41 protein-coding genes (1 of these 41 running past the window's edge) are annotated in these 57,671 nt (G+C 46.1%); 21 read left to right on the top strand and 20 right to left on the bottom strand.

What is annotated here, in order from left to right:
* The 7 genes from ACW6QF_RS02060 to ACW6QF_RS02030 all read left to right on the top strand — a co-directional run.
* Positions 1-267, top strand: the 3' end of a protein-coding gene (locus tag ACW6QF_RS02060) for a PorP/SprF family type IX secretion system membrane protein (RefSeq protein WP_456086635.1). It extends 684 nt beyond the left edge of the window; 267 of the gene's 951 nt are visible here — the last part of the coding sequence; its start codon lies beyond the left edge, outside the window; it ends in the stop codon at positions 265-267.
* Between the two features lie 3 nt (positions 268-270).
* On the top strand, positions 271-1,698 hold the full coding sequence (gene porK / locus ACW6QF_RS02055; protein ID WP_456086634.1) for a T9SS ring complex lipoprotein PorK/GldK: 1,428 nt from the start codon (positions 271-273) through the stop codon (positions 1,696-1,698).
* Positions 1,699-1,751: 53 nt separating this feature from the next.
* Complete coding sequence (gene porL / locus ACW6QF_RS02050) at positions 1,752-2,822, top strand: type IX secretion system motor protein PorL/GldL (protein ID WP_456086633.1); 1,071 nt, start codon at positions 1,752-1,754, stop codon at positions 2,820-2,822.
* Positions 2,823-2,828: 6 nt separating this feature from the next.
* Entirely contained in the window at positions 2,829-4,397 is a 1,569-nt protein-coding gene (gene porM, locus ACW6QF_RS02045) for a type IX secretion system motor protein PorM/GldM (protein WP_298548625.1), read from the top strand.
* Positions 4,398-4,444: 47 nt separating this feature from the next.
* Positions 4,445-5,536: a type IX secretion system ring subunit PorN/GldN gene (gene porN, locus ACW6QF_RS02040; RefSeq protein ID WP_456086632.1), complete on the top strand. Its 1,092-nt coding sequence runs from the start codon at positions 4,445-4,447 to the stop codon at positions 5,534-5,536.
* A 90-nt stretch (positions 5,537-5,626) separates the two neighbouring features.
* Complete coding sequence (locus ACW6QF_RS02035; protein WP_456086631.1) at positions 5,627-5,923, top strand: hypothetical protein; 297 nt, start codon at positions 5,627-5,629, stop codon at positions 5,921-5,923.
* Positions 5,914-6,225 (top strand): type II toxin-antitoxin system RelE/ParE family toxin, encoded by a 312-nt coding sequence (locus ACW6QF_RS02030; protein WP_456086630.1) that lies wholly within the window; start codon positions 5,914-5,916, stop codon positions 6,223-6,225. Before ACW6QF_RS02035 ends, ACW6QF_RS02030 begins: the two co-directional genes overlap by 10 nt.
* Before the next feature lie 90 nt (positions 6,226-6,315).
* Here ACW6QF_RS02030 and ACW6QF_RS02025 read toward each other — a convergent pair whose 3' ends face one another.
* The gene (locus ACW6QF_RS02025; RefSeq protein WP_456086629.1) at positions 6,316-8,973 is read right to left on the bottom strand and encodes a transglutaminase domain-containing protein; all 2,658 of its coding nucleotides are present in this window, start codon (positions 8,971-8,973) and stop codon (positions 6,316-6,318) included.
* 145 nt (positions 8,974-9,118) lie between these two features.
* Between ACW6QF_RS02025 and ACW6QF_RS02020 the strand changes: the two genes are divergently transcribed.
* Positions 9,119-10,636: a potassium/proton antiporter gene (locus ACW6QF_RS02020; RefSeq protein ID WP_298548635.1), complete on the top strand. Its 1,518-nt coding sequence runs from the start codon at positions 9,119-9,121 to the stop codon at positions 10,634-10,636.
* A gap of 11 nt (positions 10,637-10,647) precedes the next feature.
* Here the strand turns inward: ACW6QF_RS02020 and ACW6QF_RS02015 are convergent, their stop codons facing one another.
* The 4 genes from ACW6QF_RS02015 to dapB are packed head-to-tail and all read right to left on the bottom strand — an operon-like array spanning position 10,648 to position 14,314.
* A complete protein-coding gene (locus ACW6QF_RS02015) occupies positions 10,648-11,283 on the bottom strand; it encodes a WbqC family protein (protein ID WP_456086628.1) in 636 nt (211 codons plus the stop codon).
* On the bottom strand, positions 11,283-12,173 hold the full coding sequence (gene lepB, locus ACW6QF_RS02010) for a signal peptidase I (RefSeq protein ID WP_456086627.1): 891 nt from the start codon (positions 12,171-12,173) through the stop codon (positions 11,283-11,285). Before lepB (ACW6QF_RS02010) ends, ACW6QF_RS02015 begins: the two co-directional genes overlap by 1 nt.
* Before the next feature lie 10 nt (positions 12,174-12,183).
* Positions 12,184-13,581 (bottom strand): signal peptidase I, encoded by a 1,398-nt coding sequence (gene lepB, locus ACW6QF_RS02005; RefSeq protein ID WP_456086626.1) that lies wholly within the window; start codon positions 13,579-13,581, stop codon positions 12,184-12,186.
* 16 nt (positions 13,582-13,597) lie between these two features.
* On the bottom strand, positions 13,598-14,314 hold the full coding sequence (gene dapB / locus ACW6QF_RS02000) for a 4-hydroxy-tetrahydrodipicolinate reductase (RefSeq protein WP_456086625.1): 717 nt from the start codon (positions 14,312-14,314) through the stop codon (positions 13,598-13,600).
* A gap of 111 nt (positions 14,315-14,425) precedes the next feature.
* Here dapB and ACW6QF_RS01995 point away from each other — a divergent pair, with 111 nt between their 5' ends.
* The 3 genes from ACW6QF_RS01995 (at position 14,426) to ACW6QF_RS01985 (ending at position 18,550) form a co-directional block, all read left to right on the top strand.
* Positions 14,426-15,709 carry a DUF2851 family protein gene (locus ACW6QF_RS01995; protein ID WP_456086624.1) on the top strand — a complete coding sequence of 428 codons (1,284 nt, stop codon included), beginning with the start codon at positions 14,426-14,428 and terminating at the stop codon, positions 15,707-15,709.
* 98 nt (positions 15,710-15,807) lie between these two features.
* Positions 15,808-17,724 carry an Ig-like domain-containing protein gene (locus ACW6QF_RS01990; protein ID WP_456086623.1) on the top strand — a complete coding sequence of 639 codons (1,917 nt, stop codon included), beginning with the start codon at positions 15,808-15,810 and terminating at the stop codon, positions 17,722-17,724.
* A complete protein-coding gene (locus ACW6QF_RS01985) occupies positions 17,663-18,550 on the top strand; it encodes a DUF3108 domain-containing protein (protein WP_005649646.1) in 888 nt (295 codons plus the stop codon). The genes ACW6QF_RS01990 and ACW6QF_RS01985 overlap by 62 nt, the downstream gene beginning before the upstream one ends.
* 3 nt (positions 18,551-18,553) lie before the next feature.
* On the opposite strand, the gene ACW6QF_RS01980 is transcribed toward ACW6QF_RS01985, so the two are convergent.
* Positions 18,554-19,606: a sensor histidine kinase gene (locus ACW6QF_RS01980; protein ID WP_456086622.1), complete on the bottom strand. Its 1,053-nt coding sequence runs from the start codon at positions 19,604-19,606 to the stop codon at positions 18,554-18,556.
* A 12-nt stretch (positions 19,607-19,618) separates the two neighbouring features.
* The gene (locus tag ACW6QF_RS01975) at positions 19,619-20,953 is read right to left on the bottom strand and encodes a sigma-54-dependent transcriptional regulator (RefSeq protein ID WP_456086709.1); all 1,335 of its coding nucleotides are present in this window, start codon (positions 20,951-20,953) and stop codon (positions 19,619-19,621) included.
* A 280-nt stretch (positions 20,954-21,233) separates the two neighbouring features.
* On the opposite strand from ACW6QF_RS01975, the gene ACW6QF_RS01970 reads away from it, so the two are divergent.
* From ACW6QF_RS01970 to uxaC, 10 genes are all read left to right on the top strand, one after another.
* Positions 21,234-21,788 (top strand): RNA polymerase sigma-70 factor, encoded by a 555-nt coding sequence (locus tag ACW6QF_RS01970; RefSeq protein ID WP_456086621.1) that lies wholly within the window; start codon positions 21,234-21,236, stop codon positions 21,786-21,788.
* 66 nt (positions 21,789-21,854) lie between these two features.
* Complete coding sequence (locus tag ACW6QF_RS01965; RefSeq protein WP_456086620.1) at positions 21,855-22,847, top strand: FecR family protein; 993 nt, start codon at positions 21,855-21,857, stop codon at positions 22,845-22,847.
* Positions 22,848-23,081: 234 nt separating this feature from the next.
* On the top strand, positions 23,082-26,342 hold the full coding sequence (locus ACW6QF_RS01960) for a TonB-dependent receptor (protein WP_456086619.1): 3,261 nt from the start codon (positions 23,082-23,084) through the stop codon (positions 26,340-26,342).
* A gap of 12 nt (positions 26,343-26,354) precedes the next feature.
* Positions 26,355-28,058, top strand: coding sequence for a RagB/SusD family nutrient uptake outer membrane protein (locus tag ACW6QF_RS01955; RefSeq protein WP_456086618.1), 1,704 nt, complete (start codon positions 26,355-26,357; stop codon positions 28,056-28,058).
* 85 nt (positions 28,059-28,143) lie between these two features.
* Positions 28,144-30,690, top strand: coding sequence for a glycoside hydrolase family 95 protein (locus ACW6QF_RS01950; RefSeq protein WP_456086617.1), 2,547 nt, complete (start codon positions 28,144-28,146; stop codon positions 30,688-30,690).
* 781 nt (positions 30,691-31,471) lie between these two features.
* The gene (locus ACW6QF_RS01945; RefSeq protein WP_456086616.1) at positions 31,472-32,194 is read left to right on the top strand and encodes a GIN domain-containing protein; all 723 of its coding nucleotides are present in this window, start codon (positions 31,472-31,474) and stop codon (positions 32,192-32,194) included.
* Between the two features lie 98 nt (positions 32,195-32,292).
* The gene (locus ACW6QF_RS01940) at positions 32,293-33,426 is read left to right on the top strand and encodes a 6-bladed beta-propeller (RefSeq protein WP_456086615.1); all 1,134 of its coding nucleotides are present in this window, start codon (positions 32,293-32,295) and stop codon (positions 33,424-33,426) included.
* Positions 33,427-33,618: 192 nt separating this feature from the next.
* The gene (locus ACW6QF_RS01935; RefSeq protein WP_456086614.1) at positions 33,619-34,662 is read left to right on the top strand and encodes a PfkB family carbohydrate kinase; all 1,044 of its coding nucleotides are present in this window, start codon (positions 33,619-33,621) and stop codon (positions 34,660-34,662) included.
* A gap of 34 nt (positions 34,663-34,696) precedes the next feature.
* On the top strand, positions 34,697-35,365 hold the full coding sequence (locus ACW6QF_RS01930) for a bifunctional 4-hydroxy-2-oxoglutarate aldolase/2-dehydro-3-deoxy-phosphogluconate aldolase (protein WP_456086613.1): 669 nt from the start codon (positions 34,697-34,699) through the stop codon (positions 35,363-35,365).
* 191 nt (positions 35,366-35,556) lie between these two features.
* Positions 35,557-36,960: a glucuronate isomerase gene (gene uxaC, locus ACW6QF_RS01925; protein WP_456086612.1), complete on the top strand. Its 1,404-nt coding sequence runs from the start codon at positions 35,557-35,559 to the stop codon at positions 36,958-36,960.
* Between the two features lie 66 nt (positions 36,961-37,026).
* Here the strand turns inward: uxaC and ACW6QF_RS01920 are convergent, their stop codons facing one another.
* The 13 genes from ACW6QF_RS01920 to ACW6QF_RS01860 all read right to left on the bottom strand — a co-directional run.
* A complete protein-coding gene (locus tag ACW6QF_RS01920) occupies positions 37,027-37,494 on the bottom strand; it encodes a hypothetical protein (protein WP_456086611.1) in 468 nt (155 codons plus the stop codon).
* A gap of 16 nt (positions 37,495-37,510) precedes the next feature.
* A complete protein-coding gene (gene porW / locus ACW6QF_RS01915) occupies positions 37,511-41,038 on the bottom strand; it encodes a type IX secretion system periplasmic lipoprotein PorW/SprE (protein WP_456086610.1) in 3,528 nt (1,175 codons plus the stop codon).
* Positions 41,039-41,045: 7 nt separating this feature from the next.
* Positions 41,046-41,849 (bottom strand): metal ABC transporter permease, encoded by an 804-nt coding sequence (locus ACW6QF_RS01910; protein WP_298554125.1) that lies wholly within the window; start codon positions 41,847-41,849, stop codon positions 41,046-41,048.
* A 165-nt stretch (positions 41,850-42,014) separates the two neighbouring features.
* Positions 42,015-42,440 (bottom strand): phospholipase, encoded by a 426-nt coding sequence (locus ACW6QF_RS01905; RefSeq protein ID WP_456086609.1) that lies wholly within the window; start codon positions 42,438-42,440, stop codon positions 42,015-42,017.
* A gap of 50 nt (positions 42,441-42,490) precedes the next feature.
* The gene (locus ACW6QF_RS01900; RefSeq protein WP_456086608.1) at positions 42,491-43,714 is read right to left on the bottom strand and encodes a 3-phosphoshikimate 1-carboxyvinyltransferase; all 1,224 of its coding nucleotides are present in this window, start codon (positions 43,712-43,714) and stop codon (positions 42,491-42,493) included.
* Between the two features lie 99 nt (positions 43,715-43,813).
* Positions 43,814-44,932, bottom strand: coding sequence for a glycoside hydrolase family 88/105 protein (locus ACW6QF_RS01895; protein WP_456086607.1), 1,119 nt, complete (start codon positions 44,930-44,932; stop codon positions 43,814-43,816).
* A gap of 10 nt (positions 44,933-44,942) precedes the next feature.
* Entirely contained in the window at positions 44,943-46,679 is a 1,737-nt protein-coding gene (locus tag ACW6QF_RS01890; protein ID WP_456086606.1) for a hypothetical protein, read from the bottom strand.
* A 118-nt stretch (positions 46,680-46,797) separates the two neighbouring features.
* Positions 46,798-48,399: a RagB/SusD family nutrient uptake outer membrane protein gene (locus ACW6QF_RS01885; protein ID WP_456086605.1), complete on the bottom strand. Its 1,602-nt coding sequence runs from the start codon at positions 48,397-48,399 to the stop codon at positions 46,798-46,800.
* Positions 48,400-48,419: 20 nt separating this feature from the next.
* Positions 48,420-51,722: a TonB-dependent receptor gene (locus ACW6QF_RS01880; protein WP_456086604.1), complete on the bottom strand. Its 3,303-nt coding sequence runs from the start codon at positions 51,720-51,722 to the stop codon at positions 48,420-48,422.
* A 130-nt stretch (positions 51,723-51,852) separates the two neighbouring features.
* Positions 51,853-52,836 (bottom strand): FecR family protein, encoded by a 984-nt coding sequence (locus tag ACW6QF_RS01875; RefSeq protein ID WP_456086603.1) that lies wholly within the window; start codon positions 52,834-52,836, stop codon positions 51,853-51,855.
* Positions 52,837-52,900: 64 nt separating this feature from the next.
* Positions 52,901-53,434 (bottom strand): RNA polymerase sigma factor, encoded by a 534-nt coding sequence (locus ACW6QF_RS01870; RefSeq protein ID WP_456086602.1) that lies wholly within the window; start codon positions 53,432-53,434, stop codon positions 52,901-52,903.
* Between the two features lie 67 nt (positions 53,435-53,501).
* Complete coding sequence (locus ACW6QF_RS01865; protein WP_456086601.1) at positions 53,502-56,174, bottom strand: AAA family ATPase; 2,673 nt, start codon at positions 56,172-56,174, stop codon at positions 53,502-53,504.
* A gap of 394 nt (positions 56,175-56,568) precedes the next feature.
* Positions 56,569-57,671, bottom strand: a 1,103-nt coding sequence (locus ACW6QF_RS01860; protein WP_456086600.1) for an FAD-dependent oxidoreductase, incomplete at its 5' end; no start/stop codon positions are given.

Raw genomic sequence — 57,671 nt, 5'->3', positions numbered from 1 at the left:
AGTTTTCAGGCGGACATAACGGCACGGCTGTTTTATAATAAGATGTTTAACGGAGGTTTTTCCTGGCGTGTGAATGAGTCGCTGATCCTGTTGTTAGGAGCCAAGATCGGGAGTTTCCAGGTAGGATATGCGTATGATTTTCCGATCTCTACCATACCCATCTTGAAAGCCACGAGTGGAAGCCACGAGCTGGTAGTGAGCTACAAGTTGAAGTTGAAAAAATCGAAGTCAGGAAAAAATAGACACAAAAGTGTACGTATATTATAGTATATGAAAAAAGTATTGTTAGTACTTGCGGCAGTAGCCCTGTTTACCTCATGTGGCAAAACCCTTTCCGGTGGCGGGGGCGAAGTGACGGGGGTACGCTCGGTTGCGTTTAACGAACCTGCCCCTTACGGGATGGTTCTGATCAAAAGAGGCTCATTCGAGATGGGACCCGCTGATAAGGATTCCTTGTGGGGGATCAATCCGGAAACGAAAGGCGTCTCTTTCGATGCTTTCTGGATGGACGAGACAGAGGTGACGAATGCCAAATACCGCCAGTTCGTGTATTGGGTGCGCGATTCCATTATCCGCGAACGCCTGGCCGATCCGGCTTATGGCGGCAACGACCTGTTTAAGATTACCGAAGACAAATATGGCGAACCGGTAACCCCGCATCTGGACTGGAGCCGCCCGATTCCCTGGAAACGCGCCAATGAAGACGAGATCCGGGCGATCGAAAGCGTCTATACCGTAAATCCGGTGACAGGCGAAAAGACGCTGGACCCGAAACAGATGGTCTATCGTTACGAATGGTACGACTATACGTCGGCAGCCCTTCGCAAACATAACCTGGATCCGGCAGCCCGCGTGCGTAACACCGATATCCAGGTCGATCCTAACGAAGTGATCATGATATCCAAAGATACGGCCTACATCACCGAGGAAGGCGAGATCGTGAACGAGACCATCACGCGCCGGCTTAGCGGGCCGTGGGATTTCCTTCATACCCGCATCGTGAATATCTATCCGGACGAAAGCTGCTGGGTGAACGACTTCAACAATGCCTATAACGAGCCCTATATGCGTATGTACTTCTCGCATCCGGGCTATGACGATTATCCTGTGGTAGGTGTTTCCTGGGAACAGGCGACCGCGTTCTGCGTATGGCGCACCAACCTTTTCAAGGAATCTCTGAACTTCCCCAGCGGACAGGCCATCGAGCCGTTCCGACTGCCGACCGAAGGCGAATGGGAATATGCGGCCCGTACAGGCAAGAACGAAAACAAATATCCGTGGGCCGGCGATGAACTGGTGAGCGGAAAAGGTTGCTTCTTAGGCAACTTCAAGCCGGGCAAGGGCAACTATACGGAAGACGGACACCTGATCACTTCACGTGTCGGTTCTTTCGCCCCGAACGAATTCGGCCTCTATGATATGGCCGGAAACGTGGCGGAATGGACATCGACCTCTTATTCCGAATCCGGACCGAGCCAGATGAGCGACATGAATCCGGACTTGCGCTATAATGCTGCGAAGGAAGACCCGTACGCCATGAAGAAGAAAGTCGTACGCGGCGGTTCCTGGAAAGACGTGGCGCAGTTTATCCGTTCGGATATGCGCACCTTCGAATACCAGAACGAAACCCGTTCATACATCGGTTTCCGTTGCGCCCGTACACAAATCGGTTTTTCGAGAGCAAAAGGTAAAAAATAACGCAGGGATAGGGTTCGCCCGTCCTCTCTAATTAACGAATATACATCATAGTTATGGGAAAATATAGAAGATATAAAAACAGAGTGGAAATGTACCTCGCCAGTGAAAAAGGCAAGCGGGTACTGAATTTCTGTTATAGCTGGGGTGCCTCCATCGTCATTATCGGTGCCTTGTTCAAATTGTTGCACTTGCCGTATGGTAACCAGATCCTGTTTGTGGCCATGACGGTCGAAGCATTGGTATTCTTTATCTCTGCATTTGAGAAACCGTTCAACGAATATCACTGGGAAGAAGTGTTCCCGGTCTTGAAATCGAAGAATCCGCTCGACCGTCCGGATTTCGCCAATACGCCTATGTCCAGCCTAGTCAATTCGCCGGAGAACACAGCCGACGATGAGGTCGCTGGCGGGTTGAACTTCAACTTAGGCGGCAAACAGGCTGCCGGATTGGGTAATCTCGGCCTGGATGTGAGCGAAGAAGATACGAAAAACCTTTCCGACAGTATCAAGAAACTGAGCGGTGCAGCCGAACAAATCTCCAAGATGGCGGAACTGACGGAAGCGACGCAGAAATATCTGGAACAACTTTCGGGCATGTCCGAGAATATGGAGCGTTTCAGCCAGGTGACCCATTCGCTGACCGACGTTTCCGACACGCTCTTGAACTCGTACAAGAGCATTACGGATAATTCCGATGGCATCAACCAGAATTCGCGCGGCTACGTGCAGCAGATGGAAATGCTGAACCGCAACATTTCGGGTTTGAACACGATCTACGAAATACAGTTGAAGAGCATCAGCTCGCAGATCGAATCGATCGAACATATCAACGGTGGCCTGAACCGCATTCGCGAAATGTACGACGGTTCCGTGGTCGACAGTTCCGTGTTCCGCAACGAAACGGAAAAGATGACACGCCAGCTGGCCGAATTGAACCAGGTCTACAGCCGCCTGTTGCAGGCCATGACAGTCAATATGGGGTATCAGCAACCTGCACAACCGCAGCAGCCTGTTTACCAACAGCAGCAACCGCAACCCGCACAGCCGCAGCATTACCAGCAGCCCTATCAGCAGCCCTACGGATATCAGCAGCAGGCTCCCTATACAAACAACCCAATGAAGTAACCGGATATGGCAGGAATAGCAAATAATCCCAATTCGCCCCGTCAGAAGATGATCAACCTGATGTATCTGGTGTTCATCGCCATGATGGCACTCAATGTGTCGTCGGAGGTACTTGACGGTTTCGAACTGGTGGAAGGCAGCTTGCGGACTTCTATCGATAATACCTCGACCCGTAATGAGATCGTTACGGAGGAATTGGAGGCTTATTATCAGACAAACCCTGAAAAAGTACGTGAATGGTACGAGAAGGGGAACAAGGTGAAGCAGGCCTCCGACAGCCTGTACAATTATGTGCAGGATCTGAAAGTGCGTATTGCGCAGATTGCCGACGGCAAGGATGCCGATGTCAACAACATCGATCATAAGGACGACCTCGAAGCGGCTTCCCGTGTGATGTTGTCTCCCGTTTCGGGCGAAGGCAAGAAATTACGCCAGAGCATCGAAAAATACCGGACGCTGATGGGCGAGATGGTGGAAGACTCGGCCAAGACGCGCATCATCGAAGCCAGCCTCTCGACGACACCGCCTCATAAGGCCGGTATCAATACCCGCACCTGGGAGGAAGCTCTGTTTGAAAGTATGCCGGTGGCGGCAGCCGTTACCTTGTTGACGAAATTGCAAAGCGATATCCGCTACGCCGAAGGTGAAGTGTTGTCGAACCTGCTGAGCAGTGTCGACATGCGCGACTATCGTGTGAACCAGATCACGGCACAGGTGATCCCGGAAAGCCAGATCGTCATGCGTGGCAGCCAGTACAAGGCCAATATCGTCCTATCGGCTGTCGACTCGACGAAACGTCCGACCGTTTATGTGAACGGCAAGGAATTGCCATACGATGCAAACGGCATGTTTACGGCTGTAGCCGGTACTCCGGGCACTTATCCGGTCAAAGGATATATAGAAATGCCGGGTAGCGACGGCAGCGTGATGCGCCGCGAGTTCGAAAGCGAGTATTTCGTGACGGAACCGAGTGCGACAGTAGCGCCAATGCTGATGAATGTGCTGTATGCCGGAATCGCCAACCCGATCCGTATTGCCGTGCCGGGTGTGCCGAGCGGTAACGTGACGGCGACCATGACAAACGGGACATTGGTCCGCAAAGGCGACCAGTGGGAAGCCCGTCCCGCTACGGTCGGAACAGACGCCATCGTTTCTGTCCATGCTAAAATGGCGGATGGACGTAGCGTCGAGATGGCGAAAACGACATTCCGCGTACGTGCCCTGCCCGACCCGATGCCTTTTATCGAATATAAAGATCAGAACGGTAATATGCGCAAGTTCCGTGGCGGCCAGTTCTCCAAACGCAATTTGGTGGAAGCCGACGGTATCCAGGCTGCTATCGACGACGACCTGCTGAACGTGCCGTTCAAGGTATTGAGTTTCGAACTGACTTTCTACGATTCGATGGGCAACATCATTCCGGAAGTCACGCAAGGCAACCAGTTCTCACAGCGCCAGAAAGATTATATCCGCCGTCTGGCAAGAGGCAAACGCTTCTACATCACCCATGTGAAAGTGTTAGGCCCGGACAACAAGGAACGTATCATTCCGACCGTCGAAGTAATCGTCAATTAACATAACGTAGGGACGAGGTCTGCTCGTCCCGTAATGTATAAAGATATATGAAACGTTTATATTACATAGCAACCCTCGCCATCGCCCTGTTCGCTTCCCACCCCATGCAGGCGCAGGAAGAGGCCGGCAATACAGAGCAGCAGCAACAAAGACGTCGTGGTCCCGTATCGAGCCGTGGCGCCCGTGAAGAAGATAAAAAAGAGAACGGCATGCCCGAACTGACCGTCCGTGCCCAAGATATGAACGAGCGGATGACGCAGCATATCGGCAATGCCCGCTGGATGCGTGTCATCTACCGCCAGATCGACCTAACGAAAGAACAGAATGCTCCTCTCTATTATCCTACCCAACCGATGAACGGACAGATGAACCTGTTCTCGATCATCTTCCAGCTGGTATGCGAGGGCAAGCTGTCCGCTTATGAATATCTGGACGGTTACGAGGATTTCAGCGACAACCGCAAGCTCGACTTGAAAGTCATGCTGGATCGCTGCCGCATCTTCTATGAAAAGACGCCGGGCAAAGACAACGAGCCCGCCGGTTTTGTCGTGAACGAAAGCGATATTCCTTCCGGCGATGTCCGCTCCTATTATATAAAGGAAGCCTGGTATTTCGACCAGAACAACTCCGTATTCGATGTCAAGACACTGGCAATCTGCCCGATCCTGACGATCGTGGACGATATGGGACAGAACACCATGCCGATGTTCTGGATCCCTTATGAAAACCTGCGTCCCTATATCAATACCGCCTACATCATGACGTCCAACATCAACAACGCCATGACCTTCACGCTCGACGACTATTTCCGTCGCCGGATGTTCGAGGGCGATATCTTCAAGACGCAGAACCTGATGAACCAGCCTCTTCAAGCCTACTGCCCGACACCCGATTCAATGAAACGCGAACAGGAACGTATCGAGAACCAATTGGCCACGTTCGAGAAATCCCTCTATCTGCAACCGGATACAGCCCAGTTGGCAGCTGACACAAAAGGCAAGAAATCCAAAAGTGCAACCGTCTCCGCCCGTGGTAAAAAGACGGAAGCCGTAAAAGAAAACAAACAGAAAGAGGCCAAAGTCAAGGCTCCGAAAGCCCAGAAAAGCTCCCCGGTCCGCAGCGTACGCCGCCGTCGGTAGTGGAGAATAGGCCTATAAATAAGATAAGGAACAATAAATTCGTTATCTTTGTCTCGGATAGAGATAATTAAACAAGAAAGGAACAATCCTATGACAGCGCGCGAACTGAAATACATGTATATCGAAGAAGCTATGAGCATCCTCGATAACGAAGAATTGATGGAAAAAGTTCTCAAAGCCATTCGTCGTTGCAAGAAAGCCATAAAAGTTGTACAGAAGGAAGAGGAGGACTTCATTTCGGGTGGCGTTCCTGCCCTCCAATTTACAAGGGAGGAACTAATCGCCGAACTCCGGGAGTCGGAAGAAGATTACAAGGCAGGGCGTTTTCGTTCCAGTGAGGAGGTATTTCGAAGCCTGGAGGAAAAATATCCCTTCTTATGCGAGTAGTCTGGAATAGAAAAGCTGAACGGCATCTGGAGCAGCTTGTCGTTTATGGAATAGAAACGTTTGGCAAGGAAGCCGGCAAACGTATATTCCGGCAAATTAAGGATAATGATGCAAGATTGGCTGCTAATCCGTATTTAGGGAAAAAAGAACCAATGTTCGAAGGGTTACTGATGGTTTATAGGAGTTTAGTCGTGCATAAGCATTATAAACTGTTCTATTACATCGAAGCAGATACCATCTACATTGCCGCCCTCTTCGATACCCGCAGAGACCCGGCCTCACTGCCTGATCATCTGAAATAACTCTCCATCGCTACGATCCCTTTATTCCCTCCTTCCCCTCTTACAGGATATACCTGCCAGAAGAAAGGAGGGAAAATATGAGACTAGTTTTTATAATTTATGTATCACCTTCATCAACTGGTCTCCCAAGCCGATCGTGTAGCCTTGTGAAACGAAAACGACGCGGTTGAAAGTGTCGGCGATAATGAAGATGGGAAGTGTATTGGCATTCTGTAACTTCATAGCCGCGGCAATTTCTTTCTGGATCGTTTTATCGATATCTATACCGTAGGTGATTGTACTTGGCAACTCTCCGAACTCTTTCGGATCGAAGTTCTGAAAACCCTTTTCATCGGGAAACAGCAAGACCATGCCGCGGCCCCATTCTTCGAGGTCCTTCTTTACGGCGGCGATGTCACGCATGGCGTGGTTGGTCGGTTCCTGGCGTTCCCCAAGGATGGCAACGATGTAATAGCCGCGTCCGGTAGTAGCCAACAGACTTGTTTCTTCGCCGTTATCGGCCCGTTTGAACTTGTTTTCGGAGTTGAAATTGCCGATTACCTGCACATCATCTTCGCTTTCACGCATTTCCAGTTTGATATTGCTTGTCTTGCCGGGTTCCACATTGAAGAAGGATATTTCAGCCAGTACGCTGCCGTTCGCCATACGTGTACCGGTTACCAGCATATAATGGCCTTCATCCATCGGAAGCGGCTTTTTCAACAAAGCGCTCCAAGTGTCGCCACCGCCCATGTCGACATCGCCCGACTCGAAGTTAAGCGTCTGTAGCTTGCCGGTCGGCAATACTTTGGCAATTGTGAAATGACTGTAGTATTTCGGATCCTGCAACGCCTTGATCGGTAGGTAGGAGGCAATGACTTTGCCTTGCTTGGCAACCATCTGCTCGGCGGCTTCGAAATCCACATCCACCCAGTTCAAGCCTTTCGCATATTGCACTTTTCCCGCCACCGGTTCGATTCGTGCCGGAATGCCTAAGCTACGACATATGGCAACAAAGAATATGTTGCGGGAACCTTTGTCGGCCACGCGCGATTTCCATACGCCCATCGGCATAATCGGAATGCGTTGCGGATTCAGGCTATCATTGATACTGATATTTTCCTTCACCCAGTCAACAATTAATTGCGGATCGGCTTTAGCCTTCTTCACCAATACCGGATCGACGCTGGCGGCGAAGAACTTCCTGTAAGGTGTCAGGAATTCGTTTGCCACACGCGGATTGAGGATATATTCGGTGAACAGGGAACTTTGTACCGCTTGGGCATTGTTCAGATGGTCCGCCAATACGGAAGCCGGCGTATCGCGCAAATCCTTAGCGGAGATGACATTCAACAAGTCCATCGCCATCGGGCGTTTGTCGGCGGGCGTATCGCGAAGGAACTGCTCGATCTCACGCCAGTTTCCCCGGCTGCCGATCATGAAATCGGCTGTTTTCAGCGGGTCGATACCTAATTCTTTGGCAAGCTCTTTCGCCTTCTCTTCCGTATAAAAAGTAGCGACATATTTATTACGGATCACGTCTTCTTCATGGAGGCGCTTGGCGTTGGCCTCTTTCTGTTCATCCGTCACTTCGGCGGCAATGGAGCCGTCTACCGGAGGAATGACGTCGAGTGTGACGGTTTCGATGTCGCCAGGTTTCTTGTCGAGGGTGATCGTGACATTGTTGTCTTTGCCGAACGACACCTTGCCGTATCCGAACTTGCCGTCTTTGGTCGCCCATACCAGCATGTCGCCTTTACCGGCGGAAAGGAAAGCCTTCCCTTCGGCATCCGTTTTCTTATTGGCTACGGAGTAGAACTCGGCGTAGTTGTATATCTTGAACTCGACATCGGCTCCGGCTGCCGGCCGGCCGTTTTCATCCACAACGGTGATCGTCGCTTTGGCGGTCGGGGCATAATTGTCGATCACGTTGATCTCGGTATAGCCGTCGGTTACGTCCATGACCTCTTCCGGTCCGTTATATTTGCCGAATACTTTCGTGTGCATCAACATACCGCGATAAGCCGGTCCGTTGAACCAGCCCAAGTTGAGTACCGGTTCCGGTTCGCAAGCTCCGAGGAAATACCATTTGCCGTTTACCCAGGCTTCCACCCAGGCATGGTTGTCGTCGGTATGCGCCCAACGCGGCGTATAGACCTGGCGAGCCGGTATGCCGACCGAACGGAGGGCGGCTACGGTAAACGTCGACTCTTCGCCACAACGCCCGTAAGCAGTTTTCACAGATGCCAACGGAGAGCTTGTCCGGGCGTCGGAAGGCGTATAGATCACTTTCTCGTGACACCAATGGTTTACTTCCAACACGGCGTCATAGAGGGAAAGGCCTTTCACCCGGTCTTTCAACTCTTCATAAAAGACCATACGACTCTCGTCCAGATTTTCATTGTTGACACGTACGGGAAGAACAAAATGGCGGAAGATGTCTTCCGGTATGCTGTCTCCCCAAGGCATTTCCACCCGTGCGCGGAACGAGCTGCGGATATTGTCGAGATACAATTGCCCGTCATAATCCGTGATATCCCCGATCGGCATATAGGCATACAAGAAAGTCAGCGCCTCCTTTTCGTCGGGCGTCATCTTTTGGTTAAAGACTGAAAAAAGGTCTCCATCCGGCAGAGCAGCCTGCTTTGCCCGGAAATCCTTCTCCACTTCGGCGCGAAACGTGTCGTCCGAAATGAAATGTTGCTGTCTATTGCATGAAGTTCCCGCGAGGAGAACGAACAATAGTAGGAATAGATTTGTTTTAATCATAGCGTTAATTTTATCAGCACAAATATACGGAATATATTTATTAGTCAGTAGATAACCCTGTCTTTTAAGTGTTAAGCTGTTGTGCATATCGTTATTTTTTCTTTACTTTGAAGTGACAAATTATAGAGTAAACCGTTAGTAGCCTATGTTCCACGAATTACAAATCTTCGAGAATCCGGAAGCAATCCTGTTGGTTGCTTCGATTATTTTTTTCTTCAGTATTATTGCCGGTAAAGCCGGTTTCCGTTTCGGCCTTCCCGCCTTGCTTCTTTTTTTAGGGGTCGGAATGCTGTTCGGTAGCGACGGCTTGGGCATTCAGTTCAGCAATCCCAGCGCGGCACAATTTATAGGTATGTTGGCGTTGAGTATCATCCTGTTTTCGGGTGGTATGGATACGAAAATGTCCGAGATCAAACCGATAGCCACGGAAGGGGTTGTCCTTGCGACAATAGGCGTCTTGCTGACGACTCTTATAACAGGAGGTTTTATCTATTATGTGTTTTTGTGGTCTACAGGTTATGAAACACTTACGGTAGCAGAATCTATGCTGATGGCGGCGGTGATGTCGTCTACGGACTCTGCCTCCGTCTTTTCCATCCTTAGAAGCAAAGGCGTTTATCTGAAACAACGCCTGCGTCCGACCCTCGAACTGGAAAGCGGTAGCAACGACCCGATGGCGTATATGCTTACCTTGCTGATTATCGCCTATATACAAGTCGGAGGCATGAATCTCCAGGAAGCAGTCCTGCAATTGGTCATCCAATTGTCGGTCGGTGCGATTGCCGGTTTCCTGTTGGGCAAGCTTGCCGTCTTGATGATCAATAAGATCAATATGGATAATGAATCGCTATACCCGATCTTGTTGTTGACAACCGCCTTTTTCACCTTCTCGGCTACGACCTTATGCAAGGGGAATGGTTATCTGGCCGTATATATCGCCGGCCTGGTCGTAGGGAATGCCAAGATTGTACATAAAAAGAGCATGGGGACATTCTTCGATGGTTTTGCCTGGTTGTGGCAGATCGTGATGTTCCTTACGTTAGGCCTGTTAGTGAACCCGCACGAGTTGCTGCCTGTCGCTCCGGTCGGCCTGTTGGTGGGAGTATTTATGATACTGATAGCGCGTCCGGCAACGATTTTCCTGTGCTTGCTTCCGTTTAAGAACTTTACGACAAAAGGAAAGCTATATATATCGTGGGTGGGACTTCGAGGAGCAGTTCCGATCATCTTCGCGACCTATCCCTGGATTGCCGGGGTCGATCACGGAGGCATGATCTTCAATATCGTGTTTTTCATTACGATCCTTTCCCTATTGATACAGGGAACAACCGTAACGCAAGCAGCCAAATGGCTCGGACTTGTCGACGAGCCGGAACGGAAAGACGTGTTCGGTATCGAATTGCCGGAAGATATCAAGAGTGCCATGAGTGAAATAGACATCACTCCGGCTGTCCTTTCTCACGGAAACAAGCTGATGCAACTCACCTTGCCCGACCATACACTTGCCGTCATGGTGAAACGCGACGGGCATTATTTCATTCCGAAAGGCAATACGGAACTGAAAGAAAACGACAAGCTCCTGATGATTTCCGATAACGATGAAGCCCTGTTACAGGCATACGATTCGTTAGGGGTGAAAGATTATACGATGAAAAAGAACTGACATAACCTCGATCAGGGCTGTTCCGGTGCCACAATGGAATCTTTCAGCACCAACAGCCCTTCCGGTCCCATATTGAACAGTAAATCCACAATACTCATATTCGGAAGGAATCCGTGCTTGTCCTGAAACACCTGGTAATAAGGTTTCGGAGAGAAGGACGGATCCTCTCCTTCATGTTTCGGACGGATGATCTCGCGGAAATCGTTCGGAACTTCAGACTGGTACTCTTCGGTATAAATAACATGCGGATGCAAGTCGAGCAGGCGGCAGATCAACCGGCGCAGTTCCTCATTGTAATCGAATAGGAACTCATACTTCTTCTCGTAAAAAGGAGCGAAATCCTCTTCGTAATATTCGAAAAACGGACTCATATTATAAGCCGAGACCAAAGCGTTCCAATGCAGGTGACGCCAGTTCCCATGATCGGAGATACGGATGTCTTTGGTCGGGCACTTCAAAGTTTCCGGCTTTACAATGGGGACGGACAAGGCTAACGGGCCGTTGGCAGCCGCAATGGTACAACGGTTCCGGTAGGTTTGCTTCAGGTAGTTTTCAGCTGTTTCGAGGCGCACTTCCGGATATTGGAACAATTTGCAATACTGCTGGACAGGGCCCAGATAGGTTGTAGAGATATAGACAGGTTGCATCAGTTTACGGGTTTAAAAATTCGTTGTTTGTCACGGCTGAACCAGCAGAACCAGGCATTCCCGATGATACGGTCACGCGGGATAAAGCCCAGGTGGCGGGAATCGACCGATTCGTTTACGTTGTCGGAGAGCATCCAGTAATAATCCTGTTCAAAGAAGAAAAACGTAGTTTCCCTTCCGTCTAAATATAGTTTTCCATCGCGGAAAGCTGCCTTTTCTCCGGCCTCGGCCAGTATCGCTTCCTTGCAGGCGGTAAGGGCGGCTTCATCCAGGCGGTATGCCCGGCCTTTACGGGGGACGACCAGCTTGTACGGGGCGGCTTGGTTCCGGATGAAATGAATGTTCATCTCTTCCGTCAGTTCTTCACGCAATTGATATTCTTCGAAGGTAGTCAGGGAGAAAGAAAAGCCGAATGTCTCGTTCTTCCAGTTCCGTACCGGTATATTCAGCTTTTGCAAGACTTTCAAGAAGTCGTCAGCTCCTTTCTGAGTGATGAAATAGGTATTGAGCGAGCGCGGGGAGTGGGGCAACAGTTTCCCGTTCACCTCATATCCGTCATTGCTTACAAGGATCGTGTCGCCCGGCATTCCGATGTAACGGCTCAGAAACAAGGGGCTGCTCGCCGTGTCTTTCAGAAGCGGACTGGTAAACAACACGACTTTGTTCCGTCCCGGATTCCCATCGAGCGGTAATTTATTCACTAAGATATAATCGCCTTGGTGCAACGCCTCCTCCATCGCATTCGTCGAGATCCGGTAAGATTCGATACAGAAACGGCGGACAGGTATAACAATGAGAAAGGCGATAACGATCGTTACCACCCACCCCACGTAAGAGCGACCTTCACGGCCGCCCGTCCCGTTCATATTATCATTCACCTTTTCCCCCATAGCGATTTGCTTAGTCAGGATGCACCCAGCGGAACATACGGTTCCAGCGGATACCGCCGTCGAACAGGCTACGATCCTTGTCCAATGAGAGCCAGATCATGATCGGCTTGCCTACGACATGGTCTTCCGGCACGAAGCCCCAGGAACGGCTGTCGGCACTGTTGTGGCGGTTGTCACCCATCATCCAGTAATAATCGTATTTGAACGTATAGGTCGTTTCCGGTTTGCTGTTGATGTAGACCTTGCCATCCTTCACTTCCAGCTTATTATGTTCGTAATTGACGATACAACGTTTATAAAGAGCGATATTGCGCTCCGTCAGCGGGATCGTGGCTCCTTTCTTCGGAATCCATAGCGGTCCGTAATTGTCACGGCTCCAGCCGGTCTGGTAATCTACCGGATAATAGGAATCGGCCCCTACGGGATCCGGTTCGAGAACCACACGTTTCACGACCGGAAGTTTTTTAGCCACCTCCAATGTCTTTTGAGTCAGCGGGAAATGGTAAACCGGGTTATACTGCCCGTTGGCGTTCGGCTGGATGTTCAACATAGACATATATTGGGGGTTATAGCTCCCGTCGATCAACACACGGTCGGCTTTGCTGACATCCAACAAACGGAACTGCTCTTCACTCAACATGGAACCGTCCGTCTCGACGAAATAGTTAAATTGCATTTTTTCCGGATTCTTGGCGGCAACGCCATTGATATAGACCTGATTGTTCCGGATTTCAATCGTATCGCCCGGCATACCGATACACCGTTTGACATAATTCTCGCGTTTATCGACAGGACGGTAGATCACATCACCGAAATCCGCTTTATTCAACAGGATAGCTTCCCGTCCGTATTGTTCTACCAAGTGGTAATAATCCGGGTTCTGCACCTTCAGTGCAACCGTATCGCCGGCAGGAAAGTTGAACACGACGATATCATTCCGTTTTACATGACCGAAGCCTTTCACCCGTTTGTAGTCCCACTCCGGCCAGTCCAGATACGACTTACAGTTGAAGAACGGCAATGTGTTTTGTACCAGCGGGAAAGCGACCGGCGTGTTCGGCACGCGCGGTCCATAACTTAGCTTGCTGACAAACAGATAGTCGCCCACTAACAAGGATTTCTCCAGGGATGAACTGGGAATCTGATAGTTCTGGAAAATAAAGATATTGATGAAATAGACGGCAACCAGTGCAAACAAGATATCATCCACCCATTCCAACACATTGCGCACCTGCGGGTTCTTGGTGCGTTTCCAGGCTCCCCAGGGGATATACCCGGTCAGGAAAATATCGACAAGGACGATCAGGCCCAACAACAACCAGGCATTCTGCATCCAAAGCGTGAAAAGCAGGTAGAGAACGGCTGCTATGCTGAATTTAATCCATTGTTTCTTGGAAAACTTCTTCATTTGTTTCTGTTATTAATTAGAATTTAAGCATATCGTCCATTCCGAGGAAACCTTTCTTTCCGGCGGTAAATTCGGCGGCAATAACGGCACCCAAAGCAAATCCGGCACGGCTCTTCGCATCGTGCTTGATACTGATCGTATCGACATCCGACTCGTAAGTGATTTCGTGGATACCCGGAACTTCTCCTTCGCGAATGGCATGGATAGGAATATCGGTTGCTTTCTCAGCCGTTTCCAAAGTCCAGCGGTCCTTACGGTCCACGTTTTCAAGGATTCCTTCCGCCAGTGTGATAGCGGTTCCGCTGGGAGCGTCCAATTTATGGATATGATGGGTTTCCATCATTTTAATATCGTAGGCGGGGAAATTATCCATAATCTTTGCCAGGTATTTGTTGAGGGCGAAGAATATGTTCACACCGATACTGAAGTTGGAAGCGTAGAAAAAGGTTTTACCTTCTTTTTCGCACATCTCTCTGACCTGTCCGATCTTGTCGAGCCAGCCTGTCGTACCGGAAACAACCGGAACGCCAGCAGCAAAACATTGCATATAATTGTCGAATGCTGTTGCAGGAGTCGTAAACTCGATCGCGACGTCAGCACTTTTGAAATTGTCGGAGTGTATTTCCTCGGGGTTATTGATATCTACGACAGACACGATCTGGTGTCCTCTGCCAAGTGCTATCTGTTCGATAGTTTTTCCCATCTTTCCGTAACCGATAAGTGCAATCTTCATACTTATATATTTAACTTTCAATTTTAAACTTTCAACTTTCAACTGATAACGTGCTGCAAATATAAAGAATAATGCTTAGATTTGGGGCATAAATCTTAACTCTGAAAAAAGATGGAACGTTTATTACATTATGTTTGGAAATACAAACTTTACACAGCCACTCCATTGGCAACCACAGACGGACGCCCCGTACAGGTAATCGATCCCGGAATGCAGAATACGGACGCAGGCCCCGATTTCTTCAATGCGAAAATCAAAATAGACGGAACGCTATGGGCGGGAAGTGTCGAAATTCATGATAAATCCTCCGACTGGCTGCTTCATCATCATGAGACGGACAAAGCGTACGATAGTGTAATCCTTCATATTACAGGCATTGACGACTTCCAGCCGGTCCGGACGAACGGGGAGCCGATCCCACAAATGCTCCTGACCGTTCCGGAGAATGTTCTCCGCAGTATAGACTGGTTGCTTTACCGGGAGGCGGCTCTTCCGTGCCTCGACTATATAACCGGGATCGACCCGTTGCATATAGCCTGCTGGATGGAAGCTTTGCTGAGCGAGCGGCTGGAACGGAAAACACATGACATTTTCCTCCTTTTGGATACGTATCAGGCAGACTGGAACGAAGTCTTTTATATTACTTTAACCCGGAACTTCGGCTTTGGCGTGAATAATGACGCTTTTGAAAGGCTGGCGAAGAGCCTGCCGCTCCGTTGCATCCAAAAGCAGCGAAGCAGCCAATCTCAGATAGAGGCGATGCTTTTCGGGCAGGCGGGGATGTTAGCGGAGGAGAATGACGACCATTATTACCGCCTGTTGCAACGGGAGTACGATTTTCTCCGCCATAAGTTCGGCCTTTCGCCAATGGAAGATTTCGTGTTTAAGAACCTGCGGACACGCCCTCTCAACTTCCCGTATCTGAAAGTGGCGCAGCTGGCCGCTCTTTGGGTACGGCACGACACCCTGTTCTCAGCCATCCTTGAAGCCGGGAGTACCGGAGAGATCAAAAAGTATTTCAGGATCCCTCCTTCCGGTTATTGGGAGACACACTATCATTTCCGGTACGCTTCTCCCCGGAAGGAAAAGACCATAGGCGAAAACGCCCTGAACATCCTGCTGATAAACACGGTCGTCCCGATGCTCTTTGCCTACGGCTTGCACAACAAGCGACCCGAATATTGCGAACGTGCCACCCGCCTTTTAGAAAGTATCCCCCCGGAAAAGAACACCATCGTCTCCACTTTCTGCAACGCCGGTATCACCGTCCGCCACGCCGGCGACAGCCAGGCATTGATCCAATTAAAACGCGAATATTGCGAAAAGAAGAAATGTTTGTATTGCAGGATCGGATTCAGGATGTTGAAAACGACAATCGAACAAAAGACCGTTTAAATGCAAAGATTGATTAATGGCAGGATATCCTACTAATTTTCACCGGATTTTTCCCTATTTTTGCGCGTGTTTGTCAAATATATTTGAAATAGACATAAATGGATACGAAATATATACGAAATTCATTCCGCCTGTTGTATGGGGTGCTGTTGTTGGTGGTCATTTATTCGTGCGCCAATATCGGTAGTCCGAACGGAGGACCCTATGACGAAACGCCTCCCAAGTTCGTAAGCAGCACGCCGATCCCGAACCAGGTGAACTATAAAGGGAAAAAGATCGAAATCCTCTTCGACGAACTGATCCAGATCGATAAACCTTCGGAGAATGTGATTATCACTCCGCCCCAGATGGAGCTGCCGATTATCCGCTCTGCCGGGAAGAAGGCGGTGATCGAACTGAAAGACACGTTGAAAGCCAACACTACCTATACGATCGACTTCACCAATTCCATCTCCGATAATAATGAGAAAAACGTGTTCGAGAACTTCTCTTTTGCTTTCTCTACCGGAGATATGATCGACACACTCGAAGTTTCGGGAGTCTTGTTGAATGCAGAGAACCTCGAACCGATGCCCGGCATTACGATCGGCCTGCATCGCGACCTGGCAGATTCCGCATTCATGAAACTCCCGTTCGACCGCACCTCCCGTACAAATGACAAAGGGCAGTTCACGATCCGTAACATTGCCCCCGGAACCTATCATATTTTCGCACTGAACGATGTGAACCGCGATTATAAATTCGACCAGCCGGGCGAGGATATCGCGTTCTTGGATTCCGTCATCGTCCCTTCCTTCGAACTGACGACCCGACAGGATACGGCTTGGAAGGACAGTCTGACGATCGATACGATCCGGACGGTCGGTTACACCCGCTTCTTCCCGGACAACATCGAACTCCGCCTGTTCAAGGAGAAATTCGAACGCCAGTATATGGTAAAGCCCGAACGCCCGGACGAGAAATACTTTACGCTGCGTTTCAATACGAAGCTGGACACCGTACCGGTGCCTGTCCCCATCAATTTCACCCCGGAAGACAGCACCTGGTATTTTGTGCAGCAGACGGAAGGCGGCGCGGCCGTTAACTACTGGCTTGCCGATTCGACCGTCTGGAAGCAGGACACCCTGCAGGTGCAGGTCTCCTATCCGAAGAGCGACTCCCTGAACATCCTGCGCCCGCAAACCGACACGGTCCAACTGGTATTGCGCCGCCGTCCGGCAGAAAAGAAAAAGAAGAAAAAGAAAGACGAACCCGATCCGGTCGTGTTCTTAGGCATGCAGGTAGACGCTCCCGGTTCGATGGACTTGTTCGATACGATATCCGTAACCTTCAACGAACCGGTATTGGATATCAACAAAGAGATGTTCTTCCTCGACCAGAAGGTCGATACCGTTTGGAACACGGTCGATTTCGACTTCTTCCCCGATTCGACCAACAGCCTGAACTACTTTATCAGACGTCCGTGGAAGTATGGGGAAGAATACCGCATCGAAGTGGACTCCGCCGCCATCCACAGCCTTTACGGGAAGTGGAACGATTTCTTCACCGGCGAGTTCAAGATCAAAAAGGAAGACGAATACGGCCATCTATATCTCAATATCAACGGTGTGGACACGACCGCTTTCGTCGAATTGCTCAGTAGTGGAGACGCCCCTGTCCGCAAAGCGAAAGTAAAAGACGGCGGAGTGCTTTTCATGGACTTGAAGCCCGATAAGTATTATGCCCGTATCGTGATCGACACGAACGGCAACGGAGTGTGGGATACCGGTAATTATGCCGAAAAGCGGCAGCCCGAAAAGGTTTATTATTCTCCCAAGATGTACGAGATCATGCAGAACTGGCAAGTCGAAGAGACCTGGAATGTCAACTCCACCCCGCTGGCCAAGCAGAAGCCTCTTGAGATAACGAAGAATAAGCCGAAGGAAGCAACCAAGAAGAAAAGAAACTACAAAGATGAAAGTCAACAATCATCGTCAAGGAATAATAGCGGCGGCAACATGGGAATGCCGTTCTGACATCGTCCGCCTGTGGCTGATATTTTTGCTATTGCTATCGGCCGTGTGTGCGAAAGCGCAGGAAATCCCGGTCCGCCACAGGTTCAGCCCCGGCGAGGAAGTGCAGTATGAGTTATACTTCAAATGGGGCCTTCTGATGCCCCGTGCAGGCCACGCCACCCTTTCCATCCGCGACGCGGAATACGAGGGCGAGCCGTCCTATCACTACCGGCTCATCTTCCGCACCTCCGGCATTATCGAGAAGGTCTATAAGATGCGAGATACGATCGATTGCCATTTTACCCCCGACATGCTGCTTCTACGGAGTGAGAAGCGGGTAAACGAGAATGACTATTATCTGATAGACGACATCCGTTTCTCCTACGACCGGAAGAAGATACTCGCTCATTCCCACCGTTATACGCCCACCCGCACGAAGATCGACACGATGCTCGTGACGGAAGACCCACACATGTTCGACATGCTGGGAGCAACGATGTATCTGCGTTCCCTGGACTGGGACAAGATGAAAAGCGGTGAGAGCTTTCCTTTCCAGGTGGCGATCGGACGCGAACGCATCAACATCAGTTTCCGCTATACCGGGCAGCAGATCGTGGAACGGAGCGAGACGTTGAAGTACAGGACCCGCCATTTCTATATCGACATCTACGACGACGCCTTTACCCAAAGCAAGGAAGCCGCCGAGATCTGGATCGGCGACGACGAGAACCATATCCCGATCAAGATACGCGCCAAGCTGAAGATCGGCGCGGCCGAAGTCTATTATAAGTCCTCCAAAGGCTTGCGCTATCCGCTCACTTCGCGGGTAGAGATCAAGAGACGGTAATTCTTAAGGCTTTACAGGTAAAGAAACCGTGAAGCAGGTTTCCCGGTAAGGTTGCGAAGCCACCGACAATTCTCCTCCATGCATCCGTATGATCTGCCGGGAAAGGCTCAACCCGATACCGCTCCCCGTAGCCTTGGTGGTGAAGAAGGGGACGAAGATATCTTCCATCAGGTCGGAAGGGATGCCGGGACCGTTGTCCGTCACCCGGATAAGCAATTGGTTCTTCTCCGTATCGACTTCCAAACGGATCTTTCCATCCGCCTGCCCTTCAAGTGCCTGCATAGCGTTTTTCAGCAGGTTGATCAAAACCTGTGACAGCAGCTTTTCGTCTGCATGGACCGTTATCTCCGGCTGAAACAGAACGAGGGAGAAATCGATATGCTGCCGTTGCATATCCGGCAAGTACAAGGTCTGCAGGTTTTGCAGCAGATACGTAAGCGGGAATGGCTTAGGCGCCGGCTCCTTCAGGTAAGCAAACTGGCGGTACGATTCGGTGAAATGCATCAGGGTTTGCCCTTGGCTTTTGATGGTGTCCAATCCCCGTATCGTCTTGCGGATGGTGGCATCGGTGATCTCCCCGCTGCTTTTCGGCGCATCTTTCGTCCGGAAATAAGAAAGAAGCGTGCCGGAGAGGGAGACGACCGGGGCGATGGAGTTCATGATTTCGTGTGTCAGGACATGCATCAGCTTATCCCACGATTCATATTCCTTACGGTGCAGCTCGCGGTCGAACGCCTTCCGTTTGTTCTCGGTCATCAGCCTGTGAATGCGGTTGAAAGCGGCATGCAAGCGGCGTTGCTCCCGGCTGCCGATATTTTCCGGGAAATTGAGCATCGACTCGTCGTCCTCGATGGCATCCAGGAAAAGCTGTATCCTCCGGTTCGATGCGTTGAGATAATAGACAAGGAGACTGATCAGCCACGCTGCGATAAAGAGAGCCACAAGACCCAGTATGACCGCCCGTCCCGTAACGATACCGGCCACGCCCAAGCCCGCCACCAATACGATGGCGACTACTTGCAAAAGAATGCGTATGTATAGACGGACACTGAACATACCGGCGGAAAATCAGAGATTGAATCGCTTCATCTTATTATACAACGTCTGCCGGCTCACGCCCAACTGCTCCGCCGCAGCCGTCAGGTTCCCTTCATTCTGGGTGATAGCCGCCAAGATCGCCTGCCGCTCCACCTCTTCTAAATTGGGCACTTCGCTAAAAGAGAGTGCCTTTCCCGGACGGATAAAGAGGTCGGAGGCACGGATCACATTCTTTTCCGCCAGGATCACCGCCTTCTCGATCGTATGCTGCAATTCCCGGATGTTGCCGGGCCAGTCATAGTTCGCGAGCTTCTCCAACGCCTGCGGATGCAGGGTTAGTCCCGGCCGACTGTAAAGGTGCGTATATTTTTTCAGGAAATAATCGACAAACAGGGCGATATCTTCCCGCCGGTTCCGAAGAGGCGGAATCTCGATCTGTATCGTATTGATGCGGTAGAACAGGTCTTCACGGAAAAGCGACTGCGCCACCATCTCCGGCAGGTTGCGGTTCGTGGCGGCAATCAGGCGTATGTCGACCGGAATCTTCCGGTTGCTCCCAAGGCGGGTGACCTCGCGATTCTGCAAGGCTGCCAGGAGCTTGGCCTGCAATCCTAACGGCAGGTTTCCGATCTCGTCGAGAAACAGCGTGCTCCCGTGTGCCGCCTCGAACTTCCCCGGACGACTCTCGCGTGCATCCGTAAAAGCCCCCCGTTCATGCCCGAACAACTCGCTTTCGAACAGCGATTCACTGACGGCTCCCATATCCACGTTGACCATCTCTCGGCCGCCGCGGAGCGAAAGGCGGTGTATCTCACGTGCCAGCATCTCCTTACCTGTACCGTTCTCTCCGGTGATCAGGACATTAGCATCTGTCTTGGCTACTTTCGTCACCACTTTGATCAGTTTCATCATCACAGGAGAATGCCCGATAATCATAGCCGGTTCGCTCGGCCTCGGTACCGGATGCACCGGCTGACGGGACTTCCGTTCGTGCAGGGCGGCACGTATCTTCCCGATCAGGTTATCGTTGTCCCAGGGTTTCAATACGAAATCGGCCGCCCCGCTCTTCAACGCCTTGACTGCCAGTTCGACATCCCCGTAGGCTGTCAGCATGATAACAGGCAGTCCCGGTGCGATCTCCCGTATGCGGCGGAGCCAGAAAAGCCCTTCGTTGCCGGTATTGACACCGGCAGAGAAATTCATATCCAACAAGACAAGATCGACCGGCCGGCTGTCCAGGACCGAAAGGATACTGTTCGGGTTCGAGGCAGTCTCCACCTCTTCGAACTCATCTTCCAGAAGCAGTTCGAGAGAGGTCAGTACGCTTTTGTTATCATCAACGATCAGGATAGTTCCGGCTTGCATAAGATCTTTTTCCGGTAAAGTTATCCGCTTCCCTGTTACCTTGCAAGCGAGCGTCAAAATATTTGACACTTTTGGATTATTATTCTGCACGTACCATTTTTTCCTTGCATCGAGTTATCAGGCACTTGCTTCAAATTATCGTTTATCCGGTCTTTCATTCGATAAAGCCTGTTGTTCAATTCGATATTTCTTGCTGAAAAAAATTGCCTCTTCAGATTATTTTCCATATCTTTCGTTTTTCATATTTATAAAGGGATAGAGCGTACAATAGAAAACAAAAATGGATATCAACCTTGAGTCAAAATATCTGGAAGAACTTGGAAAAGGGGATCATAAAGCCTTCGATATGCTTTACATCCAATACAGTCCAAGACTAAAGCACTTCTTAACCGGTTTCATAAAGAACCGGGATGAAGCGAGCGACATGACCCAAGATATCTTCTATAAAATCTGGACCAACCGGGAAACGATCTCAAAAGTAGATTCTTTTAAGGCCTATCTCTTCCGCATGGCCCGCAACATGATCTATGATTATTACGAACACTGCCTGATCGAAGAAAACTACCAGCAAAAAGAGCAAAGAAGGTCGACCTACGACGATCTGATAGAAGAAGAACTCTACGCCAGGGAGCTATCGCTGCTCATTGACATTGCTGTCGAGAAGATGCCGCCTCAACGCCGGAACATCTTTATTATGAGCCGGAAAGACGGCCTGAGCAATGAAGAAATCGCCCAACGGCTGAATATCAGCAAACGGACAGTAGAAAACCACATGACACAAGCCCTTGCCGAATTGCGGAAGATCGCATATTCCACTTTGCTGCTTTTTTTCTGAAAAAAAAGCACTTCCGGCTGTGTGTGCTTCCCCACTCGTCCGTCAGCTATAATATAAAGACGAAAAATGGGCAAAAGAAACATACATATATTAATAGAAAAATTTTTCGGGAACGATCTGTCCCCGGAAATACAGAAGAAGTTCCATGCCTGGCTGCTTGACCGGAATTTTCAGGAAGAGAAAGAAAAGGCGATGGGTACTTTATGGGAAGAGGAATCTGCCGTGGCAAACGAATCCACTTTCCAGGAATTATCCCGACTACATAAGCGAATCGAAGCGTCCGATCGGACGCTTCACAAACCAATTGGTTTGTATATCAAGAGAATTGCCGCCATACTACTTTTGCCGTTGCTTGGTGCTTTCGGTACCTATTATTATCTGACAAAAGTAAATCCGGTCGTGGAAGAAGCTCAATTGAAAGAATGTTTCGTCGCAAATGGAGAACAGAAACAAGTAAAACTGCCCGATGGGACGAAAGTCTGGTTGAACTCCGGTTCTTTACTGGTCTATGACAAACATTTCAGGGGAAAAAGACGTCTCCTGTTCCTCAACGGGGAAGCCCGCTTCCAAGTCGCCAAAGATCCGGCAAAACCCTTTTTGGTCAAAACCGCCCATATGACGGTCAAAGCACTCGGCACCGTATTCAATCTAAACGCTTATTCAGACCAGGATGTTACGATTGCCACATTGGAAGAAGGGAAAATTCAAGTCGATCCCTGTTTAAAGCAAGACACAAGCCTGATTTTATCGCCAGACGAACAAATCATCTACAATCACCGCCTGGAAACACTGGCACTCAATACTGTCGACGCCGGACGCGTGATGCAATGGACCGACGGGTATCTGATATTCCAGACGGCCTCGTTCGACCAGATCGTAAAGACCATCGAACGTAAATTCGATGTAACGATCAATTATGAGACGGAACGGTTCGCCGGCAGAAGCTTTACAATGAAGTTTAATCCTGACGAGGGCCTGGAACAGGTACTGGAAGTCATGAAAGAGATGATAAAAGGACTGAACTACAAAATAAAAGAGGACAAAGTGTACATAAACTAAAAAAGAGGAGATACTAATATGAAAAAAAGAACCGGGAAGATGACGCCAATCAGATCTCCCCGGCTTGAAATCGAGCAACACCATTCATTCTAATTATCCGGCAGGATAAAAATCATGCATAGTATTTACTTAAATATCTAATTTTACAAAAATATGGAATTAAACCTGAAAACACAACAGAATAAGCTAATTAGTTTATTCCGCGTTTCATTAATGTTTTTTCTTTTCTTTTTTGTGCAACAGACAGTTGCCAGTAGCCAGTCGATCACACTGCCATCCCACAACATCACAATCAAAGATGCTTTCTCCGAAATAGAGAAACAAACAGGTATGTCGGTCGACTATGATGAGTCGGTCATTAATCTGAATAAACAGGTCAATGCCTCTGTTAACAATAAATCTTTGAATGAGACACTCGCACTGATCCTGAAAGGGAGCGGATGCACATTCGTCATCCGGAACAATCACATCATAATTTCTGCCCAAACGGTTCAACAGCAGCAGAAGCAAGTGACGATTTCCGGTACGGTAAGTGACAATTTAGGCCCTATTGCCGGTGCTAACGTGGTAGAAAAAGGCACAACCAACGGGATCATCACGGATATGGACGGCAATTATACCCTCTCGGTTCCCCAGGGAGCGGTGATCCAGTTTTCCTATATCGGATACGTGACCAAAGAGATTACAGTCGGTAGCCAGAAGAACATCAACGTGCAGTTGGCGGAAGACGCACAGAAGCTGGACGAAGTCGTCGTCGTCGGTTACGGTACGGCCAAGAAAAGCGACCTGGCCGGATCTGTTGTCCGTGCCGATCTGGGAACTTTGCAGGAATCACCGAATATCAGCTTGGGTTCGGCATTACAGGGGACGGTTCCCGGGCTGAACGTAGGTGCTGTGTCCGAAGCTGGTAAAGACCCGGACATGTCTATCCGCGGACGTACGTCCATCAGTGGCGGTAATAGCCCGTTGATCGTATTGGACGGCATTATTTTCCGTGGGAACATGGTCGATATCAATATGAACGATGTAGAATCCATCGATATCCTGAAAGATGCAAGCGCCGCCGCCATCTATGGGTCGGAAGCCAGTAACGGTGTTATTTTAATTACCTCCAAAACAGGAAAGGTAATGAGTAAACCGACAATCGAATACAGCGGTTCATTTTCCTATCAGGAACCGACAAACAAAGATATGTATCCGGAAGGCCGTGACGGATTTCTACGCAAAATAGCCGATCGTTATCTGGAAGAAAGCCGTACAGGGGACAACATGCTGCAAATGAACCCGAACTGGGATCCGACATCCCATTTGATGGACCGGAATGCCTTGGACGGATATGAAAGCGGAACTGACACCGATTGGTGGGGAATGCTGACTAACAAAACTCCTTATATACAAAATCACAACCTGAGTGTCAGAGGCAAAAGCGAACTGAGCAGCTATTTCTTTTCCATGGGTTATACGGATCAAAAAAACTTGGTTATCAACGACACATACAAACGTTATAACGTACGTGTCAATCTGGATACGAAAATCACAGACTTCCTGAAAGTCGGCGTACAATCTTTCTTCACGATCAGCGACTACTCCGGCCAATCTCCTGATCTGGGAACAGTGACCGGCTTACCTCCAATTGTCGCCATAACAGACGAAAATGGAGATTATATCCGGGAACCCTACAAAAACACATTGAATCCATTACTGACAATCCAGCAAGATGATGTGAACAAACGCTATAATCTGTTCGGGAACTTCTATGCCGATATCGATTTCCCATTTCTGAAAGGTTTGAACTATCGCATGAATTTCTCGCAGAACCTGATTGAAAACAAAATCTACAATTTCAACAAATGGGGAGCGGACTTCACGGGTTCCGGCTCGAAGGAAAACAACAGCCAGTACAATTATACGGTCGACAATATACTGTCCTACAAAAATACATTCGGGAAACATGCTATTAATGCGACTTTCGTCTACGGTATCGAAAAGAGACAGTATGAAATGACAAAGGCGGGAGCAACCAACTTCTCCAATGATATTTTAGGCTTCAACAAGCTGGATGCGGGACAAGCCGACTTACAGACAGCAACATCCGGTGCATGGGAAGAATCGAGTTTGTATACCATGCTGCGTGCCATTTATACTTATAATGACAAGTATATCCTGACAGGGACTGTTCGCCGTGACGGATTTTCCGGGTTCGGGAAGAACCATAAGTTCGGAGTTTTCCCCTCTGCCGCATTGGCTTGGCGTATCAGTGAAGAGGACTTCTTCAAAAACAATATCAACTGGATGGAAAATTTGAAGTTACGTTTATCTTACGGGCAAAACGGTAATCGTACGGTCGGTCGTTATCAAACACTTGCCCAGATGGGAGCCGGTGTCGGTAGCATCAGCATAGACAATACTACTATCAATGGCGGATATCTGTTTGGTGATGGCGCCAATGCAGAACAGATGCAATGGATCAAGTCGCTTGCCAATGCCGATCTGAAATGGGAGACGACGAACACGTTCAACGTCGGTTTGGATTTCAGTGCCTTGAACGGACGCATCTTCGGCAATATGGAATATTACCTGTCACAGACAAACAACCTGCTCTACAACATCAATATCCCGCAAATCAACGGTTTGGACAAGATCCCGTCCAACATAGGTAAAATGAGAAACCGTGGCTTTGAAATGTCCGTAACAGGTGTGGCTATCGAAACAAAGGATTTCAGTTGGGATGTAACGTTCAATTTCTCCCGTAACCGCAATAAAGTTGTCAGTATTTTAGGTATCGATGCCGATGGAGACGGAAAAGAAGATGACCTGACGGCCAATAAAATTTTCATCAATCATCCTTACGGAGTATGTTACGACTATAATATCATCGGTATGTGGCAACTTGCCGACAAGCAAGCCGGTTTGATACCTGAAGGTTTTGAATACGGGACCTATAAAGTGCAAGATGTAGATGGTGACGGAAAATATTCAGCAGATAAAGACCGTATAATCATCGGATATGAAGATCCTGCATACCGGTTCAGCATACAAAACTCTTTCCGCTACAAAAACTGGGAATTAAAGTTCTTGATCAACTCGATTCAGGGAGGGAAAAATTATTATTACGGCCAGCCTGGAAAAGATTTACCCAATCCGGATAATATTTACCAGAACAACCTATTCAATTTCGATTACTGGACTCCGGAAAATCCGAATGCGCGTTACCGCCAGTTGGGTTATTATACTCAGGCATTGGGTAGCTACGGATTCTCCCCGTATGTACAACGTAGCTTCGTCCGTCTGCAGGATGTTACGATCTCTTACAATGTACCGTCTGCATTCCTGAACAAGTTCAAAGTAAGCCGGCTCAAACTGTATGTAACAGGGAAGAACCTACTTACCTTTACTGATTGGGACGGCTGGGATCCGGAAACCGGAACAGGCTTGGTTTCCAACAAATATCCGGTTATGAGAAGCTATTCCGTAGGTCTTAATCTTGAATTTTAATAACGAATGAACATGAAATCAATTAAATACGGCATTGCGATTTTAGCAGCATTTGCCACCTTATCATCTTGTAACGAAAACGATTTTCTGAAAGAGGAGCCAAAAGATTTTTACTCTCCGGAAAACTCAATGGAAACAAGTGCCCATTTCCAATCTTCCTTGAATTATTTGTATAACCGGGTAAGATACCAACAATGGGAGTTAGACCCCGATACACGTTTTGCATTTCATTATGCAACAGATTTCGCATTTAATGCCACTGACTATTACAAAGCAGCTAAATTGAATGATTATAAAAACGTAATGGTTCCTACATTCAGCGTCCCGGCGAACGTTTGGAAACAAGTATATATCGTCATTTCAAATGCGAATGTAATATTAAGCCGTCTTCCAAACGCCACAGCAGTTCCTGAAGAGGAGGCTAAAGTTATTCGCGGAGAAGCTCTATTCTTCAGAGGATTCTCATATCGAATGCTTGCAAATTTGTTCGGGGGAGTTCCTCTGATTCTTGAAGAGGTCTCGACTCCTCGCCGGGATTATGTCAGAGCTTCCAGAGAAGAAGTGTATGAGCAGATCAGAAAAGATCTGGAAGAAGCCATCACTTTATTACCGGATATTGATGTCGTAAAAGACGGAAAAATCAGCAAACAAGTAGCCCAACATTTACTTTCAGAGATTTACATTTGCCTGAATAAATATGATGAAGCGATTCAAACGGCAACTGCTGTCATAAGCCATCCGTCAATGGCCCTGATGACTAATCGCTTCGGTTCAAGAGCTAATGAAGAAGGCGATGTCTATTGGGATCTATTCAGGTTGAACAACCAGAATCGCAGCAGCGGGAATAAGGAAAGTCTATGGGTATTACAATATGACTACCTGAATGCAGGCTCAAAAACAGCCTATAATATGCCTTGGGCTATTATCCCCTATTACCAGAATATCCAGATTACAGCAAAAGACCAGGCCGGAGCGGATGTGAAAACAACTGCTTTTATGGGAGTAACAGATGTGAAAGGCGGACGCGGTGTTGGTTGGATCCAACCAACGGACTATTTCTTCAATACTGTATGGTCCAAAGGGTCTGATCAGGACATTCGAAATTCAGGACACAATATAGTAAGAGATTTGCAAATCGATAATCCGGCATCTCCGGCTTTCGGACAATGGATGGTGAAAGACGGTTACTATAAACAAGTCGATTCCATACGGCAATGGTTCCCGTTGATAATGAAATTCTCCCGTGTCGGAAATTTCCCCGAAGAATTGTATCAGGTAGACGCTACCGGGAACCCGCAGATGACGCCATTCGGAGAACATCTCCTAATCAACAGTGCAAACAGTAATTACAAAGACGAATATATGTTCCGCTTGGCAGAAACTTACCTTCTCCGGGCTGAAGCCTACATAAAGAAAGGAGATCTGGCTAATGCTACCGCTGATATCAATACGATCCGGGAAAGGGCTAACGCCGATCCGGCCCAGCCTTCGGATGTGAATATAGATTTCTTGCTGGATGAACGTATGCGCGAGTTATATGGTGAAGAACTGCGCATGCTAACCTTATGCCGAATGGGCAAGTTGGCAGATAGGAACCGTAAGTATAATCCTAAAACAGGTTTGACAATCGAGGATTATCATAATCTCTGGCCCATCCCCTATTCGGAAATCGAGCGGAATGTCTATGCCACGATCGAACAGAATCCGGGATATTAATTAACTATAAACTTACAGAGTGTCCGGATGAATCAATATCTTTGCATCCGGACACTTTTTTGTATAATCTTAAAATACCATGTATATGCGCATTATTTCTTATCTGATCTCCTCACTCTTTTTGCTCACCGCGTGTGCGGAAACGCCGCAAAAAGCACCGCTTTCCTTGTGGTATAGCGAACCAGCAGCCAGTTGGAACGATGCCCTCCCGATCGGAAACGGACGGGCAGGAGCAATGGTTTTCGGAGGAATTGAAAAAGAACAACTTCAATTGAATGAAAACACGTTATACAGCGGGGAACCGTCAGTCGTTTTCAAAGATGTGAAAATAACACCGGAGATGTTCGACAAAGTGGTCGGGCTGATGAAGGCCGGAAAATACGAGACGGCTTCGGACCTGGTTTGCAAGAACTGGCTGGGACGCCTGCATCAATATTACCAACCGTTCGGAGACCTGCATATCCAAAACAACAAGCCGGGAGATGCCGTCGGGTACAAACGGGCATTAAACATCTCGGATGCAGTTGCCACGACTGCCTATGAACAAAACGGCGTGAAATACGAACGGGAAGTGTTTGCCTCCCAACCGGACGATGTGATCGTGATGCGCCTGAAAAGCGACACTCCGGACGGTATCGACATCTCGCTCGATTTCACTTCACCCCATCCTACAGCCCTGCAAAAAGGGACCGGCGACCGTCTGGTCCTGCACGGACAGGCTCCCGGCTATGTGGAACGGCGTACATTCGAGCAAATCGAACAATGGGGCGACCAATACAAACACCCTGAACTCTACGATGCGAACGGCAAACGCAAGTTCGACAAACGGATGCTTTACGGCGACGAGATCGGCGGGAAAGGCATGTTTTTCGAAGCCCAGTTGAAACCGGTCTTCCCTAAAGACGGGAAATGTGAGATTACCGACTCCGGCATCCATGTGTACGATACGGATGAAGTCTATTTCGTACTCAGCATGGCAACCGGCTTCAACGGTTTCGACAAGAGTCCGAGCCGGGAAGGTATCGATCCATCCGCCAAAGCAGCCGGTATTCTGGAAAAAGCCCTTTCTTATGACTATCAGACACTGAAACAACGCCATACGGAAGATTACCGTTCCCTTTTCGACCGAGTCGATTTCGAACTGTTTTCCTCTCCCGAACAAAAGGCGATGCCGACCGACAAACGTCTCGAACAGTTTGCCGGAAACGCCGATCCCGACTTGGCAGCTCTCCTGTTCCAGTTCGGACGCTACCTGATGATCAGCGGATCGCGCCCAGGCGGGCAGCCTTTGAACCTGCAAGGCATGTGGAACAAAGACACCATTCCGGCCTGGAACTGCGGCTACACGATCAATATCAACACCGAAATGAACTACTGGCCGGCCGAACTCACCAACCTGTCGGAATGCCAGGAACCTCTTTTCCGGATGATCCGGGAACTGTCTGTCTCCGGAGCCGAAACAGCCCGGAACATGTATAACCGTCGCGGTTGGGTGGCCCATCATAACACATCCATCTGGCGGGAATCCCTGCCGAACGACAACGTGCCGACAGCTTCTTTCTGGCCGATGGTGCAAGGGTGGTTGTGCAGCCACCTATGGGAACACTACCAGTTCACACAGGATGAAACATTCCTGAAAAACGAAGCCTATCCGTTGATGAAAGGGGCCGCCGAGTTTTTTGCCGACTGGCTGATAGACGACGGCAACGGTCATTTGGTGACTCCGGTAGGCGTCTCCCCGGAAAACAGTTTCGTCACAGAAGACGGGCAAACGGCAGCTATGAGCATGGGCCCGACGATGGACATGGCGATCATCCGCGAGACTTTTACCCGCACGATCGAGGCTTCGGAAATGTTCAACCTGGACGAACCGTTACGGGATGAATTGAAAGACAAACTGGCACGCTTGCTGCCCTATCAAATCGGGGAACGCGGACAGTTGCAGGAATGGATATATGACTTCAAGGAACGGGAACCTCAGCACCGCCACTTCTCTCATCTGTACGGTTTCCATCCGAGCGACCAGATCACGCCGGACAAGACACCGGAGCTGTTCAATGCGGTCCGCAAAACGCTCGAACTGCGGGGCGATCTGGCTTCCGGCTGGTCGATGGGCTGGAAAATAAACTGCTGGGCACGCCTGTTGGACGGCAACCATGCTTACAAAATCATCGCCAACCTGTTCAATCCTGTCGGATTCGGAAACAGTGCACATAAAGGAGGAGGACTCTTCCGCAATTTATTGTGTGCACACCCCCCTTTCCAGATCGACGGGAACTTCGGTTATACGGCAGGTGTCGTTGAAATATTGTTGCAAAGCCATGCCGGATACATTCATCTGTTGCCTGCTTTGCCCGACGTATGGGCGGAAGGCTCTGTTTCCGGTCTGAAGGCACGGGGCAACTTCGAGATCGCGATGAACTGGAAGGATGGAAAATTGACAGAAGCCAATATCCGTTCGCTGTCAGGGAAAAGCTGCACGCTGCGTGCAAGCCAACCCTTTACAGTCAAGCAAGACGGCAAAGTCGTCACGACTTCCTCCCCGATCCGATCGGACGGCAAGGAATACCACCAAGCGATGTTCGATACACAAAAAGGGGATACGTTCGTCCTAACGCCTGCGGCTCCCTAAATACCAAAGGGACACCAATGTAGAGACGCACGGCCGTGCGTCTCTACGGGTTCCCCATCAGAACACATTCCTGAAACAAATAAACGCCATTTGCTGTCAATCTGATTCATTTCAAATGTTTTTGCTAACATACGAATCTCCCTTTTTAATCCTTTTAGCCTGAAAAGCCCTTGTTTTCATTCCTCCTCTCACAAATCGTCTAAATGATTTTTCAAATGATTTGAATGTTTTTCCAAAGCCATTGGGATGTTCCTGACAATCCATCCGGATCAATCCGGAAAATCATTTGGATGATTTGGGAGGACGAATGAAAACAAAGGGAAAAAGAATCCTGAAAAGTCTCTCGAAAGGCCTCTAAAAGCCATTTTAACACCTCAAAGGCTCTGCAAAGCAATCCGTTTGTGATTGATATTTTGACAGAAACACCTCCTTACAGCCAACACACTCATACGCTTCTTCAGCATCTTTCCGTTTTCCGGCAACAAAAAAGAGCCGATCCGATACTCCTGCGAACAAAATGACAATAACCAACTCTGTTTCCCGGCCCTATTCGCGATCGTTCCGGCAAAAGGCACATACAGACGAATCTGAGGAGGGCTAATTTGATAATTTGACACTTTGCCCCTTTTTTATGGCAAAGCGCTGCACTTTGTCGTGTTAAAAATGTGGCTTGATTACTATATTTAGGTATTTATTTTGCACGATGAATTTATTTCTTCATATTTTTTTGATTTTCAAATAATATCTCTATTTTTACAAAAAACGAACAAATCTAAATTTTATGAGAAAAACGATCTTCTTATATATATTCGCTCCTCTATTCTTTTTAGCTGCCACAGCTACGGCTGAAGAGTTCAAAACCATAAAAGGAAACGGAGATATCGTTACTAAGGATATTCCCATATCTGAATACACGCAGCTGAAGATAAGCGACAATATCGAGAAACCGGTTTTCAATTATTCACAAAAAGAAGGACAAGCGTCGTCTGTGAGACTCACGATCGACAGCAATTTGCTGCCTCATTTGGAAATCAAGGCACAGAAAGGCAGCCTCGTTATACACACAAAGAACGGGGAACGTTTGCAACCGACTCGCCTAATCGTGGACGCCCAATCCGCCCGTTTGATCAAAGCGCATATAGACGGAGCTTTCCGCTTTACTTTCCGAACCGGTCTGAATGCCAAAAACCTGAAATTGACGGCAGAAGGGATGTCAGATGTGCGCAGCAATAAACCGATACGGGTTGGAGAAAACTGTAAAATGAAAGCAAGTGATGCCGGCAGATTAAAAGCGACTGATCTGCAATGCTCCCACCTAAATGTCGTGATCACAGATTGCGGAATGCTGGATTTGAAAGGAGAAGCGCAAAATGGGAAATATAAGGTGGGAGACGCCGGGGGACTCAAAGCGTATGGATTTGTTACGGAAGAACTGGATTTCCGTGTCGACGGAGCCGGAAAAGGGGAAGTCCACGTTACCGTGTTGGAAGGGGATGTGTCGTAAGCCGGGCTACTTAAATACAAAGGTTTTCCGCAAAATGATGTACGATGTACAGGAGCCGGGGAAGCGAAGAGGATAAGATAACAAAATAGTCAATTGAAATGAAACATTTAATTTTTTACATCATTTTCTTATTTATGTTCTGCGGTTGTTATACGGAAAATACAACATCAGGATATAAAATATATGATCTTCAAAAGGTACAAGATACGGATAAAAGTAGCCTTGACAGCGGTAGTTTACATTATATAGCTTTGGAATTTAATGAACAATGCCCGATAGGATATATGGACAAGGTTATCCTGACTGATACATACATTTTTATTAAATCGGATGATTTTTTATATCGATTCTCTCTTGACGGGAAATTCCTGAACAGTATTGGTAAATATGGGGAATCTCCTTCGGACATCCAAGGAATTTTTGATTTTGCTATAGATGAGAAGCAAGAAAAAGCCCTTTTGTTGGATATGATGGGTAAAAAAATCGCAATATATAGTTTCGATAATGAATTTCAATATTCTATCCCTTATGAAGGCCTTGTACGGAATATGGAATATGACAATGACAGGATATTTCTTACTTTCATGAATTTGGGCAATGAATCGCCAAAGTTACAGGTGATGAATATGGGCGGAGAAGTGTCATACCGTTCTCCCAATGATATTCATTATAAATTTCAAGATATGTTTGCGCTTCCAAGTATAAAAAACATACAACCGATAAACCAAGAAGAAATATTGATCCGGCAAAATTTCAATGATACGATCTATACCTATGCCCGATCAACGAATGGATTAAATTTCAGATATATATTTGAATTTGGAGATAGCAAACTTCCATATGATTTATTGGGCAGTCATGAACGATTTGTAAAAGAGAATGAAAACTATGCTTATCTTTCAGATGTTACGGAAACAAAAAATCGCATTTATGTCGACTTTGTTTTTCATGGGAAAAGCAAAAAAGTGATTATCGACAAAAGTAAAGATAAGATATATGAAGTTCAGAATTCTGACGGTGGCATGATTGTAGAAGGAGGCTTTCATTTTTTCTGGCCTAAATGGATTTCTTCTGCCGGATGTCTTATTGATTATATACCGGCTGATTACATGGTTCAGAACAAAGATAAAATTACGGATAAAAAACTTATTGAGTTGGTTAATATATTGAATGAAGAATCTAATCCCGTATTGATTCTTTACGAAGATAAATCCGCGGATATCCAAAAATAACATGAGCAGGTTATTAAAATATAGTAGATTCCAAGAATTGTGCTGAAAAATATGCACATGGCACAACAATCCAATAGATGAGAAAGGAAATAAAAATATTCTTGAAGATTTACAATGTTTTCGCGCACACACCATGTTTGTTTAAAAATAAACTCCTATTTTTGTGGTCTGAACACATTATAAACCATAGATATGGATAAAAAAGTAATAACCTTTGGAGAAATCATGCTTAGACTGGCCACACCAGACTATCTCCGTTTTTGTCAGAGTGATAAATTGAATGCGACCTTTGGTGGCGGTGAAGCAAACGTAGCTGTATCGCTGTCGAACTATGGTATTGCAACAGAGTTCGTAACCCGTTTGCCGAAAAACGACATTGCACGCGCTTGTGTAATGGACCTGCGTAAATATGGTGTAGGGACTTCCCACATCGTTTACGGTGGCGACCGTTTAGGTATCTATTTCCTCGAAACAGGTGCTGTAGCCCGTGCCAGCAAAGTGGTTTACGACCGTGCTAATTCAGCCATATCCGAGATCAAACCGGGCATGGTGGATTGGGAAGAAGTATTCAAAGATGCCTCCTGGTTCCACTGGACAGGTATCACGCCGGCTATCTCCCAAGGTGCAGCAGACGCTTGCCTGGAAGCGATCCAGGTGGCAAACCGTATGGGTATACCCGTATCATGCGACATCAACTACCGCAAGAACTTGTGGAAGTATGGCAAAAGTGCATCTGAAGTGATGCCTGAGCTGGTTGCCGGTTGCGACGTAATCCTGGGCAACGAGGAAGATGCTGAAAAGGTATTCGGCATCAAACCGGAAGGTTTCGATGTTACGGCTACGAACGGCGAGGTAAACGCTGCCGAATTCGAATCCGTATGTACACAGTTGATGGCTAAATTCCCGCGTGCAAAGAAAGTGATCATCACACTCCGTGGTGCGATCAATGCGAACCATAACACATGGCGTGGCGTTCTCTACTCGAACGGCAAACTGCATCAGTCCCGCAGTTACGACATCACACATATCGTGGATCGCGTAGGTGGTGGAGATTCCTTCATGGGCGGTTTGATCTACGGTCTACTGACTTATACGACAGACGACCAGAAAGCACTTGAATTCGCTGTTGCTGCCTCCTGCCTGAAACATACGGTTTACGGCGACTTCAACCAGGTAACGGTCGAAGAAGTTGAAAAGCTGATGAGCGGGGATGCTTCAGGAAGAGTCTCGAGATAATTAAAAATTAAGAATTAAAAAATTAAATCCTTTTATGGCAAGATTCAATAAAATGCAGGTACTCGACGCGATCGTCAGCACTGGAATGGTACCTGTTTATTATAATAAAGATATAGAGATCGCAAAGCAGGTCGTCAAAGCTTGCTACGAAGGTGGCGTTCGTGCTTTCGAGTTTACCAACCGCGGTGATTTCGCTCATGAGGTATTTGCCGAACTGATCAAGTTCGCCGCAAAAGAATGCCCCGAACTGGTTTTGGGTGTCGGCTCTATCGTGGATGCCGGAACAGCTTCCTTGTATCTGCAGCTGGGTGCGAACTTCATTGTCGGCCCGTTGTTCAATCCGGAGATCGCGAAGGTTTGCAACCGTCGCCTCGTTCCGTACACTCCGGGTTGCGGTTCCGTATCGGAAATCGGTTTCGCCCAAGAAGTAGGTTGCGACCTGTGTAAGATTTTCCCTGCCGGAAACGTTGGCGGACCGTCTTTCGTGAAGAACATCAAAGCTCCGATGCCCTGGTCCATGATTATGGCTACAGGCGCAGTAGAGCCGACAGAAGAAAACCTGTCGGCCTGGTTCAAGGCTGGCGTGACTTGCGTAGGCATGGGTTCCAAGCTGTTCCCGAAAGAAATGATCGCTGCCGGAAACTGGGAAGCCATCTCGACACTCTGCCGCGATGCGCTGGCTACTATCCAAAAATATCGGTAAACAATGGGGGTGTGTCATTAATCTGTATATTAGAACACAGATAACACAGATGAGACGGATTCACACAGATTGATTATAGTAAATCAATAAAATAAAAATCTGCGGTTATCTGTTGAATCTGTGTCATCTGCGTTCTATTTTATATTTTGACACACCTTCTTCAATAAATCATAAATCTAAAATCATAAATCATGAAATCCTTTCTCGATTCCAATTTCCTGCTCCAGTCGGAAACAGCGCAGAAACTGTATCACGAACATGCAGCGAAAATGCCAATCATCGATTACCACTGTCACCTGATCCCGCAGCAGATAGCCGATAACTATCAGTTTGCCGACCTGACAGAGATATGGCTCGGTGGTGACCACTACAAATGGCGTGCGATGCGCGCAAACGGTGTGCCCGAAGAATATATCACGGGAGACAAACCGGCTTACGAGAAGTTTGAAAAATGGGCGGACACGATGCAGCATGCCATGCGCAACCCGTTGTATCATTGGACCCACCTCGAGCTCAGCCGCATCTTCGGCGTTGACAAGGTACTGAACCCGCAGACAGCCCGCGAGATATACGACGAATGCACCGCCAAGCTGCAAACCCCCGAATTCCGCGCCCAGGCAATCATGGAACGGATGAACGTGGAAGTGGTTTGCACGACCGACGATCCGATCGATGATCTGAAATACCACGCCGCAATCCGCCAGGGCAGCCTGAAGACAAAGGTTCTTCCTGCCTGGAGACCGGACAAGGCGATGGCAATCGAGAATGTCGATACTTATAACGAATATCTGACCAAGTTGGAAGCTGCCGCCGACAAGTCGATCCTGAACTTCAAGGATCTGATCGATGCCTTGCAGAAACGTCACGATTTCTTCGAATCACAGGGTTGCAGCTTGTCCGACCACGGTCTGACGACTTTCTATGCCGAACCGTACACGAACGCCGAAATCGAAGCGATCTTCCTGAAAGCCCGCATGAAAAAAGAGCTGACAGCCGAAGAGATCGACAAATTCCGTTCCGCCATGTTGTACGAGTTTGCCGTCATGGATGCCAAAAGCGGCTGGGTACAGCAGTTCCATTATGGCGCGACACGCAACAACAACGCCCGCATGTTCAAGAAGCTGGGACCGGACACAGGCTACGATGCGATCGGCGATGCAGAAGTCGCTACCCCGCTGGCCCGTTTCCTGAGCCGTTTGGACGAAGAAGGCGTACTGGCCAAGTCCATCTTCTACAACCTGAACCCGCGCGACAACGAGTTGTTGATGACAACGATCTACAGCTTCAACGACGGCACGGTTCCGGGCAAGATGCAATATGGTTCCGGCTGGTGGTTCCTGGATCAGATCCACGGCATGGAGAAACAGATGAACGCTTTGTCCGACTTAGGGTTGCTGAGCCGCTTCGTCGGCATGCTGACCGACTCACGCAGCTTCCTGTCTTACCCGCGTCACGAATACTTCCGTCGCATCCTGTGTAACATCCTGGGCCGCGAAGTGGAAGAAGGTTTGTTGCCGGCATCCGAACTGCCGTTCATCGGTAAGATGGTGGAAGATATCAGTTATAATAACGCGAAAGGGTATTTCGGGTTCTAAGCATCGGAATACAATAATTCAAAGAAATGCCGGGCGATTTGTTTATCATTTTCGTCCGGCATTTCTTTAAAATTCAAAGCAGATAGCAATCACCGGCTCTTGTCGCCGAATTGTTCTCCTCATAGCCGGACCAGGCACAGGCTGACTACCGGCACCGATTGAAAGAGCCTTCTTTTTGTTTTTTGACGAACAGATAAATAGCGGAACACTGGCTCCACACAAACCTATGGAGGTAACCAACAAACCCGCATCTATGGGATCTGAAAAAGTTGAATTTGTAGCAGCACGAAGTGCGCCCCAAAAAAGCAACGTCCCCACTCCCAATCCAAGGCTGACACCTCCTGTGACCTTAAGCAGTTTCGCTTTCCGAGTATATTTCAGGAAATCATTTCCTTCATTCCGATAACTATCCATGCAGGAAAATGATAAGTCATTTTCCTCAATCTCACTTCCATTTACCATCTCGGAACCTTTTGCCTGAAAAGGGAGCAATGAGATCAGAACGAGATATAACAATATATAAAGATGTCTCATAATAAGCCTTTTTATTTTACCGTTTCCTTTTCGCCTTAGCCGCCGCCTCTTTGGCCTTTTGGGCTTCGCGGCGGGCTTTCTCTTTGGCTTTCAGCTTTTCTTTGTATTCGCGTTCCTTCTGCTTGCGCTCTTTTTCCTTTTGCTTCAGGCGATCCTTGTACTCACGTTCTTTCTGCTTGCGCAGTTCTTCGCGGGCTTTGAGCTTCGCTTTACGTTCGGCTTCGACCTGTTGCTGTTTGGCTTTACGGTCGCGTTCGAGCTGTTTTTCGCGGTCGGCTTTTGCTTTCAACAAGGCTTCTTCTTCCGCTTTTTGCTTCTTCAGAAGTTCTTCGTTCTCTTTTGCTTTCTGTTCCTGCAATTCTTTCTCGGCTTTTTGTTGGGCTTCAAAAGCTTTGCGGGCTTCTTCCTTGCGGGCTTCGGCTTCGGCGGCTTCGCGCTTGCGAAGTTCTTCGATCTCTTTCAACGTGAGTTCCTTCGGTTGCTCGACAGGAGCGACAACAGCGGGAACGGTGTCGGACGATGTCAGAACAACCGTATCTTTAGCCGCAGGCTGTACAACTGCCTCTTCTGCTGCCTGCTGCTTCTGTTGTCCTTTCGGGCGGACAGTTTTCTTAACGGGTTCCGGCTTTTCTTCCCGGATTTCCGCAGCCGGTGTTTCCTCCGGAATATCTTCAGAATCCTGAGCTTCGGCCTCTTCCGCCTCGGCCTTCGCCTCTTCCTCCTTGATCTGTTCGGCAGTCATGCGGGCTTTCCAACGGGCGGCCAGTTCAGGAGCTGCCTCGCCGAAGTTTTCCTGGAAGAACTCGACATATTCCTCAAGCGTCTTTCCTCGCATCAGCGTTTCGTAGTTGTCGTCGGAGATCGGAAGGATGGCCACATTCTTATCCAAAGCTGCCGCATACCCGTCTGCTCCGTAGATCATCTTATAATAATGTAGGATTTCATCCAGGTTGAAGAAGCCGTGGATCGTCAACATGCTCATCGGGCCGGCTTCCTCAAAGCTCAGGTCGAACTCTTTCACCATAAAGTTGGCGAAGTTATAAGCGGCTACGGCAAACAACAACTGGTTCCGGTCGATCGTTCCGGCCGGGTACATCAGCAACATCCGGTACGAAGTATTCGGCTCGGCGGTAAAGACACGCGCCGAGTCGGCTGCTGAAAGCGTGCCGTCGTCACCGACACCGAAACGCAGGTTCCAGCTCATCCCCTTGATGCCGCCCTGTACCATCATGCGGCCGCGGAGAACGCCTTTCAGCATTTCACCCGCCAGTTCCGTCACATCGGCAGCCGGATATTTCTCAACCAACGCTTTCAACGCGTTCTTGAAACCTTCGGCATCCCCGGCCTGCACATAGCTCAAAGCGTCGAGGAACATGAACTTGGGCATCAGGTCTGCCAACGGATACTTGGCACTGACATCACGGTAATTGCGACGGACGGTGACCGTATCTTCCGCCAGATAGCTCTTATAAGTTTCCTGATAGATCGAATCCTGCACCCGATCCATCATCCGGATATTATATTCATAATTGGGATCGGCAATCGCAACCGCATAATCCGATTCAGGGAAAGCCGTGATCAACTTGTTCTTATAGGCCGCAGCCAGCACTTGGTTGCCGGAACGGAGCGCCATCAGATAGACCTGGTAATAACTTTCCAGCAGATGGTTATGCTTCGGGAAACGACGTTCCAGTTCTTCAAAGGCTTCGGTCGCGAGCGGGATGTCTTCGAGCTTGTCCTTATAGATCATGGCCATGTTATAGAGGCCATCCTCTATGATAATATTGGAGGCTTCGATATCTTCGGGTGTCAACGGAAGCTGCTGGATGTAGTATTCGCGCGTTTTCGGATCGTCGGAGGCAACAGGTTCCAGACCGGCTTCGAGCGAATCGGCCGCCATTTCGCCCGTTTCGCCCGTTTCCCCTTCGGGTGTATTCTCATTTTCATCCCCCAAATTCTCGTTGAAAGTGGACATTTCCTTTTTACGGCGACGCCAGTTATCTTCCAGTGCCCGCCGTCCCCATTTACGTTGGAAAGCGGTTTTTCCCTGCGACACGGCTTGGGGATTATAGAAATAGAAACCGGTTCCCCCGGATGCCGTCGGCAATGTGATGCCGCCCGTCTCCGTTCCCGGACGGTCGATGCCCGTACCTTTTGCCTCTTGTTCCGCCAGATAGGCTTCTTTCTCGGCAAGTGCTTTGGCCTCTTCCTCTTCTTTCTTCACCTGTTCGATGACCTTGTCGATCACGGCAAGCCGTTCCGCCTCCGGCATTTTGGCAAGGGTTTGCAAACTATCCTGCAAATGGACCGCCTCCACATGCACGACCAACTCGTCGAGGATGGCGGACAGCTTGGAGACCCGTTCATAGTCTTTATATTCTTTCCGGATGCCGGACAATGCACCGCTGAAGTTCGGTTGTGCCTTGACATAGTCGCGCTTCTGGAAATAAAGATCGCCGAGCTTGATCTGGCAGATCGCCTTGTCCAAGCCGTTCTGTGTACTCTTCTCCACGCCCAACTCATAGTTCTTGATGGCATTGACCGTATCTTCCCGGCTCATATAGACGTTGCCCAACGCATAATAGACCTGGTCGAGCAGGTCCTTGTTCTTATCGCTTTTCGCCATCCGCCCGAGCATCTTGACCACCTTCTGGTAATTGCCGCCAGTGAATACTTCGGTCTGGCGGATACGGGCGGCAAATTCCAGTTCATACGGCGGATTGGCTTTGATCACCTGTCCGAACATCTGGTAAGCAAGTCCGTTTTGTTCCTGTTCGGCGTAAATCTGTCCTAACAGGTATTTCATGCGGGTACGCTGGCGACGGTTCTTCTCTGCCTTGATCGCGGTCTTGAAGTAGGGGACCGCCTCTTCGTATTGTTTTTTCTTCACCAGGTAATCGGCATATACCGTCGCATACTGGTTCAAGTTTTTCCGGGGAATGCCATTTGTATTCAGCTTTCCTAAGATATCTTCGGCTTCATAGAACCAATCCATCTCGGAATAGCAACGAGCTTGCCAGAGACGGGCTTCGGCCACCACTTCCTCGTCATGGGCATAATGACGGGCTATATAGGAAAAGGTAGCGGACGCCTGCAGGAAGTCGGCGTTATAGAACTGCGCCTGCCCCATCATCAGCCAGCACTTTTTGAGAAACGGATTGTATTCCTCCTGTTCCTGCCAGGCACGTTGCTTGGGATCGTTGCGCCATCCCGGTTTCTTAGGCGGCTTTGCCTTGATGGAGTGAAGCTTGATCGCTTTATTGCTTTTCTCGATCGCCCGGTCGAAAGGACCTCCCGTTTCTTGTTTGTCTTTGGGCTGCGCACTGACCGGATACATCAGGATCATGTCGGAATAGCTTTCCTTGTAGCCGTTCTGCATGGAGAGCAACGCTTCGTCAAACGATGTCTTTCCGTTGAAATAGATATTATAGCGGGAATTAAAGGCATGATAGAAGCGGCTTGCCTTAGTATTCTTTTTCGTACTGCAAGACCAAAACAAAGAGACAATCAATAGTGCGATTATATAGTAGAAACCTTTCTTCATTTCCCCTTTAACGCTTCAGAAACGCTTTTATTGCCTTGACTACTAAAAAGAAAAGGACAAGGACAAGAATAATAAACGCCCCGGAAGGCACATTCAGAAAATAAGAAAGGACAAGCCCGGCCACACATCCCAGGAAACCGATGGCAATACTTCCGAAAATGATCTTCTTGAAGTCTGACGTAAAAAGGTTTACCGTGATCTGGGGAAGCGTCAGCAAACTCATCAGAAGCATGATCCCGACCAGACGGATCGAAAGGACGATCGTCAGGGCGATGCAGCACATCATCACATATTCTATCCACTTGACGGGCAATCCTTGCGTCACGGCAAAATCACGGTCGAACGCCACATACACGATCTCCCGCAGGAAAAGGGCAAAAAGGACGACCAGCAACAACGCCAAAGCGGCAATCCAGATAATATCGCCCGTCGAAACCGTCAGGATATTCCCAAAAAGGTAGGCGGAAAGGTTCGGAGCGTATCCGGGCGTCAGGAAAATGAAGATCACGCCCAATGCCATCCCTAACGACCATATCCCGGCAATGGCCGAGTCTTCACGCACATTCTGCGTCTTGCTCACCCACTCCACCCCGAATGCGGAGAGCACGGAAAACAGCATAGCCATCAGGATCGGATTCATCCCAAGATAGAACCCCAACCCCAGTCCCCCGAAAGAAGCATGCGTGATACCTCCGCTGATGAAGACAAGCCGCCGCGACACGATATACGTCCCGACAATACCACAAGCGATCGCAGTCAGCAGGCTCCCCAAAAGGGCATGCTGGAAAAAACCATATTGAAGCAAATCCATTTTCTATCTTCTTATATCCTTTTTTATGGTTCCCCGGCAGGAAACTCTCGTTTCATAGGCGGGAAACTTTTGTTTCATAGGCAGGAAACTCTTGTTTCCATAGCGGGAAACTTCCGTTCCCATAGCGGGGAATTTCCGTTCCCACGGCAAGGAAACTCTAAGTACCTAATGCAGACGGCGTTCGCCGACGATTAAAAAAGCTTCATCCTTCAGCGCATCCGGCAGATTAATCGCACGCAGTTGCAGGCTGCGCAACCAACCGGCCACCTCCATCTCTTGCAACGTATAAAGCACATCACGAAACTCGTTCACGGCATCTTCATCATATGCATCGGCTTCGACTCCCTGGAAGCGGTCCAGTTCTTCATCATCGTAATACTCGATCCGCTTGCTGACCGCAGCCAGCAGACTGTCGCGTTCGCAGGTTTCATGCTGTCCGCAACATTCGTCCTCCGCAGTCAGTTCCCGGGCTTCGGGGATTTCGGCAATCTCCCCGCGCTCCAGCATCTTCTGTAGTTTCCGGTTCCGGAAATAACCGGCAATGGCAGCAAGGATACCCAGTACGATGATTCCGATTATAATATACCACATATCTTAATACTCTTTTAAATTCTTACTCCGATTTGACGCAGGGCGTGCGTCTATTCCTCGATTTGAAAACCCGTAGAACGCAGATCTTCCCAATAATGCGGATAGCTCTTGCTGACCACCTGCGGATCGGCAATCTCGATTCCTTCCGGCAAAACGAGGGCGGCAGGTGCAAATGCCATTGCCATACGGTGATCTTCGTAGGTCGCGATAACCGGATGCGTTTCCGGCTCACACCGCTCGCCGTTCCATTCCAAGATACTGTCGTTCCGGTCTGTCAGGAGATACCCTAACTTGCGAAGCTCCGTCTTAAGCGCTTCGATGCGGTCGGTTTCCTTTATCTTCAGACTTTGCAAACCGGTAAAGCGGAAAGGGATATTTAATAACACACAGGTCACGACAAAGGTTTGAGCCAGGTCCGGCTCGTTTACGAAGTTATAATTCAGTTTTTTTGTCCTGTTCCCGTTGTGCTTCAAGATAACGCCCCGGTCCGTATAAGTCGTGCCCACGCCAAGCTGCGCAAACAGTCCGGCTCCGGCGGCATCTCCCTGCAAACTGTTCTTAAACAGTCCCAACAACTCGATCTCGGCATTTCTCGACAACGCCATCATGGAATACCAGTAGGAAGCGGCGCTCCAGTCAGATTCGACGGTAAAGGGTATCGGACGATAATCCTGCGGTCTTACCAGAATGGTCTGCCCGTTCCATTCCGCCTTTACCCCATATTGCTCCATCAACTGCAACGTCAGGTTAATATAGGGTTTTGAAATGACAGCGCCTTCAAGATGCAAGGTCAGCCCGTTCTCCATCAGGGGCGCGATCATCAGCAACGCCGAAACATACTGCGAACTGACCCCGCCGGCAAGCGAAATCTCGCCTCCCTGCAGCGCACTTCCGAAAATGCGGAGCGGAGGATAACCTTCCTTCTCCATATATTCCACCCGCGCTCCCAGCGCGTTCAGCGCATCCACCAGTATCTTAATCGGCCGGTTCTTCATCCGCTCCGTCCCGGTAATCGTCCACTCGCCCACCACTTTAGACAAAAAAGCCGTCAGGAACCGCATCGCAGTCCCCGCGGCTTTTATATCAAAGTCACGATCATTCGAATTCAACGCCTTCACCATCACCTCCGTATCATCGCAATCCGACAAATTACGGATCTCATACGGACTATAGCTCAACGCATTAAGTATCAACGCACGATTACAGATACTCTTGGATGCGGGCAGCTTGACGGAAGCTTTCAGTGAAACAGGAGACTTTATTGTATAATTCATACCTTTGCATTAAAATGGAGTACAAAAGTACGGATTTTATTGGGAAGATATGACTAATATTGCTCTGATATCGCTATTTTAATAATTCTCCGACAATCATTATTTACACAACAATGCATAAGTGCACCACAGCATCGGAGCCTGTCCATGATAGTCACCAGCAATCCGGGGACGGTCATAGTAATACTGAAGATCATTCTTCTTCCCAGTACCGATACAAACTTCTTCCACATCTCCGTCCTTATTAATATAAGGGACTAAAGCAATCCATGCTTTTCTGGCTACAGGTCCATACTCTTCAGCATCTAACCATCCCTTCTTCACACCCATAATCATTGCATAGGTAAACATGGCAGAACCGGATGTCTCAGGCCAACAGTCAGCCTTATCAATCAACTGATTCCACATGCCAGTTTTATCCTGATAATCTTTTAAACTTTTCATCATCAGGCGATATCCCTCTAAAATACGAGCATGATTCGGATTATCTTCCGGAGTAGACAATAATAATTCAGCCATACCTACAGCCATCCAACCATTCCCTCTTGCCCAGAAATACGGGACATCAGGAGCATGATAAAACAGGCCGTTTGAACGCTGCAATTCATCCAAATAGACAACCATTTCTTTTACCGCACGATCCATATATTCTCGTTTTCCTGTCGTATGATACGCCTGAGCCTGAAGAATTGTTATCATAAACATATCATCAATCCAAAGGCGGGTTTGCCAAGATAGCCCTTTGTCCGCCCAAGCCTTTTCCTCTGGGGTTGCATTAATCGGCAAAGTCCATTGTGTATCAGCATAGGATAAGCCCATTTCCAAATATTTCTTGTTCTTCGTTATTTTATATAATTCTAACGGGATACAACCAAACACATTCAGGTCTACATGGTTCATTATAGGCAGATGAGATTTTTCCGCTGTGACAAGCAAGTCAAAATGATTCTTTAATTGTTCAGCCAATTGTTTATCTCCGGTAATTTCCGCATATCTTAACGCTCCATACCATGTACAAACTTCTGCATAATGGATCCATTTTCCTTTTCCGTACCACATGTGTTTGGATGGAATAAAATGCCGGCTAAGGATAGCCCCTACTTTTTCGGGCGAACAATTTTCCGGTAGATCTTTAAAATACTCATTCTGAGCCTTTATTGATTGTGTGGATAATATAAACAAAAATATTATTATATACAAAAACCTCAAATACTCCATGATTCAAATTCTAATCTTCAACCTTAACATTATCATATTCTTTCCATCCGCCAAGAATTTTATTTTTATATTCTAATGCGGTATCAGCATCTTTCAACCAGTCCCATTGGCCTATAGGAAAAGAACCTTCCATCAGTTTCATCTCTTCAGTAACTTGGTCTATTCTTTGTAATGCAAATAGAATTTGTTCTTTTAGCCCTTTATATCTAAAAGATTCCCCTCTCGCATAAACTCTATAGCCAAAATATGCTGAAGAAACTGCTTCATGAAGCTGAGCTTTCAATAATGTCCTTTTAAAAAGCTGATACAACTCCTCATAATCTTTTGAACTTAGCAATTCTTTCGTTTGTTCTATCTCTAAAAGCGCTTTTTGAGCAACTTCTACACCATATTGCTTTTCGGCAATGATATAATGTAAATAAAGACTATCCATTAATTCCATAGGTTCAACCCAATTACTATCAATCACATACTTAGCCTCCTCTTTTAACGGTGAATTCTTTGTTTTAAAACGTGCTGGTGCTATATGGTTAATAACATCTTTCCAATAATGAAACTCCTTATTAATCCCATGCTCTACAAATACAACAGGTGGATTTAGCCAACGCCCTGACACATGCCTATCATAACTACTATTATAAGGTTCATATTCTAAAGCAGAATGTTTTGCCACATTCGTTCCTAATATATACATTGAAGACAGAACTATATCATAAGCCTTTTTAAAAGCACTCTTTAATGGGATCAAAACCTTCTTCCCATAACGTTTCGAAATATATTCATCATAAATCAAGTCAATATCTAACTCTGGATTTTCAGATAACCGCATTAATGTATATAACAAAATTTCATTAGGAGTTCCTACCAACTTCGTTGTTCCATAACGATCTGTCCTCGCTACATAACCTATAACATTTGGTCTATTAATAAAATCACTCCAACGTTTACCAACATAATTGGGCCAAGTATTCGCAATAACCCCCTGTCCATTATATTCATTTCCTGTATCAAACTCAACAATAGTTGGCCGATTTATTTTCCCTATAAAAGGATCATTCGGATGAGTTAGAAAGAAATCATGTGGTACTTCTTTCATCATCAAAACGATTTTATCACTCTTTATATGATTAAGGCAGCCTGTAATATTTTCATACTCTTCATCGGAATAAGCAAACGTACGTATATAAAGATTTTTCCTTCGCTCTTTAATAACAACATCAGCAACAGCATTCACTACTGAAGCTAACTTTTCCTGATTTGTTTTTAATAAATCGGAATATTGTTTTTCCGCATGTGCCCCCGTTTCAATAAAAGTCAAAACTAATCCATCTACTTCTGGTATTAAATCTAACATATCTCGATAATCCTGTTTAAACCATTCCCAAAAAGAGGGATTATCCAGATTAATTGTTCCATTCGGTCCATTTCTAAACTGAGATGGATAATAATCTAATTCATAAAAACTGTGATCCCATACAAGGACTTCATTTACTCCATTTTTATGAGCCAACTCTGTAAGCACATTTACCTGTTCACAAACGTCCTGCCTTTTCACTTCTTTCAAATTATGTACAATTTGATGAGAAAGCTGAATTTGATTAACTCTATATTTTTTAGCCTTTTCAATCGTCTCTATTGCATTATCCATGTTATTAGAGAGGATAATCCAACCTTGAACAGACAACTCTTTTCCTATTCCCTGAAAAGTCAAAGACAACATTATAAGAATAATGATACTATATTTCATAAATAAACCATAAATTAAAGTAGACAAGTCATAAAATGATAAACCACATTTTCACAATATCATCTTACAAACTTGTCTACAAATTTTATATATGTATTAATTTACCAACAAGACTCTATTACCATCCAGGATTTTGTTCATAAAGATTCGAGCATCTATCAATCTGGCTCTGAGGAATCGGACGCAAAAAATGATATGGTTTCATATTTGTAGCTTTTGGATTGTATTTACTAGTTCTTTCTATTAATTTTCCTAATCGCTTCAAATCATACCAACGTTTTCCTTCTCCACAAAGTTCACGAGCACGTTCATCTAATATAAAATCAATAGACAAATCAGATGCTGCAATTTCCATTTCTTGCTCTTTCCCATCTATTGCACAATTTCGACGTAATTCATTAATAAATTTTACAGCCTCATCTTGTTTTCCCGCTCTAAAATAGGCTTCACCTGCCAACAAATAAGCTTCTGCAACTCTAAAGCAAACCCAATCTCTTGTTCCTTTTGTCTCATTCATGGTTAATCGTTTAACATCGTCAAATTTCTTCATTTGTACATAAACTCGATTATTTACTTTAGAGTAATCACTACCTATACTTTCACTAAATTCAGGATTAAACACCATATATTCTTTCGAACCAATCTGCTCTTTGCTCCACATTTGCTTAGGCAGGTAAAAAGCGGTATCTCCTATCATAATATTCCCTGCATCAACAACAGCATACCATGTATCGCGCCAATATGCTTGATAACGAGAGTCCATCGTTTCGTCATATAAATCTATCGCAAATTGTGTCGGTTTGAAACGAGAATAAGGACGTCCATATTCTATCACACGCACCATACCTGGTATATTTACATCATATTTCGGTGCAAAATATAAATGTGTTTCATTCCCATTTTCTCTTAATGATTCATCTTCTGAAAATTGTAAACTCCAAATAATTTCACTATTCATATCATTATCCTGATCAAAGACCAAACTTCTTTCTTCCAGTAGCTTATATTGGGAATCATTAATGACACTGGTAGCCAATGTAGCAGCTTCTTCAAACTCAGGAGTTCCACTTCGTTCGTCAGATAGCAGAACATACGATAAAAAGAATTTCGCTCCAAATTGATCAATTCGCCCATAATCATTTTGGGAAGTCGGCAAATTCTCAACTGCAAAACGTAAATCCGGATAGATAGCCTCATCCAAAATTTGCGAAACAGGTGTCCGGTTAGCCTCTGTCTGAACTCCAACAGTAGGTTCTAATGATAAATGAACATCTCCGAACTGCATAGTCAAATGATAATACATATAAGCTCTCAAAAAGCGGGCTTCTGCTTCACGAACTTTTTTCTCCGACTCAGACATATCCGGTACAGAGTGAATATAATACATCACATTATTACATGCATTAATACCGATATAACAATTTTCCCATACACTGGTAATTTGCCCTGCAGTAAGAGAAATACTATATGTGTCAAAATTAACATCTCCATCCACACCTGCTTCAAAAATATCCGTTCCTTGTTCTGTCAACTGCAATAAATTCGTTGATGATGCAGTAAAAGAACGTAGTCTGGCATAGCAAGCATTTACCAAAGTCTCTATACCTGTTTTTGTATCATAATATCCATCTGGTGGTAAAACTGTCTTTGGATCTTCTTCCAAAACATCACAACTAAATAATAAGGACAATATGATTGAAGTCAAAAATATCTTTTTCATATCTATTTGCTTTTTTAAGTTTAAAAATCAAGATTAACTCCTAATTGGTATGATGTTACAGCCGGATAAGATTTTTTATTCGTTCCAACCTGCGGATCTTGTCCATCAAAAGGAGTAAAAACAAATGGATTATTGATGTTGATATATACTTTTGCATTTCCCATTTTTAATTTCGATATGAAATTCTTAGGTAATGTATAACCTAAAGAAAGATTCGAAATACGAACAAAAGAGACATCTTTCACAAAATAATCACTGTTTCCTAATTCTGTATAAGTACCTTTAATTGCTGGAGCCGGATGTTCATTTGACTTATTTTCCGGACTCCAGTAGTTTCCACTGAACCCAATATATCGCACAGGATCATCATTACTCTGCTTATGAGTTTCAGATACAGCTTTTACTCCTTGCCGAGTATTCAAACTCATATAAAAATCAAAATTCTTCCAACTCACAGAGGTATTTAAACTTCCAATCCATTTCGGATCTCGACTAATAATATATCTATCATCATTCAAATTAATACCAGCTGCTTCTCCTTCCTTATTATAAATATCTCGATATTTAGGATATCCTGGCTTTGCACCATAACGTGCAGCTTCCTCTGCTTCATTTTCTTGCCAAACCCCAATAAAGTCCAATAAATAATAAGAACGAATTGAGTGTCCTATGAAATAATTAGAACCAACATCATCTTTTTTATCTCCATACAAATCCAATATTTCGTTATTATTTTTAGCAAATGTAATTCCGACATTCCATCTCCACTCTGAATTTCTAATGATATCACCATTCAATGTCAATTCAACACCTTGGTTTCTTGTACTCCCAATATTCTGAAATATAGAAGAATATCCTGATGTCACCGGAAGTTTGCGTTCAAGAATTAAATCTTTCGTTGTTCGACGATACCAATCGATTGTACCATTTAAACGTGAATTAAACAAGCCAAAATCTAATCCGACATTCCACTCTTCAGTCTTTTCCCATTTCAGGTCGGGATTCGGAATACCAGTCGGAATTGTTCCAATGGCAGCTGATTCATCCCATGAATAATAAGTTTTTGATAGTTTACCCAATGTTTCGTAAGGATCAACATTTGTATTACCTGTATTACCCCAAGAAAAACGTAGCTTCAAATTATCCAAGAATTTCTCTCTCGCATTTCTTAAAAATGATTCTTCAGATATTCTCCAAGCCACAGACATAGAAGGAAATCCTGCCCATTTATTTGTATCAGAAAGTCTCGATGAACCATCATAACGATATGTCAATGTCAATAAATAACGATCTAATAGAGTATAATTAAAGCGCCCCATAAAAGACATAATTCCCCATTCTGATAACAAAGTATTCTTATCTAATATTGTAGAAGCAGCTTCCAAATTGTAATACAAACCATCATAATACATATCTGTCCCTTTCAAATAAACAGACTCATCTCGAAATTGCTCCACATTGAATGCAGCCATTGCTCCAATTTGATGAATACCATTTATTTCTTTATTATAAGATAAAATATTATCTATAATTGAAGATAAACGAGTTCGACTATTGTAACCTGCAGAATGCATCCCGCCACTTCTATCACGTGTATCACTTCCGTTATATGTTCCATTATTTGTATTACTATAATCCAAACCTATTGAAAATTTGTAGGACAAGCCATCCCATATATTCCAATCTAATGCAGCAGAACCAATCACACTATATTCATCTGTTGCATTCTGATTATTCTGTATTTCCGATAAAGGATTCGTAATTAAAGACTCATTAGGAGTAGGATAAACTTTCAATTCTCCATTTTCATCTCTAACAGGCGCTAATGGTGATATTTGATATACATGATAAATATATTCAGGTAAAGCCTCATTCTTTGAATAAGATCCTAAAAGTGCTGTTGTCAATTTTAATCGATCTGAAAATTTAAATGTATTATTAAAATTCACATTAAATCGTTTATAACCGGCATTATCAATTAATGAGCTTTGATCTAAATATCCTAATGATAACATTGTTGCCGTCTTTTTACTCGAAGCACTAACAGTGACATTATGATTGGTAGCAAAAGCCGTTCCTCCCCAAACTTCATCATACCAATCTGTAAACATCCGATTTTTCCATGAATTTAGTTCTACTTCATCAAATATTACTTCATCTGAATAATCTTGACCAGCATTTGCGAGAGCTCTTCTTTTATAATCAACAAACTCATCTGCAGACATAAAATTAGGCTTGCCAGCAATCTTATCAAAGCCAACCCAACCACTATAGCTAGCCTTAATTGAATTTTCACCAGCTTCTGCTCGCTTTGTTGTTACAATAATCACACCATTAGATCCTCGCGCCCCATAAATAGCTGAAGCTGATGCGTCTTTCAAAACATCGATTGATTGAACATCATTTGGATTTAAATTCACACTCGAACTTTGCATTGGTATCCCATCTACCACCCACAACGGATCATTAGAACCTGTAATAGAGCTAATACCACGTATTTCTATTGTCGGATTATTTCCTGGTTTCCAAACACCTCCAATATCAACTGGTATTTTTCCTTGTAGTGCTGTACCAATATTAGGACTATTTGCCTGTGTAATTTCTTCAGCACGTATTTGTGTAATAGCTCCCGTCAAATCTTTTTTCTTGACCGTACCATAACCAATCACGACAATTTCATCTAAAGCTTCTGTATCTTCTACCAGTTGAACTTCGATATTTGTCTGGTTTTCAATCATCAGTTCTCGTGAAGTATATCCAATATAACTGACTAAAAGCGTTCCTTTAAAAGGAATATCCAAAGAAAACCTACCATCTACATCTGTAATTGTTCCGTTTGTTGTTCCCTTTTCTACCACATTTGCTCCTATGATCGGTTCACCATTCTGATCCTTAACAAAACCGGTAACTTTTTTTCTAACTTGAGATTTATTTTGACCAATGACTTTTAATTGTTCCGGAGATGGATTTATCAGAATAAGATTATTCTCTGTAATCTCATAATTAATTCCTTCGCTATTGAATAATTGTTTCAACACAACTTCTACCGCCTGTTCTCTTACTTGAACAGAAACCTTCTTATCCAAATCGATCTTTCCACTTTCATAAATAAACCGAAAATCCGATTGATTTTCGATCAAATAAAGGACTTCCTTTATTGATTGGTTTTGAACATTCAAAGACAATTTTGTCGTTTGTGAATATACAGTAGCTGAAATATTCAGTGAAAATACAATCAAGAAAACTACCGTCAGTTTCATAATAGATAATATCTTTTTAAGGGTTGGAGAAAAATCCAACTCTAACGTATTAAATAAATTCATATATTTGTAAATTGATTATTAGCTAACTATTAGTGCTTCCAACACTAATCTTATGATCAAACTCATAACGGGAGATGTGACAGCATTTCCCGTTTTTGTGTATTCATGGCATTCTACTTCATAGGCAATTCTATTTAGAGGTTATACTTATATGTTTTCCTTTCACATGATAGCTAATATTACTCAAGCGGGATAACGCATCCATTACATCTGTTACGGTTTCTTCCCGTATGACTCCATTATAACGAATATTTTCACCTAATCCGGGTTGGATCATAATCTTGACATCATACCATCTTTCCAAATACTTGCAAACAAGAGACAAAGGCATATCTTCCATATATAATTTATTGTCCAACCAGCCATAAGAGTGCGACAGTACGCCCTTCATCTGTTTAATCTTATTCGTCTCTTTATCAAAAACAGCTATTTCTCCGGGTTTCATAATCAGTTTCTCTTCTCCGCTTTCCAGTTCGATACATCCCTCGACCAAAGATGCTTGAACAATCGGATCATCAGCATATGCCTGCAGATTGAAGGAAGTTCCCCAAACTTTCACATTTAACCCACCGGCAGTTTTTATTACAAAAGGTTCTTTGCTTTTAGAGACATCAAAGAAACCTTCTCCCTGGAAATTAACTTCCCGCATTTTCTTTTTCGAATCATAAGCATAAACTACTTCAGAGCCTGAATTCAGTTTTACCAAAGACCCATCCGGCAAAACGATCTCCGAACGGCTTCCATAATCGGCACTCATTCTAACCTGCATGTCCGAGCTTTTCTCAAAAGCACCCATGAAAGACAAAGCAAGCATTATCAACAAAGATGCAGCCGCCCCAGAAACTATATACAATATATTTTTCCAATACTTATGAGCATATATCTTCTGTCGGTTTATCTTGTTAACCTTTTCCCATGCAAGATCAGGATCAAAAGCCTCAGATTCTGTATAACGATGGGATTCTTCCCAAATCTTTTTATACAAATCAAATTCTTTTCTATGGGACTCATCTTCGGCCAACCACTCAACTAATACCGGATCAAGACGTTTTTCATCTTCACCGTCCAGTAAATAGTCCACGATATAGTCTTTTATATGTTTTTGTTCTTCCATGAATCTTGCTTTTATTATATGACACTATAAATAAAAAAAGGTCCTATTCCGGACCCGAAAAAAATTATATTCCTTTTAATTCTAAACATCGCCTCAGCTTCTGAAGTGAGATCCAGATCTGATTTTTAATCGTTTTTACCGAGATATCGAGTTTTTCCGAGATTTCTTTTTGTTTCAATCCCTTTATTCGGTGGAGCAACAATACTTCTTTACAGCGATCAGGAAGGTGATCGATACAGCCATAAAGAGCGATCCGAAATTCCTCAGACTCGACCCGGTTGTCTTCATACGATAACTGATCCTGAGTTTCCGACAGGTTATTAAAATAGACTTTTGAGCGAAGATGGTTCAATGCCAAATGTTTGGCCATCCTATAAAGATATCCTCCAACATTTTCTTTAATTTCAATTCTTTCCCGGTTTTTCCATATATTCAGAAAAAGCTCCTGCACAACATCTTCCGTATCACTTTTATCCATGAGCAAGCTATAGACATATTGACAAAGGCGGCCATAGTAACGCTCAAACAGTTTATTATAACTGATGTAATCATTCCTTCCAATCGCTTTTATAAGCTTTTCATCCGTGGCATTAAACATAATTTCTCCGATTTATCTCCTTAGTGCTCAAATATACGACAAATTTTGAATTACGATCGAACCATGTTCAAGAATATCCTATCGGCGTACGTCCTGACAGAGCAACACGCTTCTCTTTTTCTGCAAGGTGAGCGGTTTCAATATCAACCAATTCTATCAGACGATAGTATTCCTTATCCGCCCGTTGATGATCGCGGATGATTCGTCCGGCCATAGCAGGAAAAATGCCGTTCCGTATAAATTGTTCAACCCAGCGTGCATTACTAAAGTTCCGGTCTTTGGCTTTCACTGCATTTCTAATGAGGGTACAGAATCGTTGTTCCGCTTCTCCCGTCAGTAGATAATCATTATTTTCCAGTAGAGTCTTTCCTATCATAATCAATTCTTCTGCCGTATAGTCTTCGAAATTAAACCGATATGGGAATCTCCCTTTCAGACCTGCATTACCTTCCATCAGTACATCCATTTCCTTCGGGTAACCCGCCATAATCACCAGTATATCGGAATTATTCGATGCTAAAACCGGCATCAGGCACTCTATAACCCGGTATCCATAATCCCTGCGATCTGTATTGCTGCCGTTACATAAAGAATACGCCTCATCGATGAACAGGACATTACCTCGAGCCAAAATCAGCAACTCCCCCATTTTCCGTTCGGTTTCTCCGATCCATTGTCCGACCATCCGGGCACGGTCTGCCACAATTACATCTCCTTTCGACAACAATCCCAATGATTTGAAGATCCTTCCAATCATCTTTGCCACCGTGGTTTTCCCTGTACCGGGATTTCCGGTAAAGAGCATGTGATGACTCGTTTCATTTGTAAATTTCAAACCGATACTTTTTCGAAGTTGTAACATACGCAACGTGTTCATCACCGACTCAAAACAATGTTTCACTGTTCCAAGGCCAATCATACCGTTCAGATCAGCCATAGCCTCCTCAAAACTTTCCGTACTTTCTGCAAACATATCGGCATCAACATCTTCTACTTCAATGTTACCGTATACCGTTTCTTTCTCGTCCATTTTCAAAGCCAACTTTCGTCTGCGAAAATTAGGCAGAAGTGTATCATAAACATAGCTCATAATCCGCTCACGTCCCCATTCGCCCAATGTACCGCATTCTTCCGCTTCAACCAATGCCACTGCTATTTTATGGATAGCCTCTTGCCTTATGCACATACCACAACAAAGAATCATATTCCTGATATCGAAAACGATAGCAGAAGTCGTATATTCAGTCATGGAAAGAAGATGTGATTTCGGAAAATACTGCTTCAATGCAGGATATGCATCAAATAACCGTTCACCTTCTCCTTTGTTACAAGCAAGCACAAAATGATTGCGTCGGCAACTTAGCTCGCGTATCATTTTCGATACCATATACTCCCCTCCATTTTTCAATAAACTACCGGCATTCTTAAGATAAAAAAGAGAATCCGAACCTTCAAGATCAAAACATTCATCAATCACGGCATTTCTCCTGTCTTGGGCAAATTTATCCGTACACTCACGACAGTCGAAGGTCTCTGTCCCTCTTGCATTAGCTATTAAATCACAAAACGTATCAATCATTTGAAAACTTTCATCATCGTCTCTACATTCAATAAGGTAATTCAAATTCTCATACATGTTCGACAATAAGTATGGTAATCGGATTTTATTGAAACCAATCGAATCCAGATTATCCACTATTCCTTTGCGCAAACCGGCACTTGAGGGATTATGGCTTAGCTTGTCCCATCTTAAATCTCTGACAGTCAAAATTCTGGCAATCATATAATCTTTATCATAACGTTCAATTCGTGCAAGATTTTCCACACTGCACCTGTCACTATCTACTGAAAATGAAAATTTGGCAAAAGGTTCCTGATTATGCATCAGCAGAATGCTATACATTCCCGGCATCCAGACATCCGACGAGGTGAACTGTAAAATAAACACAGATTTGCTCATAACATAGGCATCTTCAACACCTTCCCCCATTTGGAACAAATCGTCATTATAACAACAAGCAGATAGTATATGCCCTTCTTCCAACGGCTTTTTCAAAGTTATGGTAAAAACCGGATTCAGGTCTTGGACATTCTCTTTAAAAGAGGTGAAATTTTCTTCTGACATAGATACTTGGTCAATTTCCGGATGTTCCAATTCCGCACCATCCGGCAGTACTTCAAAATCCACTTTCAAATCTTCACCAATCTTCCACCCTAAGGAAGTATCCAACATGAAACTGGTTCCGCATAACCACAAAAAATATCCTCCCGGTTCCAATTCTTTGACTTTGCGTGTCCAATCTATAGATATCTTATTTTTCACCTCATACACCGTTTCTTGTATGAGAGCTTTGGGGACATCCTTCTTATATAAACTGACCGACATGCCTACTTGATTATTTTTCAATCTTTTTACACCATCTATTGTTATCTTCAAATTCGGGTATATCGGCTTCCGATCATATATACGCTTTTTAAAACCCGTCAACTCCAAATCCGTTCTCTTAGTATTTATCTTTAGTGTGGAAATAGAAAATTCTTTTACTTTTCCTTCAGGCACGAAATATTCTGTTCCTTTATAAGAATATAATGGGGGGCAAAGGGTCACATTGGTATCTGGCAAATTTTTTTTGATTTCAGTTTTTAACTGAACATCCACAGGTTCATCAGAGTTCTTTTTCTCTTTACTGTCTGTAGTTTTAATAATAGCACTTTCAGATCTATTTTCATCCTTTTTCATGGTAAATCAATTTTGTATAACAAAAACGGCAATATGCCGAAAGCCAACTTTGTAATTGGAAACAAAAATAGCATTTACATTTCAATTCCATCGCACATATCCAAATAAACAATTTGTCAAAATGCCAGATTTACCATCCTCTGATTCGGCTGTATATATCCTTTTCGCAAGATGGTCTGCCTGAAATATCCAAATGGTTTTACAAAAACATTCAGATAATTAAAAAAGCATTTAGATAATTTGAAGGAAAAGCGCAAAAACAGGGATATATATCAGTAAAAACAATCAAAACAGACCAAATTGACAACGAATAGCATTTGTTTACAACAAATCAAGCAATTGGATGTTTTTCACTTATTACAACACAGGCGATCTTCCCAGACCGCCCATTTTTTTATTTTATTTCCCGATAAATCATTTGCAAAGCCGCCAGCCTTGTCGCTTTCCCGGCTTCGATGCCCGGCAGGTCCGTTCCGCCCAGTTTTTCCCAGGCGGCTAATGTCGCCGCATCCACCGGGTCTTGCAGGCGGGCATTCCATTCGGGGAGATAACCTCGCAGTCCCAAATACTGCACCATGCGGAAGTGGGGACTCGTGTAATCCACATCCTTGAAATACATGAGCGTCGCCTTCTGGTCGACCAACTTGTCCTGCAGGCGGGGGAGGTCGATGTTCTGCACCTTCACCTTCCCGTCGATCGAAAGGGCCGAAGCGATACCGGCGGCCTGTCCCATCGCCATCCAGCAAGGCTCCATGCGCAGGGTGGAAAATCCGATGTGCGAACCCGACACCGGGACGGGCAACAGGAGGTTGTCCACCTCTTTCGGGACCATCACGCCATAAGGGACTGTGTAAACTGCCGAAGGATAGCTCAGGAAACCGTCCAGATGTACCCTCCCTTCTTCTCTTTTCCGTACCGCATGCGAGTCCAGCGCATAATGGCTCGCCGTTATGCTGCTTTCGTGGATGGGCGGGCGACTGCCGATCGTTACCGGGATGGCATCGTTGGCGGTAAAGAAGTAGGCGCCTTCGAAACGGCGGCCTTCGCGGACGTAGACCTGGCGCGGGAAATGCCCGTTATCCGTGTATTCGTCTTTCGAAAGTCCCCATTCTTTTGCCGCTTTGCGGAAGTGGGCGGGCAGTTCGGGATCGTTCTGGGCGAACCAGAAGAGACCTTCGGTATATTCGCGCAAGCGTTGGGCGAACTTGTCGCGCCATTCCCACGAAGAGGTGGGCCAGGGCCAGTTCTCCTCCGGCAGGTCGGTCGATACGAACACACCGTGCTGGTTATTGGCGTCCGTCTTCATGTTCGGGACATGGACGATATTCGTGATCTTGGCGATCCCCCATTTGTCGCCCGGAAGTTTGGAAGGGTTGCCGGCCTTGATATGCTTCCGGTTCTCTTCCATCATTTCGGAAGTCACGCGTTGCATGGCGGCATCCGTGTTGCGTCCGGTCCAGACGTCCTCCACGATGGAGGCATAGTCTTCGCGGTTGT

The organism is Parabacteroides sp. (assembly GCF_977054455.1).
The sequence above is the reverse complement of the archived record's forward strand: the minus strand, read 5'-3'. Positions and strand labels throughout refer to the sequence as shown.

What these genes read in the sequence shown, in the direction of transcription:
- lepB (WP_456086626.1), bottom strand. Translation starts at nt 13,581, where the DNA reads ATGAAGAAGTTTTCCAAGAAACAATGGATTAAATTCAGCATAGCAGCC.
- ACW6QF_RS01955 (WP_456086618.1), top strand. Translation starts at nt 26,355, where the DNA reads ATGAAATCAATTAAATACGGCATTGCGATTTTAGCAGCATTTGCCACC.
- porW (WP_456086610.1), bottom strand. Translation starts at nt 41,038, where the DNA reads ATGAAGAAAGGTTTCTACTATATAATCGCACTATTGATTGTCTCTTTG.
- porN (WP_456086632.1), top strand. Translation starts at nt 4,445, where the DNA reads ATGAAACGTTTATATTACATAGCAACCCTCGCCATCGCCCTGTTCGCT.
- ACW6QF_RS01910 (WP_298554125.1), bottom strand. Translation starts at nt 41,849, where the DNA reads ATGGATTTGCTTCAATATGGTTTTTTCCAGCATGCCCTTTTGGGGAGC.
- ACW6QF_RS01945 (WP_456086616.1), top strand. Translation starts at nt 31,472, where the DNA reads ATGAGAAAAACGATCTTCTTATATATATTCGCTCCTCTATTCTTTTTA.
- ACW6QF_RS01890 (WP_456086606.1), bottom strand. Translation starts at nt 46,679, where the DNA reads ATGAAATATAGTATCATTATTCTTATAATGTTGTCTTTGACTTTTCAG.
- ACW6QF_RS02035 (WP_456086631.1), top strand. Translation starts at nt 5,627, where the DNA reads ATGACAGCGCGCGAACTGAAATACATGTATATCGAAGAAGCTATGAGC.
- porL (WP_456086633.1), top strand. Translation starts at nt 1,752, where the DNA reads ATGGGAAAATATAGAAGATATAAAAACAGAGTGGAAATGTACCTCGCC.
- dapB (WP_456086625.1), bottom strand. Translation starts at nt 14,314, where the DNA reads ATGAAGATTGCACTTATCGGTTACGGAAAGATGGGAAAAACTATCGAA.
- ACW6QF_RS01990 (WP_456086623.1), top strand. Translation starts at nt 15,808, where the DNA reads ATGGATACGAAATATATACGAAATTCATTCCGCCTGTTGTATGGGGTG.
- ACW6QF_RS01975 (WP_456086709.1), bottom strand. Translation starts at nt 20,953, where the DNA reads ATGCAAGCCGGAACTATCCTGATCGTTGATGATAACAAAAGCGTACTG.
- ACW6QF_RS02025 (WP_456086629.1), bottom strand. Translation starts at nt 8,973, where the DNA reads ATGATTAAAACAAATCTATTCCTACTATTGTTCGTTCTCCTCGCGGGA.
- ACW6QF_RS01930 (WP_456086613.1), top strand. Translation starts at nt 34,697, where the DNA reads ATGGCAAGATTCAATAAAATGCAGGTACTCGACGCGATCGTCAGCACT.
- ACW6QF_RS01905 (WP_456086609.1), bottom strand. Translation starts at nt 42,440, where the DNA reads ATGTGGTATATTATAATCGGAATCATCGTACTGGGTATCCTTGCTGCC.
- ACW6QF_RS01875 (WP_456086603.1), bottom strand. Translation starts at nt 52,836, where the DNA reads ATGGAAGAACAAAAACATATAAAAGACTATATCGTGGACTATTTACTG.
- ACW6QF_RS01935 (WP_456086614.1), top strand. Translation starts at nt 33,619, where the DNA reads ATGGATAAAAAAGTAATAACCTTTGGAGAAATCATGCTTAGACTGGCC.
- ACW6QF_RS01880 (WP_456086604.1), bottom strand. Translation starts at nt 51,722, where the DNA reads ATGAATTTATTTAATACGTTAGAGTTGGATTTTTCTCCAACCCTTAAA.
- ACW6QF_RS01940 (WP_456086615.1), top strand. Translation starts at nt 32,293, where the DNA reads ATGAAACATTTAATTTTTTACATCATTTTCTTATTTATGTTCTGCGGT.
- uxaC (WP_456086612.1), top strand. Translation starts at nt 35,557, where the DNA reads ATGAAATCCTTTCTCGATTCCAATTTCCTGCTCCAGTCGGAAACAGCG.
- porM (WP_298548625.1), top strand. Translation starts at nt 2,829, where the DNA reads ATGGCAGGAATAGCAAATAATCCCAATTCGCCCCGTCAGAAGATGATC.
- porK (WP_456086634.1), top strand. Translation starts at nt 271, where the DNA reads ATGAAAAAAGTATTGTTAGTACTTGCGGCAGTAGCCCTGTTTACCTCA.
- ACW6QF_RS01900 (WP_456086608.1), bottom strand. Translation starts at nt 43,714, where the DNA reads ATGAATTATACAATAAAGTCTCCTGTTTCACTGAAAGCTTCCGTCAAG.
- ACW6QF_RS01965 (WP_456086620.1), top strand. Translation starts at nt 21,855, where the DNA reads ATGGGCAAAAGAAACATACATATATTAATAGAAAAATTTTTCGGGAAC.
- lepB (WP_456086627.1), bottom strand. Translation starts at nt 12,173, where the DNA reads ATGGGGGAAAAGGTGAATGATAATATGAACGGGACGGGCGGCCGTGAA.
- ACW6QF_RS01895 (WP_456086607.1), bottom strand. Translation starts at nt 44,932, where the DNA reads ATGGAGTATTTGAGGTTTTTGTATATAATAATATTTTTGTTTATATTA.
- ACW6QF_RS02020 (WP_298548635.1), top strand. Translation starts at nt 9,119, where the DNA reads ATGTTCCACGAATTACAAATCTTCGAGAATCCGGAAGCAATCCTGTTG.
- ACW6QF_RS01995 (WP_456086624.1), top strand. Translation starts at nt 14,426, where the DNA reads ATGGAACGTTTATTACATTATGTTTGGAAATACAAACTTTACACAGCC.
- ACW6QF_RS01865 (WP_456086601.1), bottom strand. Translation starts at nt 56,174, where the DNA reads ATGAAAAAGGATGAAAATAGATCTGAAAGTGCTATTATTAAAACTACA.
- ACW6QF_RS01885 (WP_456086605.1), bottom strand. Translation starts at nt 48,399, where the DNA reads ATGAAAAAGATATTTTTGACTTCAATCATATTGTCCTTATTATTTAGT.
- ACW6QF_RS01985 (WP_005649646.1), top strand. Translation starts at nt 17,663, where the DNA reads ATGAAAGTCAACAATCATCGTCAAGGAATAATAGCGGCGGCAACATGG.
- ACW6QF_RS02015 (WP_456086628.1), bottom strand. Translation starts at nt 11,283, where the DNA reads ATGCAACCTGTCTATATCTCTACAACCTATCTGGGCCCTGTCCAGCAG.
- ACW6QF_RS01870 (WP_456086602.1), bottom strand. Translation starts at nt 53,434, where the DNA reads ATGTTTAATGCCACGGATGAAAAGCTTATAAAAGCGATTGGAAGGAAT.
- ACW6QF_RS01980 (WP_456086622.1), bottom strand. Translation starts at nt 19,606, where the DNA reads ATGTTCAGTGTCCGTCTATACATACGCATTCTTTTGCAAGTAGTCGCC.
- ACW6QF_RS02030 (WP_456086630.1), top strand. Translation starts at nt 5,914, where the DNA reads ATGCGAGTAGTCTGGAATAGAAAAGCTGAACGGCATCTGGAGCAGCTT.
- ACW6QF_RS01970 (WP_456086621.1), top strand. Translation starts at nt 21,234, where the DNA reads ATGGATATCAACCTTGAGTCAAAATATCTGGAAGAACTTGGAAAAGGG.
- ACW6QF_RS01920 (WP_456086611.1), bottom strand. Translation starts at nt 37,494, where the DNA reads ATGAGACATCTTTATATATTGTTATATCTCGTTCTGATCTCATTGCTC.
- ACW6QF_RS01950 (WP_456086617.1), top strand. Translation starts at nt 28,144, where the DNA reads ATGCGCATTATTTCTTATCTGATCTCCTCACTCTTTTTGCTCACCGCG.